Source organism: Polaromonas sp. CG_9.7 (assembly GCF_015752205.1).
GTDB lineage: Bacteria > Pseudomonadota > Gammaproteobacteria > Burkholderiales > Burkholderiaceae_C > Polaromonas.
Map to the genome: position 1 here is coordinate 111218 of NZ_JADOVG010000002.1, position 55548 is coordinate 166765.

Consider the following 55548-nt stretch of genomic DNA (forward strand, 5'->3'; position numbering starts at 1 on the left):
GGCGCCGGGCCGTTGATGGTCATCGACACGCTGGTGGTCGGGCTGCACAGGTCAAACCCGCCGTACAGCACCTTCATGTCGTCCAGCGTAGCGATGGACACCCCCGAGTTGCCGACCTTGCCGTAGATGTCGGGACGCGGGTCCGGGTCGTTGCCGTAGAGGGTGACCGAGTCAAACGCGGTGGACAGTCGTTTGGCGGCCATGCCGTCGCTCAGCAGCTTGAAGCGCGTGTTGGTCCGGAACGGGTCGCCTTCGCCCGCGAACATACGGGTCGGGTCTTCGCCCTCGCGCTTGAAGGCAAAAGTGCCGGCGGTGTAAGGGTAGCTGCCGGGCACGTTGTCCAGAATCAGCCATTTCAGAATCTCGCCATGGTCTTCGTAGGTCGGCAAGCAGACCTTGCGGATGGTGGTGCCGCTCAGTGACTTGCTGGTCAATTGCGTGCGGATTTCCTTGTCGCGAATTTTGACGACATATTCGTCGCCTGCATAGGCTTTCTGCATTTCAGGCCATTGGGCCAGCAGCTTTTTGGCGCTGGGCTCTTGAATCTGCTCGCGCTCCACGGCGAGGCTGATCACCGCTTCCACGGCATTCGTCTTGTCTGATTTGCTGGCGCTGAGCATGCCGGAGGTGGCACGCAGCTGCTGGATTTGCCGGGCCAGCGCGGCCTGCTCCTTGCCACGCTTTTTGTAGCCACGCACTGTGTCGGTGATCTCGGCCAGGTAGCGGGTGCGGGCGGCAGGAACCACTGGCGTCTGGTTGGTGCTGTGGCGCACATTGACCAGCGGCAACGCGCCATCGGTCAGGTTCAGACCCAGTGCGCTGAGCCGGATTTTGAGCGCCTGGTAGAGCGCTGTCACACCATCGTCGTTGAAGCGTGCGGCCATGGTGCCGAACACCGGCATCTGGTCGGCCGGCGTGGTCCAGGCTTCCTTGTTGCGTTGCACCTGCTTGGCCACGTCGCGCAGGGCGTCGAGCGCGCCCTTGCGGTCGAATTTGTTGATGGCCACGAACTCGGCAAAGTCGAGCATGTCGATTTTTTCCAGCTGGCTGGCCGCGCCGAACTCGGGCGTCATCACATACATCGGCACATCGACATGCGGCACGATGGCCGCGTCGCCCTGGCCGATGCCGGAGGTTTCCACAATGATCAGGTCAAAGCCGGCGGCCTTGCAGGCGGCAATCACGTCAGGCAACGCCTTGCTGATTTCAGAGCCGAAGTCGCGCGTGGCGAGCGAGCGCATGAACACGCGTTGACCCTGGCTCCAGGGGTTGATGGCGTTCATGCGGATGCGGTCGCCGAGCAACGCACCACCGCTTTTGCGCCGCGACGGGTCGATGCTGATCAGCGCCACGCGCAACTCGTCGCCCTGGTCGAGTCGCAGGCGGCGAATCAGCTCGTCGGTCAGACTGGATTTGCCTGCGCCGCCGGTGCCGGTAATGCCCAGAACCGGTATTTTTTTAGTAGCGGCTTGCGCCCGTACAGCTTGCACAAGCGTCTCATCTGCCTTGTTTTCTTCAAGTGCGGTGATGAGCTGGGCCAGCGCGCGCCAAGCCATCTCGTTGTGGCCTTCTATGGCTTCAACGTGGCTGGGCGCGTAGCCGCTGATGTCCTTGTCGCAACGCATCACCATTTCGCCAATCATGCCGGCCAAACCCATGCGCTGGCCGTCCTCGGGGCTGAAGATGCGCGCCACGCCATAAGCCTGGAGTTCGCGGATTTCCGGCCCGACGATGACGCCGCCGCCGCCGCCAAACACCTGGATGTGCTCGCCGCCCCGGCTTTTCAGCAAGTCCACCATGTACTTGAAATACTCGACATGTCCGCCTTGATAGGAACTGATGGCGATGCCCTGCGCGTCTTCCTGCAGTGCCGCCGTCACAACTTCGTCAACGCTGCGGTTGTGGCCCAGGTGAACCACCTCGGCGCCCATGCCCTGCAGAATGCGCCGCATGATGTTGATCGCCGCGTCATGGCCGTCGAACAGGCTGGCAGCGGTGATAAAGCGCACTTTGTTGGTGGGGCGGTAGCTGGCAAGGGCCTTGTAGTCGGCGGACAGGTCGGTCATGGAAATTGTTTCCTGTAGGGTTGCGCGCACTGGGATATGCTGGAACGCTATGTTATTACGTTTACGTAAACGTCAATCAAAAAAACATGCAAATCCTTTTAGGCTCTTGGTGCGCATCTTCAAGCTTGCTCCTGCAGGGTCTGGTCTGCCTGAAGCTTTTTCAGCGGCAGCATGTGGTCTATTGCATATTTCACCAGTTCGGCCTGGCCGGTGATGCGCAGCTTGCGGCGCAAGTTGAGCCGATGGGTTTCCACCGTGCGCACCGACATGCCGAGCTCCCGGGCAATTTGCTTGTTGGAGTAGCCGCAGGCCAGCCATGCCAGCGTAGCCGACTCCTTGGGCGTCAGGGGGCTGCCGGCGCCGCTGGGGACTGGAAAGCCTTCCAGGTAATGCTGAAGTTCAGGGCTGAAAAAGGTTTCACCCGCATGCACCGCGCGAATCGCATTGACCAGTTCCAGGGCAGGGGCGTCCTTGAGCACGTAGCCTTTTGCACCGGACTCCACGGCGCGTTTGACGTACTCGACGCTGTTGTGCATCGACAGCACCAGCACATCGATGCCAGGAAAATGCAGTTGAAACAGCGCCGCCAGCTCAATGCCACTGGCGCCGCGCATGCTGATGTCGGTGAGTACGATGTGCGGCGCATCGTCCTCGCCCAGCTCGGCAGCCAGCTCCATGGCCTCATCAACGCTGCCGGCTTCACCGACCACCCGGATATCGTCCGTGGCCTCCAGCCGCATGCGCACACCGTCGCGCACAAAAGGGTGGTCATCGACCAGAATGAGGCGGATTTTGTTCGTCATAGTACCTTGCTGTTTATCGATCAGCGCTTGCCGTGTCCAGCCACGCCTGGACTTCGGTGCCATCGTCATCGGCATAGATTTTCAGCGCGCCGCCCAGGCCTTCCATGCGTTCGCGCATGTTGCGCAGGCCTATGCCGCTGCGCTGGTCGGTTTGTATCTCCCGCAGATTGAATCCCTTGCCGTCATCCTTGATCGACAGGCTGATCTGGTGGCGATGGTAGACCAGCTTGACGCGCACATTGGCAGCGCCCGAATGCAGCTTGGCATTGGTGAGGGCTTCCTGCGAAATACGAAACAGCGAGGTGCTTTGGTTCATTGGTATGGCGCACGGCTTGCCGTGGGTTGAAAACACGATCTTCATGCTGCATTGCTCCTGCACTTCGTTGGCCAGCACCTCGATAGCCGGGCCCAACCCGAAGTCGTCGAGCAGTGCGGGGCGCAGGCCGTGGGAGATGCGGCGTACTTCGAGAAGTGCCTCGCTTAGCCGCTCCAGGCCACGTTTGAGCGGTCCCATGATCTGCAGATCGGCCAGCGTGCCTTTCGCTGCTGCCCCGGACCGCGCCACATTGCTGACATCGATGTCTTCGCTTGCCTGGTTTGCCGCCGTCAGCCGGTTTTCCAGCTGAAGCTGCGCGGTTTCCAGGAAAAATTTTGACGACACCAGTACCTGGACAATGCCGTCGTGCAATTCTCTGGCCACCCGCAAGCGTTCTTCTTCCTGCGATTGCACCACCCGCTGCGCCAGGTAGCGCAGCTTGGCCCCCGATTCCTTGTTGTCGCTGATATTGAGCGCCAGTCCGGCCATACCCATCAAGATGATGGAAATAACAGCAATTGCGTACATGCGGATTTCGGTTTCACGGATGTTGGCCTGTGCCTGCGCGTCTATGCCTTGCAAGGCCTGCTCGATGTCGTCAAGGTAAAGGCCGGTACCCAGCATCCAGTCCCAGGATTGCACCGGCTCCACGTAGCCGAGCTTGAAGGCCACCTGCTTCGATGATGGTTTTTCCCAGTAATAGCGCACGATGCCGCCGCCATTGCGGGTTGATTCGAGCAGCTTTTGAATCGGGAAGTCGCCGAAAGGATCCTTCATGCTCCACAAGTTCTGGCCCACCAGTTCGGGTTGGCGCGGATGCATCACGTTCTTGCCATTCATGTCATAGACAAAGAAGTAACCGTCTTTTCCATACTCCAGCCGGCTCAGGATGGCGATCGCCTCTGCCTGGCTTAGAGGGTTGGCAGCGTCCTTCAGCAGCGGCGCTATCGCACTTTGGGCCAGCTTGACATTGGCGCGCAGCTCGGCCTCGCGGCTGGCCAGATAGGTCGATTCAACCAGATCGCGTTCCTGCTTTGCCAGCTTGACCGTCTGGTTGTGCACCGTCAGGATCACCGAGCCCAGAGCAATGCTCATGGGCACGATCGACAGCAAAAATATCTTGAGCCGAAGCTGCATGCAAGTGTCCACAAAATACGCCACTGCCTGCGCACCGCAGCGGCTAAATCCACAAGCCCTGACTTTGTCCGGCGTTGGCCGTCATGGCCAGGCGCAACTGCGTGAAGGCCGCAGCAACCAGCCCGCCGTCAGGCCATAGCCACAGCGCTGGCGTATTTTAAGTAGTAATGCGTAGGGGAAAACAGACCTTTGCGACGGAGTAAAAAATTTAATAATCCGTCCAACAGCGCAAGCTGGTATTGGCCGCCACCCGGCACGCCATCGATAGCGCAGCGCTGTCAAGTGCCGTGGGCACTGGCCGGCAACGCACTGGCTTTATTTGTTTGTTTTTTTATTAGTATTTTCTACCTTTGATGGAGACACCCATGAGCCTGAGTTTTGCCAAATTGGCGGTTGCGACAGCTATCCTGAGTTTTACCGGCATGGCCATGGCCGCAGATCCGATCAAGATCGGTGTGACAGGTCCTTTCACCGGCGGTTCGTCGTCCATGGGCGTGAGCATGCGTGACGGTGTCCGGCTCGCGGTCGATGAAATCAACAAGTCTGGCGGCGTGATCGGTCGTCAGCTGCAGGTCGTCGAGCGCGATGACGAAGCGAAAAACGAGCGCGGTGTGCAAATTGCGCAGGAGCTGATCAATAAGGAAAAGGTTGCGGCCACCGTGGGCTACATCAACACCGGCGTGGCGTTGGCATCACAACGTTTTTTCCAGGAAGCCAAAATTCCGGTCATGAACAATGTGGCCACCGGCAGCCTGATCACGCAGCAGTTCAAGGATCAGCCTGAAAACTACATTTTTCGCAACGCGGCGCATGACAACATTCAGGCGCCGATGATCGTGGAAGAGGCCGTCACACGGCGCGGCTTTAAAAAGGTCGCCATTCTGGCCGACTCCACCAATTATGGACAGCTCGGCCGCGCCGACCTGGAGACCGCTCTCAAGGCCAAAGGCATCACCCCGGTAGCCATCGAGAAGTTCAACATCAAGGATGTGGACATGACGGCCCAGTTGCTCAAGGCCAAGGAAGCCGGCGCCGAAGCCATCCTGACCTATGGTATCGGCCCCGAACTGGCGCAGATCGCCAATGGCATGACCAAGCTCGGCTGGAAAGTACCGATGGTCGGCAGCTGGACGCTGTCGATGGCCAACTACATCGACAATGCCGGCCCCGGCGGCGAGGGCGCGCGCATGCCGCAAACCTTCATCCAGGAGCCAACCACCCCAAAGCGTCAGTCATTCATCATTAATTACCTGAAAACCTTCAACCCCAAGAACCAGCGCATCGACTCACCGGTGTCGGCAGCGCAGGGCTACGACTCCATTTACCTGCTGGCCGCCGCCATCAAGCAGGCCAATTCGACCGACGGCCCCAAGATCAAGGCAGCGCTGGAAGACCTGAAGACGCCGGTTGAAGGCGTGATCACCACCTACAACAAGCCGTTCACGGCCAAGGACCACGAAGCCATCACAGCCAACATTCCGGTGTTTGGCGAGGTCAAGGGCCAGCGCGTGGTGTATGCCTATCCTGACGATCAGAAAAAGGCATCTGAAATACGCGTCAAAAAGTAAGTCTCAAAGACTGCTGAAGCCTAAGCACCGCGCCAAGTGACGCGGTGCTTTTTTATTGTCAGCTGCCACGGTGCGTGGCCTGACCACACCGATTTTTTTGCGGAATTGAATATATGGAAATCCTGCTCCAACTCATTTACAGCGGTGTCGCGCTGGGCATGATCTATGCAGTCATTGCCTTCGGCTACCAGCTCACGTTCCAGACCTCCGACACCCTGAACTTCGGCCAGGGCGATGCGCTCATGCTGGGCGCGATGGTCGGGTTGACGCTGGTTACCATGGGTGTGAATTACTGGCTGATGCTGCCGCTGGTGATTGTTTTCGGGTTGTTGCAGGGCAGTTTGGTCGAGCGCATCGGCGTGCGCCCGGCGATCAAGATCAAGAGCGAGTTCGGCTGGATCATGTCCACCATTGCGCTCGGCATCATTTTCAAGAACGTCGCCGAAAACATCTGGGGCCGCGACGACCTGAAATTTCCATCTCCCTTGCCCGAAGCGCCGATCAAGGTGCTGGGCGCCAACGTGCTGCCGATGGAAATCCTGGTGGTGGTCGGCGCTGTGCTGATGATGCTGGCGGTCGAGTTCTTCAACCGCAAGACAATTTATGGCAAGGCGGTGGTCGCCACCTTCAACGACCGCGACGCGGCCAAGCTGATGGGCATCAACACCGGGCTGGTGATCACCTTTTCATATGCACTGTCGTCGGCGACTGCCGCATTTGCCGGCGCGCTGATTGCGCCGCTGACGCTGACCGGCGCGACCATGGGGTCGGTGCTCGGCCTCAAGGCCTTCGCTGTCGCCATCATCGGCGGGCTGACCAGCGGCATGGGCATCATCGTCGGCGGCATAATCCTGGGCGTCGCCGAAACCACCACCGGCTTTTACCTCTCCACTGGTTACAAGGACGTTCCGGGCCTGGTGCTGCTGCTGCTGGTGCTGGCGTTCAAGCCGGCCGGCCTGTTTGGCAAAAACGCGATCAAGAAAGTTTGAAGATGAACCGCAAGACACTAACAGCTGCCATTCTCGGGCTGGCCTTGCTGGCGGCCGTGCCGCTGATGACCAGCAATTCGTACTACGTCCACATGGTCGGCACGATCATGATCTACGCCATCTTGCTGTATGGCCTGGACATCGTGGTGGGCTACACCGGCCAGGTGTCGCTGGGCCATGCCGGCCTGTTCGGCGTTGGCTCGTACACCGCCGGCGTGCTGTTCATGAAACTCGGCGCACCGCTGTGGGTCATCATTCCCGCCAGCATTGCGGTCACGTCGGCCTTTGGCGCGCTGCTGGCGCTGCCCGCGCTTCGGGTGACAGGGCCCTACCTGGCAATGGTGACGCTGGCCTTTGGCACCATCATCCAGATACTGATTAACGAGATGACCTTCCTGACCGAAGGACCCCTGGGTATCACCATTCCCAAACCCTCGATATTTGGCGAAAAACTGACCGAGCATGGTTTTTACTGGCTGACCTTCGGCCTGATGGTGCTGTCGCTGGTCGTGGTCGACCGCATTCTGAAGTCGCAGCTCGGCCGCGCTTTCGAGGCACTGCGCGGCAGTCCGGTGGCGTCTGACTGCATGGGCGTGTCGGTTTACCGCTACAAGGTCTATGCATTTGTCATCAGCGCCGGATTTGCCGGCCTGGCTGGTTGCCTGTATGCGTATTCAGAGCAGTACATCTCGCCCAATACCTACAACTTCGAGCTGACGGTGCTGTTCCTGCTGGCGGTCATCATGGGCGGGCGCAAGACCCGTTCGGGCGCCTTGCTGGGCGCGGCCATCATTGTGATTCTTCCCAAGCTGCTTGATGACCTGGAACTGTTTCGCATCGTCGCGACGGCGCTGGCTACGCTGATCACCATCGGCGCAGTGGTGGGCGTGATCCGGAAGATCACCACGCCCAAGGCCATGGCGATTCCGGTGGTGGGCACCATTGCGCTGGCCGGTTTTGCCTTCTGGCTGCAGTCGATCACCGACTGGCGGCTGAGCATTTTCGGCCTGATGATTCTGTTTGTCGTGTATTACCTGCAAAACGGTATCGTCGGCTTTGTGCGTGCCCTGTTCCATGTCCGCAAGCCGGTGTCCGATGACTTGGACAAGGCGGGAGCAGACACCGGCAAGGACGCCATTTCGGTTGCCGCCAGCGCTGTCGAAAAGGGTGGCGACTTGTTGATCGCCAAGGGCGTGCTGATGCAGTTCGGCGGCCTCAAGGCCATCAACCAGGTGGATTTGCGCATCCAGCGCGGCACCATTCACGGCCTGATCGGCCCGAACGGCTCGGGCAAGAGCACCATGATGAATGTGCTGACCGGCATTTATGTGCCAACCGCTGGCAGCATCAACTTTGCCGGCCGCTCGGTGGTCGGGCGCACCTCTTCCGACATCGCGCTGTCGGGTATTGCGCGCACCTTCCAGAACGTGCAGCTGTTCGGTGAAATGACCGCGCTGCAAAACGTTCAGGTTGGCCTGCACCACACGTTTGACAGCAACATCGTCGATGTGGCGCTGCATACCCCACGCTACAAGCGCGAGGAAACCTCGGCTATCCAGCGCGGCATGGGGTTGCTGCGCTTCGTCGGCCTGGCTGATCTGGCGACCGAGGAAGCTCGCAACCTGCCCTACGGCAAGCAGCGTCTGCTGGAAATCGCCCGTGCGCTGGCGTTGGACCCGCAACTGTTGCTGCTCGACGAGCCGGCCGCCGGACTGACCGCGCCCGACATCAAGGAGCTGATCACCATCATCCGCAAGATCCGTGACCACGGCATCACCGTGATCCTGATCGAGCACCACATGGACGTGGTGATGGGCCTGTGCGACACCGTTTCGGTGCTCGACTTCGGCCAGAAAATTGCCGAAGGCAAGCCTGCCGATGTGCAGGCAGATGAAAAGGTCATCGAGGCCTACCTCGGCGGCACGGCGGCATAAGGAAACAACACCATGTTGAGTATCAAGAATCTGGAAGCCGGCTACGGCAAGGTGCAGGTCCTGCACGGAATTTCGATGGAAGTGCCCAAAGGCAAGGTGGTCACGCTGATCGGCTCCAATGGCGCTGGCAAGACCACCACCATGCGCGCCATCTCGGGCATGATCCAGCCGACCGCCGGCGAGATCAACCTGCACGGCAAGCGCATTGATGGCCTGGAGTCCTACGCCATCGCCAAGCAGGGGCTGGCGCATTCACCCGAGGGCCGGCGCGTGTTTGCCACCATGAGCGTGACCGACAACCTGATCCTTGGCGCGTTTCCGCGCCTGACCGGCAGCCGCCCCAAAGGCGATGTGGCGGGGGACCTGGAACGCGCGATGGACATGTTCCCGCGCCTGAAAGAGCGGCGTACCCAGTTGGCCGGAACGCTGTCGGGTGGCGAGCAGCAGATGCTGGCCATGGCGCGCGCCGTGATGCTGAACCCCGAGATCGTGCTGCTCGACGAGCCGTCGATGGGCCTGGCACCGATCCTGGTCGAAGAGGTGTTCCGCATCATTGCCGACCTGAAGTCGCGCGGCGTCACCATGCTGCTGGTCGAGCAGTTTGCCGCCGCCGCGCTGAAGGTGGCCGACTACGGCTATGTACTGGAAAACGGCCGCATCTCGGTGCATGGCGAGGCGTCCAAATTGCGCGACGATCCGGCAGTGAAAGCCGCCTACCTGGGCGGCGGGCATTGATGCCAGATGCTGTCTGCTATTGAAACAATAGCTGCTGATGCATGTGGGTATTGCGGAAAAGGCCTGAAACGCTTAAGAAATACGTTGTGAGAGCGCCTTGGTTGGCGCAAGCCGCTGCTTGTTTCTTAATCCACCTTGAGGCCCTTGAGCGCCGGGTCTTCGGGCGGGTAGCGCAGGTCAACTTGTTCCAGCGCCTGGCGAACGCGCAGGGCGATCATCAGGTTGCGGTGGGTCTTTGAATCGGCCGGTACCACCATCCACGGCGCCCACGTCGTGCTGGTGGCATTGAGCAGGTCTTCATACGCCTGCTGGTAGGCCTTCCACTCTTTGCGCGCCTCCAGATCGCCCATGGCAAACTTCCAGTGTTTCGTGATGTCGTCAATCCGTTCCTGCAGCCGCGCGCCTTGTTCCTTAAAACTGATGTGCAGCATGAACTTCAGGACCACCGTGCCGTTTTCCGTGAGCATGCGCTCGAAGTCGTTGATCTGCTGGTAGCGCTGGGCAGTTTGCGAAGGCGTGATCCAGCCCTCGACCGGCGGCACCAGCACGTCTTCGTAGTGGCTGCGGTTGAAGATCATGATGTCGCCGGCGGCCGGCACCTTCTGGTGGATGCGCCACAGGTAGTCGCGGGCTCGCTCGTCTTCGCTGGGCGCTTTCCAGGCTGCCGTGTGCACGCCCAGCGGGCTCATGCGGCTGAACACGCCGCGCAGTGTGCCGTCCTTTCCCGAGGTGTCGGTGCCTTGAAGGATGACCAGCAGCTTGAAGCGCCGGTCGGCATAAAACAGGTTTTGCAGCCCGTCCAGTTCAAGTGCCAGTGCATCCACCGTTTCCTTGTCGCGTGACTTGTCATCGGATGAAAAAGGTTTGGCACCCGGGTCGAAATCGGCCAGATTGCAGCGCTTGGCTTTTTTATTTTTGTCTTTGTCGGTTTCGTCGGCCTGCGGGACTTGCCAGAGCAGCAGTTTTTCGGCAAGCGCCTTGCGTTCGTCCTTGCTGGCTGGAACATCAAGTCCATTTTTTCCGTAGGGGGCATCAGCCGTTTTCGAGTTCATCAGGACCTCCAGAAAATGAGGGGATTGCCGCTCATTCTGCGCGCCAATGTTCTTGCAGCTTGAACGAATACACTTATTTTCATGCCAGAGGCCGCGCCGTCCGCGTCGCGGGAATGGACCGGCCCCCGGCTTCAACATGACAGGAGTTTTGATGGAAACCGATTCAACAGGCACTGCTGCAGACATCAGCGTGCAGGCGGCGACTGGTTATGCCGGTGATATCGCGCCAGCGTTGGCCTGGCAATGGCAGCAAGCAGGCCAGGCTGTGCTGGTCGATGTGCGAACCGATGCCGAACGTGAATGGGTGGGTTTTGTTCCGGGTGCCGTGCCGTTGTCCTGGAAACTGTGGCCGGGCATGGCGCTGAACGCCGGTTTTGACGCGGCCTTGAAGGCGGCGGTTCCTGCGGGCACCAAGGTCGTTTTCCTGTGCCGAAGCGGGGTTCGCTCGGTGGACGCTGCCCGCCGCGCCACTGAACTGGGGCTGGAGGCTTACAACATTCTGGAAGGTTTTGAAGGCGACGCCGACGAGCAGGCGCAGCGTGGCAAGCAGGGCGGATGGCGAATGCGCGGCCTGCCGTGGATGCAAAAGTAACGCTCGGACGGAAATTTTTCAGCGACACATTGCAAGCATTTTTTAAGCGGGTACGAGTCATACGACCTGTCAGATGTAGCAGGGGTTATGGCGTGACTATTTGTGAGAAAGTTTTCAATAAGTCTGTTTTCAACAAAGGAACAGTCTTATGCAAGTACTCGATCGCACCACCCCTGTCGCTCACCGCAACCCGCCCCTTTTGCCACGGTTGCAGGAACGCTTTGAACAGAAGTTCATGGCCCACTGGCAAAGCCACTGGGGCGGCAAACCCATCCTGCATGGCAGCAACCCCGGACCCAATTCGATCCGGCTGGATGGCAACGACTACCTGGGCATTGCCGGCCATCCGGACATCGTCCGGGCGCAGATTGGCAGCCTGCAACACAGCAACGAATCCGTGATCCAGTCGGGCGTCTTTTTGCTCGACGCCCATCCGTGCCGGACGCTTGAAGCGTCACTGGCCGCCTGGGTCGGCAAGGAAGACGGTTTTATCTGCCAGTCGGGCTATTCGGCCAATGTCGGACTGTTGCAGGCAATTGCCGACGAGCAGACGCCGGTCTACCTTGACAGCCTGGCGCATACCTCGCTTTGGGAAGGCGCGCGCGCCGCACGTGCGCCAGCCCATGCATTCCGGCACAACGACCCGGAGCACCTGTCACGCATGATTGAGCGCCATGGCCCCGGTGTGGTGGTGGTCGATTCGGTGTACAGCACCACCGGCGCGCTGTGCCCGCTGGTCCGCATGGTCGAGGTGGTTGAGCAGCATGGCTGCACCCTCATGGTCGATGAGTCGCATTCGCTGGGCACCCACGGTCCGCAAGGCGCTGGCCTGTGTGCCGAACTGGGCTTGACAGACCGCGTGCATTTCATCACCGCCAGCCTGGCCAAGGCGTTTGCCGGCCGTGCCGGCTTTTTCACGATTCCTGCCGCCATGCGCTACTACGTGCTGCACAACAGCTACCCGAACATCTTCAGCTCCTGCCTGCTGCCGCACGAGATTGCCGGACTGGCGGCAACGCTGGAAGTGGTTCGGGGCTGTGACGCCGAGCGGGTGCGGCTGCATGCCAACACGCGCCGGCTGCGCGCCAGCCTGCTGGACATGGGCTATCCGATCTACCAGGGCAGCCAGCAGATCATTGCGCTGGAAACCGGCACCGAGCCAGCCACCATGGAGCTGCGCGACGAGTTGGAAGCGCACCAGATTTTCGGCGCGATCTTTTGTGCTCCCGCCACGAGCCGCAACCGCGCCATGGTGCGGCTGACGCTCAACGCCGGCCTTACCCCTGCCGAGATGGACCGCATCGAGCACACGGCGCGTACGCTGCTGCCGGTGCTCAAGCCCTGGGACTGGCCGATTGCCCGGCGCGCACGCACCGAACAGGTGTGAGGCTAATCTTGCGGCAGGTTTCTTTCACCATGGTGGTCCAAAAACCGCGTGTAGCTGGTGCCCAAACCCGGGCTGAATGCCTCGCCAAGGGCAAAGATGGCGGCGTGAAGTCGGCCGGCTTCGCCGTTCAACACGAATGCTTCGCAAGGCCCAGGCTGATGGCCGGCGCCCAGCGCCAGCTTCAATTCCAGGTCGATCAGCTTGCTGCCGCTGCGAATGTCCTGGACGACGCGTGCGTCCCATCCCTGGGACAGCGCCATCTCGGCCAGTTCGCCCAGGTTGCTCGCCGGCTCCAGCTGCAGCCAGCTGGCCTGGCCTTGGGCATTGAGCGCCAGCATGCCGAGCGGCGCGCCGATGACGACATGTTCGGTCCAGCCCTGCTGCTTCGTGAGGTCTTGCAGCGCCTGGAAAATGACCGGGTCGGCCAGCAGCGCAAGCTGGCTGGGCGACAGCGTGGCGCACCAGATCTGCTGATGGCGCTGGTCGGGCTGGTGGCGCAGTTCCTCCACGGCGCGCGTCAAGCTGGCGCGCAGGTCGGGCGTCTGTTTCGGGATGAACTGGTTGATCAGCCCCCGGTTGAATGCCGAAACCGCCAACTGCTCGTCAGCGCGGCCGGTGAGCAGGATGCGCGAGCCGGGCCAGTCCTGCAATTCGCCCAGCACGCGCAGGCCGCTCATGGCCGGCATGGCGTAGTCCACCACGGCAACCTGCACCAGCCCGAAGCGCGCAGCCCCGTCGCCCTGCCAGTAGCCCAGGATCTGCGGGATCAGCAGGGCGCCTTCGCGCCAGCGGTGAATGATTTCCTGCTGGAGCCAGGCGTCATTTTCACGCTGCGCGTTGTCTTGCTTCAACAGGTCGATACAGGCAACGGGCCGCAGGAACAATTGCACGGGCCAGTCGGCAGGCATGACCTCACCCAGCATTTCCAGGTAATCCGGGTCATCGTCGAGAAAAATAACACCGCCGGGACGGCGGTAAAGGGGGAAGGACATAGTGCTGGGCTTTATCAAGAAAATTGAAATGCAGGCAAAGTCAGCGTTCAGGCAGGTGCAAGCGGCAGGTTCAGCGTAAAGACAGCGCCTGTGGCATGACCTGACTTCACCTGGATGCTACCCCCTGCGCTGCGCAGCACCTGCTGGCAAAAAGCCAGGCCCAGGCCATGCCCGATGCTGCGGTTGCTGGAGAAAAAAGGCTTGAAAATATGCGGCAGCAAGGCCGGATCCACACCGACGCCGTCATCGGCCACGGCAATGCTGCCGCCGTCAGGCCCACAGTCGACCGTGATGCACAGTGCTCCGGCCGCGTAAGACGAATCGGCGGCGGCCAGCGAGTGCAGGGCGTTTTTCATCAGGTTCATCAGCACCTGGGAAAACTGGGCACGGGGGCCATGAAAGTTGAAGTCATGGGTGATGACCACCGTGACGCACTCGCGCTGCCGGTTGGAGGTGTAGGGATAGGCCGCCAGGGTTTCAGTGACCAGGCTGGCGGCGCCGACCACTTCGCTGTAATGCGGCAGCTGCAGCAGCTTGGCGTTGGCGATCTGGGTGTCGATCTGGTGGTTCATGGCACGCACCAATGCCTGCAGGCGCTGGCCCAGCTGCTCGAGCTTGGCCGCACGCGGGTGCGCTTGCTCACGCCGGATTTCCATCTGCAGCGCATCCCCGATCAGCGATGCCGTGGACAGCGGCGTTCGCAGCTCATGCGCCATGATGCCCATGGTGGCCAGCATGTGGGCCAGCTGGTCACGCCGCAGGTTGGCCGACGACAGGCCGAGCAGCAGCGCGCAGATCCAGCTGAAGGCGATGACCACCATATCGACGGGGTTGGCCTGAAGACCGTTTGGCATCAACCCTGCAAACAGCGCCCATGACAGCAAGGCGCCGCTGACGATGCCTGCCGTGGCAATGCGCCAGTCGGTCAGTTGGTAGTAGCACACAATGATGATGCATGTGGTTGCCAGCCAGGCGGCGCTGCCAGCGTTGCAAAAGTACATCCAGCTGAAAAAAAGCGGAATTTCGATCCACATCACCACAGTGACCAGCCACCGCGTGGCGGGCCTGGAAAAATCCTGGGTCAACCCAGGCAACAGCAGTGTGGCGGCCAGCAGGCTCATCAAACCGCGCAGCCACAGGTTTTCGTAGGGTTGCACCAGCCACCGGGACCAGATCCAGCCGAACAGCGGCTGACCCAGCACCGATGCCAGTCCCAGCAGCCGAATGCGCCACGGCGACGCATGCAAAATCGGCTCCAGCGGCTCTAGCGGCAGCAGTGTCCAGCGACTTGGCGAACGCTGTAAAAATTGTGAGGTGCGGTGAATTTTTTTCATCTGGCGTACAACCAGAGCCTGTGTGTCAGCCCATAAAATTTTCTGGCCTATTGAATCATTGTCTCTGTTCTTTCCCTTGACCACCCATGCAACCACCGGCTAATTTTGACAATATCTGTCTGGACGGCATCATGAGCGACTGGCTGTCGTGCCTGCGCGAGTTTTCGGTCGAGGCGCTGGTGGTATTGGGTCCCGACCCATTCGCCGCAGAGGAGCGCCGGCTGGTGCTGGCCTTGCATCCGCCGCGTCTGCTTGAAGCGGCGCATGCGCTGGCGGCCAGCCAGGACTTCGGCGCGCTGTGGCGGGACTCCGATGCCCCGTTGGTCGCCTGGCAGGATATTTCCCGCTCTGCCTTCGGGGACATGGGCCACTGGCGCAGGTTGTGGCTGGCGCATGGCTTTCAAAGCGTTGTGCGTATCGCTTTTCCACTGACCATGGGCCGCGCGTTTGAATGCTACCTGTTGAGCGCGCGCCAGTGGGCTGACCGCAGCGAGCCGTCGCAGCTGGTCTGGTCGGCACTGAACATCTGGCCGCTGCTCAAGCGGGCGCTGGCCCAGGCACGAAACCCCCTGAGCCCGCGCGAACTGGAGTGCCTGGAGCTGGCGTTCCAAGGCATGACGGCGCGCAAGACCGGCGAGGTGCTGAGGTGCAGCGAGCGCACCGTCAACTTTCACCTGGCCAACGCCATGGGCAAGCTCAAAGTCGAGAACAAGCTGGCAGCAGTGCAGCGCGCCTGCTGGTTCGGCCTGATCTGAACGGGCGCGGCAGGGCACCCCGTGACGGGAAAACTTCATTGATGAGGCGCTGGCCGCAGAATAAACCTGTTCATAATTCAGCCCCATGACTTTCCTAGCGCTTGATGTGGGTAACACCCGCCTGAAATGGTCCCACTACGACGCCCCGGTGGTGGGCGCCAAGCTGCTGGCCCATGGCGCGGTGTTCCTTGAAAACATTGACCGCCTGGCTGAGGAAGACTGGCAGGGGCTGGCCGAGCCTTCGGCCATCCTGGGCTGCGTGGTGGCGGGCGACGCCGTCAAGCGGCGCCTGACCGAACAGATGGAAATCTGGGACGTGCTGCCGCGCTGGGTGATTTCCAGCCCGCAGGAAGCCGGCTTGAGTAATGGCTACGACCATCCGGCGCGGCTCGGCTCCGACCGCTGGGTGGCCATGATCGGCGCACACCACCGGCTGCTGGCGCGCGGCATTCGCAAGCCCTGCCTGGTGGTGATGGTGGGCACCGCCGTCACCGTCGAAGCCATCGACGCGTCGGGCAAGTTTTTGGGCGGCATCATCCTGCCAGGCCACGGCATCATGCTGCGCGCGCTCGAATCGGGCACGGCAGGCTTGCATGTGCCGACCGGCGAGGTGCGGGATTTTCCGACCAACACCAGCGACGCGCTGACCAGCGGCGGCACCTTTGCGATTGCCGGCGCGGTCCAGCGCATGGTGGACAACGTCACGCGCCACTGCGGCGAAGCGCCCGAATGCATCATGACCGGCGGTGCCGGCTGGAAAATGGCGCCGAGCATGACCATCAATTTCGAGCTGGTCGAAAACCTGATCTTTGACGGCCTGCTGGAAATTGCTTCACGGCGCTTCAAAGCCTGATGCTATCGAATTAATAGCTATTTTTGCCCGTGGATAAAGCGCAGGAAGGTTTTTTACGCATGATCAATGTGTAAAAGACCTGTGCTGGAGCCACCCGCCTTCACGCCTCATGTCACGCCAGCGTCAGTCACCATCTGCCATTTTTTCGTGGAACTTGTCGCTAAGATAACCGGCAGTTACCCAAAGCCTTCCCTTTGGAAACTGACTGCAAAAAACCAACGGAGCATTTCCCATGTCAGACTTGAAAGCGGCTTTCGACCAAGCCATGCTGGATTCCAAAAATCTCAGCGAGCGGCCCGACAACGCCACGCTGCTGAAACTCTATGCGTTCTACAAGCAAGGCAGCACGGGCGACAACCTGGAGAAAAAGCCCGGCTTCAGCGACATGGTGGCGCGCGCCAAATGGGACGCCTGGAGCAAGCTCAAGGGCACTTCGCAAGACGCGGCAATGCAGCAGTACATCGACCAGATCAAGGAACTCGGCTGATCCGGCTGGCACCGTCATTTATCAATAGAAAAGGTCTTTTGCGCAAGCGGGACGGGAGAATCCTGCTATCGATTTGATGTTTTTTTGTGCGCCTGGCGGCTTCAGTCGGCCTTGATGTTGGCCAGCTTTATCACGCGGCTCCACATGTTGCGTTCGCTGGCGCCAAGCACGGCCAGTTCCGGGCCGTCCATGGCGATGGCCTTGGCGCCCTGGTCTTCGGCGCGTTTCCTGAAATTTTCCGATTCCACCACCTGCCGGATGGCCAGCGACAGCCGGCCCTGCAGGTCGGCGCTCAAGCTGTTCGGGCCATAGACCGCGAACCACGAGGTGGCGACCAGCGGCACGCCGGCTTCGGTAGCGGTTGGCACATTGGGCAGGGCCGCCAGGCGCGTGCGGCCGGTCACCATCAGCGCTTTGAGCTTTCCCGCGCGGATGTGCGGCAGCAGCGGTGGCGGCGTGGTGATGGTGAAGTCCACCGTGCCGGCCAGCAGATCGTTCAGCGCCGGGCCGGTGCCCCGGTAGGGAATGTGCACCATGAAGGTCTTGGTCAGGTCCTTCAGCAGCTCGGTGGTGACATGCTGCAGCGAGCCGTTGCCGCTGGACGCGTAGTTGACCTTGGCCGGGTTGGCCTTGACGTATGCCAGGAACTCGGCAAACGTGTCGGCCGGAAAATCGGCGCGCACCACCAGCAGCTGCGGCGCATCAATCAGGTGGCCGAGCGGCTTCAGGCTGGTGGCCGGGTCAAAGCCCGCGACCGGCTGGATCAGCGGCGTGATGCACTGGTAGCCCGAATACTGCACCAGCAGGCTGGTGCCATCGGCCGGCCCGCGCGCCACCAGCTGGCCGGCAATATTGCCGTTGCCGCCGCCCCGGTTGTCCACCACCACCGACGTCTGCAGGATCTTGCCCAGCGGCTCGGCCAGCATGCGCGCGGAAATGTCGGTGGTGCCGCCGGCCGCCGTGGGAACCACCAGTGTCAGCGTCTTGCCGGCGAGCTGCGCACGCACCGGGTTGAGCCAGGCGGCCGCGCCGAGGCCGGCGGCGGTGACGAGGGTTCTGCGGGAAATAAGGGTCATGTCTGTCTCCTGTTAATGGTGGGAATGCGCTCAGGCGGGCTCGGAAATCTCGATCAGGTTCAGGTCCGGGTCGCGCACATACACCGAGCGGATTTTTTGCGTCGCGCCGGTCCGCATCACCGGGCCTTCGATCACCGGCCAGCGCGCCTGCGCCAGCCGGGCGATCACGTCTGCCAGCGGAATACTCGCCAGAAAGCACAGGTCCAGCGAACCGGGCACCGGCAGATGGGCCTTGGGTTCAAACTCGCAGCCCTTGACATGCAGATTGATTTTTTGCGCGCCGAATTTGAACGCCTTGCGCACCACCGGCGGCGTTCCGCCGACAAAGGTTTCAAGCGCCATGCCCAGCACGCGGGTGTAGAAGTCCACGCAGGCCGCTTCGTCGGTGGTGGTCAGCACCAGGTGGTCAAGGTGGCTGATCATGCAAATTGCGCCCGCAGCTCGGCCACATTGGCTGGCGCCGGATGCAGGTCGGTGATGCGGCCGGCCTTGGCCACCTGGCCGGGCACGTCGTGGCCGACGATCTGTGGCATCAGGCGCGCCACGGCCAGCAGTTTGGGCAGGTTGATGCCGGTGTCGTAGCCCATGGCGTCGAGCATGTGAACCGCGTCCTCGCTGGTCACGTTGCCGCTGGCGCCGGGCGCATACGGGCAGCCGCCCAGGCCGCCCAGCGAGCCGTCCAGGCGTGTGATGCCGCCTTGCACGGCGGCCAGCACATTGGCCAGCCCCATGCCGCGCGTGTTGTGAAAATGCAGGGTCAGCTGCAAGGCCGGAAAATGCTGTTGCAGCGCCTCGGCCATGCGGCTGACCTGTGCCGGATGCGCCATGCCGGTGGTGTCGCAAATGCTCAAGCCGCGCACGCCCAAGCCGGCAAAGCGCTCGGCCCAGCGCAGCAGCTCGCGCTGCGGCACGTCGCCTTCCATCGGGCAGCCGAAGCCGCAAGACAGTGACACATTGATGGGCGTGGCGCCATCGACATCGCGAATCACCTCTGACAGCGCCGCAAGGCTTTTGTCGCGCGGCATGCGCAAATTCGCCAGGTTGTGCGTCTCGGACACCGACATCACCAGATTCAGTTCGTCGGCGCGCGACGCCAGCGCGCGTTCGGCACCGCGCAGATTCGGCACCAGCACGGTGTATTCGACGCCGGGCGTGCGGTGGATGCGGCCCATGACTTCCTCGGCATCGCGCAGCATCGGAATCGCCTTTGGCGAGGTGAACGAGGTCACCTCGATTTTGGCGTAGCCGCATTCGCCGAGCGCATCGACCAGCGCCACCTTGTCGTCGGTGGCAATGAAGCGGGGCTCGTTCTGGAAGCCGTCGCGCGTGACGACTTCATTGAAAAAAATGCGTTTGACGGGGGTCATCGGGTTCACTGGCTTGCTCCTGCAACGATGCCCTGGTCTTTCAGGGCCTTGATCTGGTCGGGCGACAGGCCCATCTCGCGCAGCACGGCGTCGGTGTCCTGGCCGATCTGCGGCGCGTTGCGGCGGTGGCTGCCCGGCGTGCGCGACAGTTTGGGCACGATGCCCGGCACGGCCAGCAGGCTGCCGTCGTCCATGCGCACTTCGTTCAGCATGCCGCGCGCCTGGTAATGCGGGTCGGCGGCGATGTCGGCCACGGTGTAGATGCGGCCTGCCGGCACGGCGACGGCGTCCAGTGCCGCCAGCACCTCGCCCACCGTGCGCTCGGCAGTCCACTGGCCGATGGCGTCGTCGATTTTTTCCACCTGGGCCACGCGGCCTGCGTTGTCGGCCAGCGACGGGTCCGTGCAGAGGTCATCGCGGCCGATGGTGTTCATCAGCCGTTTAAAAATACTATCGCCATTGCCTGCAATCAAGGCATAGCCGCCGTCCTTGCAGCGATAAGCGTTGCTTGGCGCGATGCCGGGCAAGGCGCTGCCGGCCGCGCCGCGCACCGCGCCGAACGCGCTGTATTCGGGCAGCAGGCTTTCCATGCAGTTGAACACCGCCTCATACAGCGCCACGTCGATCACCTGGCCCTGGCCCGAGCGCTGGCGCTCCTGCAGCGCCAGCAAGATGCCGATCACGCCGTGCAGCGCGGCCAGCGTGTCGCCGATGCTGACGCCGACGCGCACCGGCACGCGGCCGGGTTCGGCGGTCAGGTGGCGCAGGCCGCCCATGGCCTCGGCCACCACGCCGAATCCGGGCTTGTCGCGGTAGGGGCCGGTCTGGCCATAGCCGCTGATGCGCAGCATGATCAAGCGTGGATTGAGTTTCAGCAGCGCGTCCGGCCCCAGTCCCCAGCCTTCCATTGCGCCGGGGCGGAAGTTCTCGATCAGCACGTCTGATTCACTGGCCAGCCGGCGCACGATGTCCTGCGCCGCCGGTTGCTTGAGGTCCAGCGCCACCGAGCGTTTGTTGCGCGACTGCACCTGCCACCACACCGAGATGCCGTCCTTCAACAGCCGCCATTTGCGCAATGGGTCGCCGGTGCCGGGCGTTTCGATCTTGATGATGTCGGCGCCAAAGTCGGCCAGTGTCTTGGCGGCGAACGGGCCGGCAATCAGCTGGCCAAGTTCCAGCACCTTCAGCCCGGCCAGCGGACCCGGCACGGGAGAGGGGGTTGAGCAGTCTTGGGTAGGCATGGCGGCGAGTGTGCCGCTGCCGCCGTGCGCTGTCTATTCCTGCTTTGACGTGCAGGCGTTCGCATTTTGCGAAGGCCCAGCCAGGAAATCCACCAGCGACAAGATGCCTGCGTCAAGCTGGCCCTTTGCACAGGCCACCAGCAGGCGGCGCTGCGCCCACGGTTCGGCCAGCGGACGCCAGCTGATGTTCATGGCCTTGACGATGGGCAGGCAGGCCGCTTTTGGCAGGATGGCAATGCCCAGGCCTGACGCCACCATGTGGCACACGGCATCGAAACTGCGCACCTGCATGCGCAGCTTGAATGGCCGGTGCGCGGCCAGCGCCGACTGCTGCTGCTGCTGCAGCATTGCCGCGCCGGCGGTCAGGCTGATCCATTCCTCGTCCAGCGCGTCGGCAAAGGCCAGCGGTGTCTGGGTGCCGGCCAGCCGGTGCCCGGCGGGCAGCACCAGCACCAACTCGTCCTGGCGAAACAGCCGCGTGTCCAGCCCGGCAGTGTCTGGTCCCTCGACAAACACCGCAACGTCGGTGCGCTGTTCACGCAGCGCGGCGGCCACGGCGTCGGACACCTGCTCTTCCACGTCGATCTGCACTTGCGGGTGCAACTGGCCGTATTGCGCCAGCAAAGGTGGCAAAAACTGGCTGATGGCCGCGCTGCTGGCGCACAGGTGGATGTGGCGCGCTGTGCCCCGGCGCAGATCGGCGAGTTCGGCGCCGAGCTGGTCCATGGTCTGCAGCAGCCTCAAGCCGTGCTTGACAAAGACGCGCCCGGCGGCCGTCGGCTGCAGGCCGCGCGCATGGCGGTCAAACAGCGTGTCGCCCAGTGCCACTTCAAGTTCCCGAATGCGCCGGCTGGCCGCACCCAACGCCAGGTGCGCGCCTCGCGCTGCCGCCGTCAGGCTGCCGGTCTGGGCGCAGTCCACCGCCAGGCGGATTGACACCAGGTCAAACCGGGCAAGGTTGTAGCGCATGGCGGTCTTTGGTGATCAAGCTGCTTTTTTGCGGAGTCCTGCTTTTTTGGCAATCAGTGCATCGAGATTTTTGACAATTTCGGCTTCTATCTTTTCCTTGAAGGCCCTCAGCAAAAACCCCAGCTTTGCCGCCAGTTCAAAACTGTTTTCCGTCACGCTCAGCGTGCCGTGGACGCCGGAGCGGTTGAAACTGAGCAGGTCGCTGCTCGCTCCTTCTTCGTAGGTGCATTGCATGCCAAATTCCACTTTGGCCTTTTCGGCCCATTGGGAAGCAATCTGGCGTGCTGCATGCAGGCCCAGGTTGTGCGTGCGATCAATGTGAATGTCAGCCATGGGTTTTCCGGAATATTGATGTTCGGCGCTTGCCGCTCGTTATTGCGCAAGCGGCAAGCCGTGGACGACATCTTAAAACCGTTGCCACGCTGACACTGATTTCAGTGGCAACCAAGTTTGTGTGAAATCTTGAATATGAAAAAAATAAGTACTTCAATGCGCAAGGTGTTGGCAATAACCAGATGTGTCAATTGGCATTTTTGTGGATAATTTGGTAAGTTTGTTCGATACCGAACAGACTTGGTAATGGGTTGGCTGATAAGTTACAAAAATAACATTTGTTTCTTGAATATTGGATATTTCCAAACAGACAAATGCAGGTAAACAACTTCCGGATTTCTTTTCCGGAAGAAATACCTTGAGCTCCCAACAAAAAAATTCACCCATGTACACAAATCTGTCTGCTACTTCCGCCGCAGATTTTCTGAAGGACGCTGAAGCTGTCGTTTCTGGTGTCAATAGCAAGGTCCGCGCCAGTTGTGTCGCCTCTTGTTTTGTAAAAACCAGAAAATTCACCAAGGGGGAACCTGCGGGGCTGCCGCACAACAGGGTTCATTGCCCCGACATGCAGCGCAAAGCCTTTTCCTTCTTTGTGAACACCCCGAAAAAGGGGCTGCAATGAACTGGATTGGCGAACAAGGTGTGCGCCGCGATGGCGCAGATGGGTTTTTCCATCAGGCTGACCACGCAAACCACGGGCCAGATCACGCCCTCCAGCCCGGTTCAAGACAACGGCCCATCGACGGAGCAAACGCACCAGCCGGCATGACGCAGGCCTCCATTGCGATGGCGCCTGCCATCACTGCGTCGCTGCTGGCGGGTGTGCTGGAGTCGGCCATGGACGCCATCATCACGGTGAATGCGCAGCACGAAATCATCCTGTTCAATCCGTCGGCCGAAAAGATGTTCGGCTGGCCCCGGCAGGAAGTTCTGCAGCAGCCGCTTGAAAAGTTGATTCCAGGAAACTTTCGTCACAACCCTGTGGGTTCACCCGATCAGTTCGCGGGCACTGGCGCGGCGTACGGATACGGGGTCGGCCTGGGCACGGTCATGTATGGGCTGAGGGCCAATGGCGACGAGTTTCCGATCGAGGTCTCGATCTCGCAAGTCGATACGCCTGAAGGTATGCTTCGCACTGCAATTGTCCGGGACGTTACCGAATTGCATGCCTCGCAGACGCAATTGAGACTGCTTGAAACCAGTATTTCTCACCTGAACGATGTGGTGGTCATCACCGACGCCGAACCGCTGGGTGAGCCAGGGCCGCGCATCGTTTTTGTGAATGCCGCGTTTGAGCGCCACACCGGCTACCGACGCGAAGAAGTGATAGGGAAGACGCCGCGCCTGCTGCAGGGCCCATTGACGCAACGCAGCGAACTGGACCGTATCGGCGTTGCGCTCGGAAAGTGGCAGCCGGTCCGGGCCGAACTGATCAATTACACCAAAAGTGGAGAGGTTTTCTGGGTAGAAATTGACATCGTTCCCGTGGCCGATGCCAAGGGCCATTTCACACACTGGGTTTCGGTGCAGCGCAACGTGACCGAGCGCAAGCGGGCTGAAGAGGCGCTGGTGGACAGCGAAAGGCGCTATGCCGCGCTGTTTGCCTCTGCGCCGCTGCCGATGTGGGTGTTCGACCCCTGCGGCAGCCAGCTTTTGAAGGTCAACCAGGCGGCCATTGATGACTATGGCTATTCCGAAGCCGAGTTCATGGCGATGACGCTGTCAGACATCCAAGGTGGTACCGAGCTGATGTGCCTGCCTCAGCAGGGAGCCGAAGCAGTCCAGAAGCGCCAGGCGTCGTCCCGGCATCGGCGCAAGGACGGTTCGCAGTTTTGCGTTGATGTGGTGGCGCGGCCGATCCAGTTTGGCGGCCAGCCGGCGTGTTTTTTGGTGGCGCTGGACACCACGGCCCGGGTCAGGGCCGAAGCGAAAGTGCGCGATCAGTTGTTCACCCTGCAGCGAGCCGCCGACGCCGCCCAGGCGATCACCGTGCACCTGACGATCGACGGCATAGTGCAGGAACTGGCGGACCAGGCACGCGGTGTGATCGGCACGCACCAGGCCGCTGTCAGTCTTGCCGTTGACGGCAACTGGACCCAGGCGGTGCATGCACTGTCGCTGTCCGGCGACTATTCAGCGTACCGCAGCGAGTTGCCGCTGGCCCAGGGCAGCAGCATCTACAACCGTGGCACCAACCGCACCCGTTCAGTGCGGCTGACACAGGCCGAGGTGCAGGCGCATCCCGGCTGGTGCCAGGTCGGCAGCCCTGCAGACAGGAACCGCATGATGGGCGGCTGGCTGGCTGTTCCCCTGACCGGCCGTGATGGCCGTCATATCGGCGTTCTTCAGCTGTCTGGAAAGTACGAGGGCGATTTCACCCAGCAAGACGAGTACGTGGCGACAGAAATGGCACAGTTGTCGTGTATTGCCGTAGAGAATGCCGGCCTGATGCACGAAGTCAGCCAGCTCAACATCGGGCTGGAAAAAAAGGTTGCCGAACGCACGGCCGCGCTGGCGCGCCAAGAGGCCCTGTTCCGCGCCCTGGCAGAGCAGGCGCCGCAGATCATCTGGACCACCGACCCGAATGGCCATGTCAACTACATGAACCATGCATGGTTCGACCTGATGGGTGGCACGCTGCACGACTGGACAGGCGGAAAGTGGCTCTCCGTCCTGCACCCTGAAGACATTGCCACCCTGAAGCAAAACTGGACGCTGGCCCACGCCGGCCATCTGCCTTTTTCCGGCATCCGGCGCTGGCTGTGCCAGGACGGCAGCGTTCACACCATGGCTTACCGGGTTTCCCCGGTGCTTGACGAACACGGTGCGGTCGCCTTCTGGGTCGGCATCGATGCCGATGTGACCGAGTTCAAGCAGATCGAGGAAACCCTGCGCCGGTCCAACGACGAACTGGAAGCCTTTTCCTATTCGGTGTCGCATGATCTGCGCACGCCGCTGAGCACCATCAAAGGCTTCGGCTCGCTGCTGGCCAAGCAGTTGACGGGTGACAACAATGAAAAGGTCCAGCATTACCTGACCCGTATCCAGCAAGGTGTGACGCAAATGGGCAGCCTGATCGAGGATTTGCTGTCGTTGGCACGGGTGACGCGAACCCCCCTGAGCTACCAGCAGGTCGATCTGTCCGCCATGGCGCAGCGTATTCTGGACGAGTGGCAAGCGCGCCAGCCGGAGCGCGTGGTCATAACCCAGGTCGAAACTGCACTGCTGGCCCAAGCGGACAAACCGTTGCTGAGGGTGGTCATGGAAAACCTGTTGGGCAATGCGTGGAAATTCAGCGTCCTGCAGGCCGAGGCCCGGATCAGTGTCGGGCAGCAACTGGACGCCGCCGGTCAGCCGGTGTTCTTCGTCCGTGACAACGGCGCCGGATTTGACATGGCGCATGCTGAAAAGCTGTTCCTTCCTTTTGAGCGCCTGCATTCGTCCCCGGAATTTCCTGGATCCGGCATCGGGCTGGCTACCGTCAGCCGCATCATCGAACACCACGGTGGCCGCCTGTGGGCCGAAGCCACGCCCGGGCTGGGGGCGACGTTTTACTTCACGTTGCCGCTGCAGGCGCTCACTGCCTGAGCAGCAGATTGCCGGGTTCAGCCATCTTGGCCCAAGCGGGCAGGGGATAGGCCTTCAGACGCGCATCACGTTCGGCCCGGGGCAGCGCGGCCAGATCCCTGACGGCGCCATAGAAACGTTGCCAGTCGCGGCCTTCATGTTCAAACAAGGCTTCGAAAGCGGGCACTCCTTCGTCATACGCCGCCTGGGCGCCGAAGGACGCGTTATTGGCGCGCGCCACCCACGGGTCGTAACCGGCATAACCGTCCCACGAGGCGCGGAGTTGTGCATAGTCGGCCCTGAAATGCGCCAGTGCTATCGTTTTAAGAGCTAGTTGCGCCCGTGGGTCTTGCGCAGAAGCCTTATTTGATTCATAAATGGCGGTCAATTCCCTGCGCGTGGCTGCCGTCAGTGCACGGAACTGCCGGCGGCGACCGTCAAAGCGCTGGTACGCCTGGCGGGCTTCGTCGCTTCCCCCGCCTGCCGGCGTATCCAGCCAGTGCTGCACGCCCAGCCGCTCGACAGCCGTGGCAAACGATTCGTTGAACCCGGTGTCGCCGGGCGCGTAGACCACCTGGTGCGCCAATTCATGGAACACCAGCCGCGCCAGTTCACCGTCGGGGTAGTTGATGAAGGTACTCAGCAGCGGGTCACCGCCGGCCCAGTTCATCCAGCCCAGCGTGGAATAGGCCGGCACGCCATAGACGCTGGTTTCCAGTCCCTCGGCAGCCAGCCGGTCTGCTTCGGCACGGGCCTCGGCTTCGCTGAAATATCCCCGGTAGCCGACGCAGCCGGCCACCGGAAAACACCAGGTCTTGAGCGTCAGCGACAGCGCGGGCGCCGCCACCACGTTCCAGACGACGGCGCTGCGGTGCAGGTCGGCATAACGCTGGTAGCTCGGGTTGTCGGGCAGCCCGAGATCGGTCACGGCGAAGCGGCGGATGCGCTGCGCCAGGGCCAGCCGGTTTTTAAGCGGCGCTGGCGTCTGTTGGTCACCCAGCCAGTCGTTCACGGGACGGGCGGCATGGAGCATTGTCAGGTGGCCGTTGACCGACTGCCAGTAATAACCCAGGTTGGCGCAGCCTGTCAGGCTGACCCCTGCCAGGGCAGCCGCCAACAGCTTCTTGTGTCCTGTCCAGGCCATGCAGGGGTTTCCGTTCAATCCGCCTGAACCTGCACCAGGCAGTCGTAGAACACCGGCCCGCCCCCCAGGTCGGTCAGGCGCTGGCTGGTCAGCTGGTTGACGTTGGTGCCGCCCAGGCCCAACTTGCGCCACCAGATGCCCAGGCCAACGACCACGCCGGGCCGGGCGCGCAGCGAGACTTCGGCCTTGACGCGGTAGTCGCCGCGCGCATTGAACACCCGCACCGTGCTGCCGTTGGCAATGCCGCGTGCGGCAGCATCGTCCGGGTGCATTTCCAGCAGCGGCTCGCCTTCCATGGCGCGCAGGGTCTTGACATTGGCGAAGGTCGAATTCATGAAGTTGCGTGCCGGCGGCGAGATCATGGCCAATGGAAACTCGCTGGACGTGCCTGCTGCTTCGTAATTTGGCACATGGTCGGGCAGGCCGTCCAGACCCTGCGCGGCCAGCCGTTCGCTGAAGAACTCGCATCGGCCCGATGGCGTGGGAAAACCGCCTTCGGCAAACGGCGCGTCCGGCAGCGGCAAGGTGGCAAAGCCCTGGTCCAGCAGCGTCTGGAAAGCCACCTGGTCACCAAATGCCGCACGGCACAGCGTTTCGTCGTCGTCCAGAAAGCAGGGATCGGCATAACCCATACGCGCGGCGAGTTCGCGAAAAATCTGCGTGTTGGGCTTGCTCTCACCCTGCGGCGCAATCGCCGGGCGGTTCAGCAACACGTCGGTGTGGCCGAAGGTGGTGTGGATGTCCCAGTGCTCCAGCTGCGTTGTCGCCGGCAGGATGAAATCGGCCTGGTCGGCAGTGTCGGTCTGGAACTGCTCCAGCACGACGGTGAACAGGTCGTCCTGCGCAAAGCCGCGCACGACCTGACCGGAGTCAGGCGCGACAGCCACCGGGTTGCTGTTGTAGATGATCAACGCCTCGATCTTCGGGCCGAAGGCGGGTGAGCTGGCGCGCAGCAGATCGTCGCCGATGGTGCTCATGTTGAGCGTGCGCGGCGTGCGTCCGGCCAGCAGGTCGGGCCGTTGCAGCGCCGCCCGGTCCACCGGGAAAACGCCCGAACTGCTCATCAGCAGGCCGCCGGCCCGGTGCCGCCAGGCGCCGGTCAACGCTGGCAGGCAGGCCACGGCGCGCACCGCGTTGCCGCCGCCGCGCACCCGCTGCATGCCGTAGTTCAGGCGAATCGCCGCTGGCTGTTTTTCCACAAAGCACTGGCCATAGTCGCGCGCCAGGGAGCGAATCTGTTCGGCCGGTACGCCGCACACGCTGGCGGCGCGCTCGGGGCTCCACTGCAGCGCTCGCTCGCGCAGCGCTGGCCAGCCCAGCGTGTGGCGGGCGATGTAGTCGTGGTCCAGCCACTCATGGGTGATCAGCTCGTGCATCAGCGCCAGCGCCAGCGCTGCATCGGTTCCTGGCAGCAGGGCGATGTGCTCATGGCATTTTTCAGCCGTTTCACTCAAGCGCGGATCGATGCAGATGAGTTTTGCGCCGTTTCGCTTGGCCACTTGCGCATAGCGCCAGAAGTGCAGGTTGCTGCCAATCGAATTGCTGCCCCAGATGATGATGAGTTTTGATTCGGCAAAGAACTCCACCCGCATCCCGACCTTGCCGCCCAGCGTTTGCGTCAAGCCTTCAGTGCCGGCAGCGGCGCAGATGGTGCGGTCGAGCAGCGACGCGCCCAGCCGGTTGAAAAACCGCCCTGCCATGGCTTCGCCTTGCACCTGGCCCATGGTGCCGCAGTAGCTGTAAGGAAGAATGGCTTCCGGATTTCGCGCGGCAATGGCGCTCAATCGTTCGGCAATCTCGCCCAGGGCGGTATCCCAGCTGACCGGCTCGAACTGCCCGCTGCCTTTCGGGCCGGTGCGTCTGAGGGGCTGGAGCAGCCGTTCGGCATGGTAGGTTCGCTCGGTGTAGCGCGACACTTTGTTGCACAGCACGCCGCCGGTCTGCGGATGGTCAGGGTTGCCTTGCACGCGTGTGGCCACGCCGTTTTCCACGGTGGTCAGCAGTGAGCAGGTGTCAGGGCAGTCGTGCGGGCAGGCGCCGCGGATTTTCAACACAACAGGGGGACGGGTCTGGATTGGTGCAGCATGCAGCGTGGCCATGGGGGTTAAAAAGCTCATGCCCGAACTTTATAACCAATTGTCCTGGCGATGTGCAATTTGCACTGAACCGGCATTCGGCACCTGTTATAAATACCTCTTCGCAAGGCAGTATGAAGAAAGTTTTTGATACATTAGTTATCAATTTAATACAAATTGGAAAAATCCCGTGATGCTTACTCGCAGAAAATTTTCCATCGGCACCGGCGCAGTGCTGGTGGCAGGAGTCAACAGCGCTCGCGCCCAGTCCAATGGCAAGATCATCCTCGGGCAATCGGCGGCTTTCACCGGACCCGCTGCTCAACTGGGTATCCAGTTCAATCAGGGCGCGCAGGTGTATTTCGACCAAGTCAATGCACAGGGCGGCGTTGGTCGGCAGCAGATCGAGCTGCGCAAGCTGGACGACGGCTACGAACCCGCGCGCTGCGTTGAAAACACCAAAAAATTCATTGCCGACGATGTGTTCGCGCTGTTCGGTTACATCGGAACGCCAACCAGCCTCATGGCGCTGCCAATTGCAATCAAGGAAAAAATTCCCTTTGTCGCGCCGTTCACTGGCGCCATGGGCCTGCGCGAACCGTTCAGCCGCTATGCCTTTCATGTGCGGGCATCGTACAACGACGAAACCGAGTTGATTGTGAAACAGCTGACCACCCTGGGGCTGAAGAAAATTGCCGTTTTCTACCAGAACGATGCCTACGGCAAGGCCGGCCTGGAGGGTGTTCACCTGGCGCTGGGGCGCCTGAGCCTCAAGCCGGTGGCCCAAGCCACGGTGGAGCGCAATTCGGTCGATGTGGGACAAGCCGTCAAGACGCTGGTTGCGGCCCAGCCCGATGCGGTGGTGCAGATCGGCGCCTACAAGGCCTGCGCGGCCTTTATCCGCGAGGCCCGCAAGGCCGGCTACGGCGGCACCTTTTACAACGTGTCGTTTGTCGGCACGCAGGCACTGGCTGACGACTTGGGCAAGGACGGTGCGGGCGTGGTGGTGTCGCAGGTCGTGCCGTCGCCCTACAACCCTGCGCGTCCGATTGCGCGTGAATTCGCCGACGCGGTGAAAGCCGTGGGCAGCAAAGAGGTGCAGGCCAACTTTTCCAGCATGGAAGGCTACCTGGCCGCCAAGGTGTTCGTCGATGGCCTCAAGCGGGCCGGAGGCAAACCGACCCGCGAATCGCTGATCACTGGCCTGGAGAACATCGGCAGTCAGTCCTTTGGCGGTTTTTCGGTGTCGTTCGGGCCCGGTAACCATGTGGCGTCGCGCTTTGTCGAGCTTTCGATGCTGACCGGCGACGGCCGCGTGCGGACCTGAAGTGCCCCCTGGGTGGTGCACGAAAAGCCTGACGTGTTCAGGCTTTTTTTGGGGCCGATGATCCGCCATTGCCGATCTGGCGAGTCAGTTATGCTTGAAAGCCGATCCCGCTAGCATGCTTTTGCCTTTTCCATTGATGCCTCTTTCTTTTTCAAGCCTGTTTTCGCTCGTTCGCCTGATGCGGCCGCACCAATGGGTCAAGAACATTTTTGTACTGGCAGGACTGGTGTTCAGCCAGAGCTGGGACGTCATCACCCTGGACCTTGCGGTCTTGCGCGCCTTCGCGGCCTTTTGCTGTGCTTCAAGCATGGTGTATATCCTGAACGACTGGCATGACCGCGCCAGCGACGCCCTGCATCCGGTCAAGCGCAAGCGGCCGCTGGCCAGCGGCGCGGTGACGGCGGTTCCTGCAATGTTGCTGGCCGCCACGCTGCTGGCCGCAGGCGTTTTGCTGGCGGCCGGCAATTACACGCTTTTGCTGCTGTTGGCACTGTATGCGGTGTTGAACATGGCGTATTCATGGCGCCTGAAGCAAGTCCCGGTGGTCGACGTGGCCATCATTGCGGCCGGCTTCATGCTCCGGCTGCTGGCCGGCACGGTGGCGGTCGGGATCGCGCCTTCGCGCTGGCTGCTGCTGACCGGGATTTTCATGACGCTGTATCTCGGTTTTTGCAAGCGCAAGGCCGAAAGCTTCCACGAAGAAGCCAGCCAGAGAACGGTGATGGCAGGCTACCCGCCAGCGTTGATCGATACCTTTATCGCCACCACCATGACGGCGACGCTGACCACCTACAGCCTGTTTGCCACCAGCTCCGAGGCGCAGTTGCAGCACAGTGAGCGGCTGCTCTACACCGTGCCAGTGGTTGTTTTTGCGCTGCTGCGCTACACCTACCAGGTGCATCGCGGCCAAGGCGAAGATGTGGCGCGCGACCTGCTGCGCGACGCCTGGCTGCTGGGTGCCGGCGCGTTGTGGCTGCTGATTTTCCTGAGCCACCGGTTTTGACGGCGGACAGGCAGCGTCCCGAGTCAAGCACTTCGCCATTGCGTCCCCGGTTCAAGCTGCCAGTGAAGCAGCTGCTGCTGGTGCTGGGGCTGGTGGCCACGGTGTATGCGACGGCGCTGCTGGTGTGGGGCGAGAGCCCGCGCATGTCGCTGGCCCGCCTGTGGTCGCTGAACGGCTTGCAGGCGGCCAGTCTGTGCATGCTGAACTACGGATTGCGCGGCCTGCGCTGGCGCTTCTGGATGGCGCATTACGGACGCCACTTTGGCCTGTTGCCAGGGCTGCGGTTGTACCTGGCTGGCTATGCGTTCACGCCCACACCCGGCAATGTTGGCGAGGCTGTCAGGGGTCTGGTGCTGGCGCGTGAACCCCTGAGCGTGCGGCAAAGCCTGGCCCTCTTTGGCGCCGAACGCCTGGCCGACCTGCTGTGCCTGCTGCTGCTGTGCCTGCCTGCGGTTGCCTGGGCATGGAACCAAGGCGTGATTCAGCGGATGCCGGGTTGGGTGGCATGGCTGCTGATGGGCGGGGCAGTTGTGGCCATGCTGGCGGTGGTTGCGCTGTTTTGGCTGCGGCGGGGCGGGCTGCAGCTGCCAGGCTGGCTGCACGACGCTTGGACCTGCCTGCGCCAGCGGCCGCTGGTCTGGTTCAGCCTGACGCTGTCTGCCTGGTTTGCGCAGGGCGTGGCAGTCTGGCTGGTCTGCAGCGACATGGGCCTGTCGCTGGGGCTGGCGACGGCGACCGGTTTCTATGCCGTGGCCATGGTCGGCGGCGCTTTGTCGGCGCTGCCGGCGGGTCTGGGCGGTACCGAGGCCGTTCTGACCGGCCTGCTGGTGGCCTACGGTGCAACAGCAGGCAGCGCGCTGGGCATGACCGTCATGGTCCGGCTGCTGACGCTGTGGCTGGCCGTGGCCCTGGGTGTGCTGGCCTTGCTTTATAGTGCGGCCATCGCCCGGGACATCAGTTTTCGCTAGCTGCTTTCCGTTTCATTTTTTTCTCTTTTGACTGCGCTGCGGCTCGTCATCGCCAGCCATTTATCTGCTGCGCGCCTGCCGCCGGCCTGCAGTTTTCCCGCTGTTTATCCGACCCTTGACCATGTCCCACCACCCTGTCACTGCTTCTTCCCCGCAGGCGGTTTCCGCTACGCTGATCCGCTGGCTGCTGGTGGCCGGACTGGCGTCGCTGCTGCTGCGTTTCTGGATTGCCGCCACCTTTCCGATGTCCGGCGACGAGGCGTTTTTCTACTGGTGGGGTGTTTACCCCGACTGGGGCTACTCCGACCATCCGCCGATGGTCGGCTGGCTGATTGCGTTCATGCGCGCCACCCTGGGTGACAGCATGGTGTCGATTCGTCTGCCGGCGGTGCTGCTGCCGCTGGCGCTGGGCGCGGCGCTGTGGTGGGCGCTGGCGCCGCTGGACCGGGTGCGGGCTGCCTGGGCGGTGTTGCTGTTCTGGCTGGCGCCGCTGAACTGGCTCTACGCCATCATCACCACCGACACGCCGCTGATTTTCTGGTCCATGCTGTCGGTGGCCGCGTTGATGCGGGCCGAGCAGCGCATCCGGCTGGACCGCGCTGCCTACGGGTTGTACGGCCTGTCCGGCGTGTTCCTGGGCTGTGCTTTTTTGTCGAAGTATTTCTCGGTGGTGCTGGGGCTGACCTACCTGTTGTATTTTTTGAGGTATCGCCGTGAGCGGCTTGCGGGCCTGGCGTTGCTGGTGGCCTGTGCCTTGCCTGGCCCGGCGATCAACATTGCCTACAACATGTCGCACGGCTGGTCGAACATCATGTTCAACGTCTACAACCGCAACCAGGACGCAGCATTCGAATGGCGAAAGCCGCTGATGTATGTCGGCATGATGGTTTACCTTGCCACGCCGGTGGCCGTCTGGCTGGCCGTGAAGCACCGCCAGGCGCTCGGTGCCAGCGCCCGTTCCCACCGCCTGCTGGCCTGCCTGGTGGTCGTTCCCCTGCTGTTTTTCCTGTTGCTGTCGGCGAAAAAAGTCATTGGGCTGCACTGGGTACTGTCGTTTTACCCCTTCGGTTTTGCCTGGTTGGCGTTTGCGCTGCCGGCTGACCGCCTCAAGACCTGCGCCAAGGGCCTGGCGCTGTTTGCTGGCCTGCATGTGGTGGGGGTCGCCGGCCTGTACCTGACGACGCTGGACACCTGGCACAGCGCAAAAATTTATCCGCAAATCGTTCGCAGCGTCAAGACCGCCGAAATCCTCCAGCAGGCCGACCGCCCGGACGCGGTGCTGATGGCTGATTCGTATACCGCCGCGTCAATCTACGGTTTCGAGCGCCGCCAGTACATGCCGGTGTTCGGCGTGGGCCGGTTCCATGCGCGGCAGGACGACATGCTGGTGGATTTTTCGCTCTACCAGGGCCGCGCTGTGCGAATCCTCACGCCCGACCCGCCTGATCTGCAAGCCTTCGAGCCCTACTTTGACAGCGTTGCCGTGCAGAGTTTTATCCAGGACGGCGTGACCTTCTATGTGGTCGAAGGCAGCGGATTCAACTACCCCGCCTACCGCCAGGGGGTGCTGGGCGAGGCCTTCCGTCAGTTCTACAACATACCCGCCTGGCTGCCCATGTCCGGTTGCCCGTTCTGTGAGCGCTACTGCGGCCAGGTGCGCTGCCCGCGCTAAGGTTGCCGACCCAAACCATGGCTTGGGTCATGATCGGTAAATAATAGTAAAAAAGGTATTTTTCGCAAGCAGGACGTGTGTTGACAGCTATTAAAAAAAGAGCTGCTTGCTGAGCTTCTTTAAATCGCAGGATCTGCGTTTCAGTCCTGTAGTTCCACCCGGGCCATGTCGATGTTCAGCCGCTCCACTGCATCAAGCGCTTTGCAGGCTGCAGCCTGTTCGTAAAGCCGAGTGGCCTCTGTCATCCGCTTGTCGCCTTCGAGCATGACCATGCCGTTGGCATATTCGGTCATGGCGATGGCCGACCCGGGGTTGATCTTGAGCGCTTCCCTGAACAGTGCCATGCTTGTGTCCTTGCGCGCGCCGTAAGTCATGCTGCCGATCAGCAAACCGACCTTGTCAATGACCTCGGCATGAAAGGTGGCCAGCGCAATGTGTGCATCGGCGTGCCGGGGCGCGAGTTGCAGGGTCTGCTCCAGTGCGGTCTTGACCTTGCTGTCCAGTCCCTGCGCCAGCGCTTTTGCCACACTGATGCCTTGGCTGTAGCGCCCCAAGGCATAAGCTTGCGCATACCAGGCGTTAGGATTTTTCGGGTCTGCCGACTGCAGCGCCTCAGCCCTTTGCGCCACCTCCAGAAACAGGTCGAGCTTGGATTTTTCCTTGTTTTCCAGGTAATTGGCGTAGATGCAGGTCGCCTTGTTGGCCACCGTGATGCCGTCACCGGCGGCTTTCAGCCCAGCTGCGTTTGCCTTCTGGAATTCACCGTTGTGGAACAGCACCCAGGCCTTGAGCACCGCTGCATCCATGGGTAGCGATTCACAGTCGCCTTGGTGCAGTCGAGTCCAGCTTTGCGTCAGGCTGGCTGTGTCAAAGGCATAGGCGCCGGGGTAGGGAAAAGGGTTCCATTTGTCCATGAACTTGTCTCCTTGACTCATTTTTATGCAATCTGGTGGCCCGTGCCAGCATAGTTCAGGCTGACAGGTTTTCCGGACTTTTGCAGGTGACCTCCTGGCTTTGCAAGTGGCTTTTCTGGGCAGGCTCCAGACAGGGTATCAGCAGGCTGAGGACATGGTGCGCGCCGCGTATCCGGGCCGATTTGGCATTCTTGGGTTGCATAGCATGGCGCAGATGGCGCACATATTCAAAGCTCGGCCAGTAAGTCAACAGCTCCACCACCATACTGGTGGATGTTGCGTCGAATTCGCGGGGTTAATGGCTATTGCACCAGCATGGCTCATGGCCCCAAACATGGTTCTGACGGGACCTGCCATCACTGGCATTGATCAATTCATTGAGCGCATGCTCGCAGCGGTCTAACAGCGAATTGATCAGTTCGTGCTTGGCGGGGTATGGTAATAAAGATCGCCTGAGCTGAAGCCGAGTTTGGCGGAGATCAGGGTGGTCAAAGCATTGGATTCGCCAAACCGGTTGAACATTTCAAATGTGACCTCAGGAAACATTCAGTCGTGCTGAGAAGGCATTTTTATCACCCCGTTTCTCCAGGTTCAATTTGTTTGCAAACTCTAACTCAGCAGCATTACCGAAGTGCACAAGGAAACTGCATGCAGGGTATTAAAGAGGAGAAGAATTCGCTCAATCTGTGCAGAAGCGAAAAGGGTACAAACCAGAAGGAAGCCTTTGACAACCGTGTCCGCACGGAGCTTTTGACGAATTATTTCGTTGCCAAGCGCCAGCAGGTTGATCGGCAAGCCACTAATCAAGAAACAGTATTTTGATCTGTAGTGCAAAGTCGACTGACATAGCCAATCGCCACCAATTCAATAAGTATTGATGGCAGGTATAACCTCTACGATTTGCTTGGCAACAAGCCTGCGCTCAATTCGCCGCACTATCAAAAACAGCTAGAAACCAGTCTCGTTATTACGAGTGAACTGTCTCACACAAGTGTTTTGACAATCTAGGCAGGGCGAAAATTTGAGAACGTCAAATCAGTGCAAAAATGAATTTTTGAGACAGTACCGAACTTGACCTGAATGGACATTGCAAAGCAAGTACTGCACACGCTCATATCCAGCATATACAAGTGCGCGGCGCACACTTGCCATTGCTTGCTCACTGATCGGTTTTCGCCAAGCGCTTAGAAACGCCAGGTATCAAAAACTCCTAGGACCATCAAATATCAACGAACTAAAAGCTGCGCGTAGAGTTGGTTCTTGGATCGCTTCAAACACCAGCAGATATTGAAAAGCTGATGTATTAACTTTTGATCAAAAATTCCTGTTTGTCTTGGCCGGCCGACATTTTAGCGCTCAACCAAGCTGGCGACTTGCCGCGACCGGTCCATGTCTTTCCGCTCTCGGGGTCTTGGTATTTGGGGGCGACAACATTGCGTTTGTCTCCCGAAATCCGCTTAATAGCCCCTTTCCCCGCAAGCCCCAAATCAGAGGCGGTCAGATCATAATTTTTGATCAATTCTTTAGCTGCCGTGACAGCTTCGGCGCGCTCGCCTTTACGTTCAAAATCCTGTTGTTTCCTTAAATCGTTCAGCTTGGCTTCGAATTCATTGATTTGTTGCTGTAGCTCATTTGATTTCTGCATGAAAAGAGGTCTCCTTGAAAAGAAAGTAATGTTAATCGATTATTTAGACAAAAATTAACTGAATATCTTAGGGCTTTAAATTTTATCGAAGCGCATATTTCTTATAAATTGTTGGAAACAACTTTAGCTTTATTGCTTGGATCTGTTACGCCTAACTAGAGATTTTGCTGCATCTAAAAAATACTTTCATCTGGACTATCACAAAAATATCCGTATGCAAGATTAAGTTTTGTAAAGTTTTGAGAGAATTTGATGCTTGCAATTTATCCAATGATTGGTGGCTATTTGCCGATATGTGTCGATATGGTGTTTTTATTTAAAAGGGCGTGACATCAGGCACCAAAAAAAGTTACTGCTCTTGGTCTGCCAAGCAAATGAGCGCTATAGCTTCTGCATTTTTGGATCCAAATCGCAAGGTTCAAGTCTGGAGCTTGCTGATTAGCAAAAAACTGTCCAAAGTAGAATGGGGAATTTGAGATCGGAGACAGGAAAAAATGCAAGATGCCCCGAAACGTGTCAGCACTGTTCAAAATGAAGTCGGTCTGTTGGATTTATTGGTTACTTTGGCTGAAAACATCAAATTGCTGGTTGTCGGTCCGTTGATTGTGGGGATATGTGCCTTGGGTGTCAGTTTTCTGCTTCCGCAAACTTTTCAAAGTGTGGCGGTTCTTCAGGCTGATCAAGCCACGGCCAGCTTGATGACCACGGCAACTGTTCTAGATCCAGTCGTTGCCTCTCTTGGTTTGGCAAAAGACGTCACCGTCGAAGAAGCGCGTACCAAATTACGCGAGCAATCTAAAACGAATGTAGGGAGAGTCGATAAATTACTCACGCTGACTGTTTCTGCCCACACTGCGTCACAGGCGCAAGCAATTAACTCTGCCTTGCTTCAGCAAACTTATGTTGAGAGTAGTCCCAAAGGCAGTGTTCGAGCACGACTCGTCGTGCAGCTGGAAGAAGCGAAAATTCGGCTCAAAAATGCCCAGGATGCATCAGTTGGCGTTCTAAAGCGCCTTGAATCCAATAGTTCGGGCACTACAGGCGGGATGGAACTGGCACGCGGCTATGCCGAGTTATTAAGTGCCACAGGCACAGCGCAAGGCCAGGTCAGTCTTTTGGAAGCTCAACTGGAAGGTCTAAGCAATGCGCAACTTGTGCAAGCACCAACTATGGCGCAGAAACCCAGCCAACCGAAGAAAGGGCTGATTGCCATAGGTGCTACGCTAGCGGCAGGTTTGATTTTTTTACTGTTCGTTTTTATCCGGCAAGGCTTTCTTGGCACCACACCAAGTCAGCAGAACTCCGAAAAAATCTTGCGTATTCGCAATTCTTTTGGCTTGAAATAGCTCATCAGCATCAAGTAATAAAACGATTGCAGGATTGAGTGCAAATCGGTTCCAAAATTTCCGCATTTGAATAGCACAGTAAATTTTTAGTACCCTCATGACAATTCTCATAACTGGCGGCGCAGGCTTTATCGGCGCAAACTTTGTTCTGGACTGGCTAATTCAAACGGATGAGCCCATCGTCAACCTGGACAAGTTGACCTACGCTGGCAATCTGGAAACACTGGCGAGTCTGCAAGGAGAGCCGCGCCACATTTTCGTGCAGGGCGACATTGGCGACAGCGCGTTGGTCGCCCGCCTGCTGGCTGAGCACCGGCCCCGCGCCGTGCTGAATTTCGCTGCTGAAAGCCACGTAGACCGCTCCATCCACAGCCCCGAAGACTTTATCCAGACCAATATCGTCGGAACCTTCCGCCTGCTTGAAGCCGTGCGCGCCTACTGGAGCGGCCTGCAGGGCGAGGCCAAGGCAGCTTTCCGCTTCCTGCACGTCTCCACCGACGAGGTCTACGGCTCCTTGAGCGCTGCCGACCCCGCCTTCACCGAAACCCACCGCTACGAGCCCAACAGCCCCTACAGCGCCAGCAAGGCGGCCAGCGACCACCTGGTGCGCGCCTACCACCACACCTACGGCCTGCCGGTGCTGACCACCAATTGCTCGAACAACTACGGCCCGTACCATTTTCCGGAAAAGCTTATCCCGCTGATGATCGTCAACGCGCTGGCTGGCAAACCCCTGCCGGTGTATGGCGATGGCATGCAGGTGCGCGACTGGCTGTATGTGAATGACCATTGCAGCGCCATTCGCCGCGTGCTGGAAGCCGGGCAACCGGGCGAGGTGTACAACGTGGGCGGCTGGAATGAAAAGCCGAACATCGAGATTGTCAACACCGTTTGCGCCTTGCTTGACGCGTCGCGGCCCAAGGCTGACGGCACCAGCTACAGCGCCCAGATCACCACCGTCAAGGACCGCCCCGGCCATGACCGCCGCTATGCCATCGACGCCAGCAAGATAGAGCGCGAACTGGGCTGGAAGCCCGCTGAAACGTTCGAGTCCGGCATCCGCAAAACCGTGCAGTGGTACTTGGCCAACCCGGAGTGGGTAGCCAATGTGCAAAGCGGCGCTTACCGCGACTGGGTACAAACCCAGTATGCCAGCGCATGAAAATCCTGCTGTTTGGCAAGAACGGCCAGCTCGGCTGGGAACTTCAGCGCAGCCTGGCGCCACTGGGGGAACTCATTGCGCTGGACCGACACAGCCAGGACCTGTGTGGCGACTTGGGCAACCTGACAGGAATTGCTGACACGGTTCGTGCGTTGCGCCCCGATGTGATCGTCAATGCCGCCGCCCACACGGCAGTAGACAAGGCTGAAAGCGAGCCCGAGCTGGCCCGCACCATCAACGCACAGGCGCCCGGCGTACTGGCACAAGAGGCGAACAAGCTGGGCGCCTGGCTGGTGCATTACTCGACTGACTACGTGTTCGATGGCAGTGGCAGCCGGCCCTGGGTGGAAACCGACACGCCCGCGCCGTTGGGCGTGTATGGCCGGACCAAGCGCGAAGGCGAGCAACTGGTGGTCGAACATTGCCGGCAGCACCTGATGTTTCGCACCAGCTGGGTGTATGCCGCGCGCGGCGGCAACTTTGCCAAGACCATGCTGCGCTTGGCGCAAGAGCGCGAGCGCTTGACGGTGATCGACGACCAGTTCGGAAGCCCCACCGGCGCCGAGCTGATTGCCGATGTCACTGCCCACGCCATTCGGCAGGTACTGCTCCGCCCGCAGGACGCCGGGATCTACCATCTGGCCGCTCAAGGCGAAACAACCTGGAATCGCTATGCAAAACACGTGATTGCGCAGGCGCAGCGGGCGCAGAAAGCTATGAAAATAATAGCCGCTGAAGTCGCCGTCGTGCCAACCAGCGCTTTTCCGACGCCAGCGCAGCGACCACTTAACTCGCGCCTCGATTGCACCCGGCTACAGACAGTTTTCGGTTTGACTCTGCCCACCTGGCAGCAGGGCGTGGACCGTATGCTGGCAGAAATCCTTTAAGACACCACAAGAAAACTACATCCTCATGACCCAACGCAAAGGCATCATCCTCGCCGGCGGCTCCGGCAGCCGGCTGCACCCGGCCACCCTCGCCATCAGCAAACAGTTGCTGCCGGTGTACGACAAGCCGATGATCTATTACCCGCTGAGCACCTTGATGCTGGCTGGCATTCGCGACGTGTTAGTCATCAGCACCCCGCAGGACACGCCGCGCTTTACGCAACTGCTGGGCGACGGCAGCCAATGGGGAATGAATCTGCAATATGCTGTGCAGCCCAGCCCGGATGGTCTGGCTCAGGCGTTCTTGATTGGCGAGCAGTTCGTCGGCAACGCCCCCAGCGCCTTGGTGCTGGGCGACAACCTGTTTTACGGCCACGACCTGGTCAACCTGCTTTCCAGCGCAGACAGCCAGGCCAGCGGTGCCACCGTATTTGCCTACCATGTGCACGACCCCGAACGCTACGGCGTCGTCGCCTTCGACAAGGCCGGCAAAGCCATCAGTATTGAAGAAAAGCCGCTCAACCCCCAAAGCAACTTTGCCGTCACCGGCCTGTACTTCTACGACAGCCAGGTGGTTGACATTGCCAAGGCAGTGAAACCCAGCGCGCGCGGCGAACTGGAAATCACCGCCGTCAACCAGGCCTACCTCGACCAGGGCTCACTCAACGTGCAGATCATGCAGCGGGGTTACGCCTGGCTGGACACTGGCACGCACGACAGCCTGCTGGAAGCCGGCCAGTTCATCGCCACGCTGGAGCGCAGGCAAGGCCTGAAAATCGCCTGTCCCGAAGAAATCGCCTTTCGCAACGGTTTTATCACTGCAGAACAACTCGAAAAGCTGGCCCAGCCGCTGGCCAAAAACGGCTACGGCCAATATTTGCAGCGTCTATTAAGCGAGAGTGCTCCGTCATGATTCAAGGCCTGTTAACCAATGCCCCTCGTCTGTCATCCCGGGCTTGACCCCGGATCCATGACACTTAACCAAATTCGAACCCGCCCCGAATCCGCCCCATGCAAGTCACCCCCACAGCTATCCCCGACATCCTCGTCATCGAACCCAAAGTGTTTGGCGACGCGCGCGGCTTCTTCTATGAAAGCTTTAACCAGAAAGCATTCAACGAAGCTACCGGCCTGAATCTGAACTTTGTACAAGACAACCACAGCCGCAGCTGCAAGGGCGTGTTGCGCGGACTGCATTACCAAGTCCAGCAACCCCAAGGCAAGCTGGTGCGCGTGGTGCGCGGGGCGGTGTTTGATGTGGCGGTGGACATCCGCAAGGCATCACCCACCTTCGGCCAGTGGGTCGGCATGGAATTGAGCGAAGAAAACCACAAACAGCTCTGGATACCTGCCGGCTTTGCGCATGGGTTCATGGTGACCAGCGATTGCGCAGAATTTTTGTACAAGACTACCGACTACTATGCGCCTGAGCATGAGCGTTGCATCGCGTGGGATGCCCCCGGCATTGGCATTGAATGGCCTTTGACGACGCTGCCCAGTCTGTCAGCCAAAGACCAGCAAGGGCTCTCTTTGCGCGAGGCTGAGACTTTCTAATGGCATCAGCTGTAAGTGATGTACTGCAGCAAAAAATGGTAACTAAAAAAGGCTCTGGCGCATATGCATTGAGCCTAAATAGCTAAAAAAAGCATAGTGAAAAATGGCCTGCGTCAATTACATAAATGCATGAAGCCCAATGATTAAACCCTTTATTCACCCGCTGTCGGACGTTCAATCTTCCGCTATTGGTTCAGGCACGCGTCTGTGGCAGTTTGTCGTTGTGCTGCCCGGCGCCCAGATCGGGCATGACTGCAATATTTGTTCGCACTGCCTGATCGAAAACGACGTGGTGGTGGGCGACCGTGTCACCGTCAAGAGCGGCGTGCAGCTTTGGGATGGCTTGCGCGTAGAAAGCGATGTCTTTATCGGACCCAACGTTACGTTTACCAACGACAAACATCCCAAAAGCCAAAACACTGGTTTCAAGCTCGCTCCAACCTGGGTAGAGGCGGGTGCCAGCATTGGCGGTGGTGCCACCTTGCTACCCGGCGTGCGGGTGGGAGCGGGTGCCATGGTCGGGGCGGGTGCAGTTGTGACCAAAGACGTACCCCGCGGTGCGACAGTAGTTGGTAATCCGGCAAGAATCATAAAACAAACAAGTACAAAGGACGTTGCGTGAACTTCAATATCGATGCCTGCCAGATGATTTCGCTTCCAAAAATTGCTGATCCCCGTGGCAACTTGACATTTATTGAAGGTGGCAGCCATATTCCTTTCGACATTCTGCGTGTGTACTACCTTTATGACGTACCCGGCGGTGCGGAGCGTGGAGGCCATGCGCACAAGGGGCTGCAGCAACTCATCATTGCCATGTCAGGCAGCTTCGATGTGGTGCTCGACGACGGTCGAGAAAAGAAACGGGTTCACCTCAATCGCTCTTACAACGGCCTGTATGTCTGTCCCATGATCTGGCGTGAACTGGACAACTTTTCTTCGGGCTCTGTCTGCATGGTGCTTGCCTCCAGCAAGTATGACGAAGACGACTATTACCGAAACTACGCCGATTTCATTCAGGCACGGACATCATTATGAATATTCCTTTTTTGGATCTTGGCGCGGCTTATCGCGAGTTGCAATCGGACATTGATGCCGCTGTGGCACGTTCGCTGGCTTCTGGCTGGTACATCGGCGGGCCAGAAGTTGAAGCCTTCGAGCAAGAGTTCGCTGCTTATACCGAAGCGCAGCACTGCGTGGGCGTTGCCAACGGCCTGGATGCCCTGCACCTGGCGCTGCGCGCCATGGACGTGGGTCCGGGCGACGAAGTCATCGTGCCAAGCAACACCTACATTGCCACTTGGCTGGCCGTGAGCCAATGCGGCGCCACGCCGGTTCCAGTGGAGCCCGACGCACGGACTTTCAATATTGACCCAACGCTGATTGAGGCGGTCATCACTGCGCGAACCAAAGTCATTTTGCCAGTTCACCTCTATGGCCAGCCCGCTGACATGGATCCGATTCTGGCCATCGCACGCAAGCACGGCCTGCGTATTCTGGAAGACGGGGCGCAAGCGCATGGTGCGCGCTACAAGGGCAAGCGTTTAGGGGCGCATGGCGACGCTGTGACTTGGAGCTTTTACCCAGGCAAGAACTTGGGCGCCATGGGCGATGGCGGCGCGGTGACCACCAATGACCCACAAATTGCCGACCGTATCCGAGTGCTGCGCAACTATGGCTCACGCGTGAGGTATGTCAACGAAATGCAGGGTTACAACAGTCGGCTGGATCCGCTGCAGGCTGCTATATTGCGCGTCAAATTGGCGAAGCTGGACGAATGGAATGCTCGGCGCGGTGTCATCGCGGCTCGCTATCAAGAGGGATTTGCCAACAGTGGCCTGACATTGCCGCATGTACCCGAGTGGGCTGTACCGGTGTGGCACCTATATGTGGTGCAGCACCCCCAGCGCGACGCATTACATAAGGTACTTGCAAACAACGGTGTAGGTACGCTGATTCATTACCCCATTCCACCGCACCTGCAACAGGCCTATGAATCGGCTGGCTGGGAGCAAGGGTCATTCCCATTGACAGAGCGAATGGCAAATCAAGTGTTGAGTTTGCCAATTGGGCCAAATATAACGAAAGAATCAATTGCGCATATGGTTGAGCTAATAGTTATTGCGGTCAAATGATAGTCCGAATGTGCATCATGAGATTTAAATCACTTTATATATTACATGTGAAAGTTAAGATTAGATTTGAACAACCTAACATAGCCAAGATATTGCCTATTAGGGTTTTACAGGCATGACGCTTATCAGAACCACTTTGCTTAACGGCATTGCGGTTTTCATCAAGATGTTAACGCTATTGGGTATTAATAAGATTCTTGCAATCTATGTTGGACCAAATGGGTATGCAGCCATTGGGCAGTTTCAAAATGCTGTTCAAATGATTACTACTTTTGCAAGTGGCGCCATTAATACTGGCGTCACCAAATATACAGCAGAATATCATGATGATGCAGTAAAGCAGCACAGAGTATGGAGGACGGCTGGAACAATTGCTTTAACAGGCTCATTGGTGACTGGCATAATTATTGCAATTTTTAACGAGTCATTAGCCATTTGGTTTCTTAAGGATGCAAATTATAGCGGCGTCTTTTTATGGTTTGCAGCTACCTTGGTGCTATTTACATTCAACACTTTATTGCTAGCAATATTGAATGGTAAAAAAGAAATTAGACGGTATGTTTTCGCAAATATTGCAGGCAGTATTTTTGCTTTAATAGTTACTGCTATCATGGCAATCAAGTTTGGCTTATATGGTGCATTAGTCGCATTAGCAGTTTATCAGTCGATTACTTTTTTCGTCACCCTTTTGCTGTGTTACAAAGCTCCCTGGTTCAAAATTAACTATCTATTTGGCAAGATAGACAGGGAAATGGCTGTCAACCTAGGAAAATACACTGCAATGGCACTTACTTCAGCCGCATGTGTTCCTGTCAGTCATATATTGGTCCGCAATCATTTGGGTGAGTCGTTGGGATGGGCTGCGGCGGGTCATTGGGAAGCTATTTGGCGTCTCAGTGCTGCATACCTTATGGTGGTGACCACAACACTTAATGTGTATTATCTTCCAAGACTGTCTGAATTGACGGAGTGGTCTGAAGTAAGACAAGAAATTATGCAGGGATACAGGCTAATTCTTCCAGTGGCCGCTTTAAGCGGATTATTTATTTATCTGTTACGTGATCAAATAATAATTTTGCTATTCACCAAGGAGTTTTCTTCCATGCGAGATTTATTTGCATGGCAGATGCTGGGGGATACATTGAAAATCGGGAGCTGGATTTTGGCATATGTAATGCTCGGAAAATCCATGTTTCAGTTATTCATAATTTCAGAAATAGTATTCGCTGCAACTTTTGTTGGCCTAACTTGGCTTTTTACGGAATCGATGGGGTTGCAAGGAGTAGCTCTTGCGCACGCCGTAACTTACGCGCTTTACTGGTCGGTGATGTGGTTCTTTATTTTCAGAAATCTTGCGAAATAAATTTCGCACGGATAGAAAATTTCTTAGACAGACTTACTATATATTAATAATGACAGATAAAAATAATATTCGTGAACTAGTTACGATTATCATTCCATCTTATAACCATTCAGAATTTGTGAAAGAGGCAGTGCTGAGTGCACTGAACCAAGATTACGGAAATATTGAACTGATCGTTATAGATGATGGGTCATCGGATGGCAGCAGGGGAATTCTTCAGGACTTAAGCAAAAAATATGGATTTTTATATGTTGAGCAAAATAACCAAGGTGTCGCGAAGACTATAAACAACGGTATTCGAAAAGCGAATGGGGCTTATCTTTCAATACTAGCCTCTGATGATTATTTCTATACAAATAAAATATCATTGCTCATGAATCAGTTTGCAATCTTCGACAAAGATACTGCTGCAATATTTGGCGATGCTGTACTTGTTGATAAGTCAGGAAATAGTATTGAAAAAGAATATCAGGGAAGAAGGAGTGCTAATTTTCTTGATCTTTATTTGAGTCCTAAAAGAAAGAAACTCCTTTTAGAGAAAAAATATGCGGACTATAAAATGTTAATTGAGGGAAATTTTATACCTGCTATGAGCGTATTAATAAAGATGCAAAAAATCAAAGAGGTGGGTCTTTTTCCAGATGTCTACGCAATTGAAGATTATCCTATGTGGTTAGAGTTTTCAAAGAGATTTAAAATTAGGTTTGTAGATTTGCCTGTAGCTGTTTACAGGCAACATGATGACAATTCAATTGTGCGAGATAGATTAAAATTTATAAAAGAGCAAATAAGAATACTCAACAAAGAATTTCTTGAAGCTGTTTTTTGTGGCGCTTTACTAAAATATGTTTTTAGATACCTAAGGTTGTGTTTAAATTTTATTCTATATAAATTTATTATATTTCGATAGTAATATTTTTTAATATATTAATATGGAAAATTTCATTGCAATTATATGTTTTTTTATTTCGTTTTTAATACTGTGTCTGAGTGGTTTTAAGTTTTTAGGTGTTAATGCACATCCTTTGGCATTTTTAATTTGGACTCAAATTTTTGTTCTTACTGTTGTAGGTGTTGTTGGTCTTGGCATATTCGATTTGCCTATGTCTTATGGTGCAGACTTAGAGATTAGTCAAGAAACTCGCGTTAGCGTAATCACATTAACATTTTCAAGCTTGGCAATATTATTTTTTGGGCTGGCGTTTTTATTCTATACAAAAATATTCGTGCCGCTTCAATATGATATTTATCAAGGTGATGTTTTCATCGTAAGTCGTTTGACATACGTGTCATTTTTAATTTTAGTATTAAAGTTGATTTCTATTCCAGAAATACCCTTTTTTCTGGCTTTAAGCGGCGATGTCGTGGCTGCTGCTGAGGCTAAGGTTCTTTTGCTAACTAAGCAAACTGGAATTACTATCTTTGGTATAAATTATATTTTAAGAAGCTTTATTTCATATATTTACATTGCCTCGGCGATTTTATATTCAATTGATTCAAAAAATAAAACAATTAGAAATTTATTTTTTATAAATCTTGTTCTTGTTGTGCTGGATGGTTTATATGACGTACAAAAACAAACATTGGTCATCCTTGCTCTTGCTACATTCTGGATATTTTACATCCGTAAGGGAAAATTTCTAATATTGCTTAAAGGGGGATTCTTAGCAGCTTTTTTGGTTGGATTAATGTATGTACTAACTTTAGATCAAGATCTTGACTCTAGTTTATTTGTTAATTCATTGAATAGAATTTTTTTAGCGCAATCAGAAGGATTGTTTTACATAAGAGAAACTATTGATCCATCTTTAAATTATATGTGGCTTGGGATGCCATTGGCCAGTTTGATTGGTCTTCCCCAAAATGATCCAGCTGCTGAAGTAGTAAAAATTTTCTTTCCTACTGCTGGTGATTCGTGGCTTAACTCTAATACTTATTTTATTGCACATGCTTGGTCAATTTTTGGTGATTGGGCTATTTTGATTGGTCCAATTTTTGTTTTGCTTAATATTCTAATAATTTTGATTGTTATGCAGGCATTAATAAGAATAAGGCCAGTTATATATTATGCTATTGCATTTTGGTTTATAATAAAAATGCCGGTTGTGAATTTATTTACAGAATTTTTTTGGTTTAAAGTTGTTTTAGATGTATTTGTTAATTTGATATTCGTTTTTCTTTTGGTTGGTCTTGTTGAATTGGTTTGCAAAAAATCGGTAAGCAAAATCGAAGTTATAAATAAATAGAGATTTTGAATGGGCCTAATTCATAATGCGGTTAAGCTTTATCAAAATTTTCAATTGAATAGGTAGTAAGAGCCTAATTGTTTGTAATGTGGATAGACTTCAAATCCATGAAAACAGGATAATTATTGTGATGAAAATAATTGCAGTATCGACAACGTTTTTTCCTGATGAGAATTTTTTAGACAAAAATTTTTCAGTCATTTTAAAAGAAATAGATAAATTCATTATTGTTGACAATTCTGAAAATTATTGTTTTAATTTATTGAAAAATAACGATTTTTTAGAAATAATTTATAGCAAAAATTTTGGTGTTTCCGGTGGATTAAACATAGGAATAAAAAGAGCTATAGAGTTAGATGCTGATTTCATAATTTTGTTTGATCAGGACAGCATTTCAGGAAAAGGACTCATTGGAAGCCTTTTGAAGGCTCCTGGTTTAGTTAAAGGGATGGTTGTAGTTGCCCCTAATGTTTTTGATAAGACAACAGAAACTGAGATACATTCAAAATTTTTTGGGCATGGGAAATCTTTGAATGCGCGATACACACACGTTAATCGAACTCAGACGTCAGGACTTCTTGTTCCTGTTGGTGTTTTTAAAAATGTAGGTTTTTTTAACGAGAATTATTTTTTAGATTTTGTTGATACTGAGTGGTGTCGTAGAGTATCCAAAGCTGGTTATCGGATACTTATTGACAAAGAAAGCACGCTTTATCATGAATTTGGAGAAGGGGAAAAGAAAATTCTTTATTATAACTATAAATATGGTAAACCATTTCGTGAATATTATGGCGCAAGAGATACGCTATACCTTTTAAGTGAGACTAGCAGTTCAATCAAGTTTAAATTTAAATTATTTTTTAGATTTTTCTGGAGTTTGTTTAATATCTGCTTCCTTGACCAAAAAATTTTGCGATTCAGTTTTTTTTGGCGAGGTGTGAAACATTATTTAAATGGCGTTAGAGGGAAAGGGCTTTAAGTTGGCTTGGAAAACCCAAGAAAATTCTACTTAATGCATATGTTCTAAGTTGTTCTAAGTTGTTCTAAGTTGGTCTAAGATTATTGCAGGGTTGTTTCTTTGGGGGCAGAATGAGTTTTTCGGTTTTAATGTCGGTATATATAAAAGAAAAACCTATTTATTTGAGTGAGTGTCTGGATAGTTTGGTCAAGCAGTCCCTCAAGCCTTGTGAAATTATTCTTGTAGAGGATGGGCCATTAACCGATGATTTAAACAAAGTCATTGTTTTTTATTCAAAAATACTTCCGATAAAAAGCATAAGAATCGAAAAAAACCAAGGGTTAGCTCATGCACTTAATGAAGGTCTAAAACATTGCTCTCAAGAGCTTGTAGCTCGAATGGATACTGACGATATTTCTCTGTTTAATCGGTTTGAGTGCCAAGTTTCTTATATGCTTTCGCATCCTGATGTTCAAGTTTCAAGCTGTTGGATCGAAGAGAGAAACCAAAATATGACTGAAACCCTTTTTTTGAAGAAACTTCCATTAAGGCATGAGGATATCCTGAAGTTTTCAAAACGGCGAAATCCGATAAGTCATCCAGCATCAATTTTCAGAAAGACTCGAGTCATGTCGGTAGGAGGTTATCCTGAGATTTTCCCTGAAGATTACGCTCTCTGGTCTCTTATGTTGGTCAAAGGGTGTCGTTTTGGTAATCTTCAGGAAACGTTACTTCATATGCGTACCGGATCTGATTTTATTAAGCGTCGTGGATTTGGCTTTTTTAAAGGTGAATTGAAGCTTTTAAAGTATCAGAATAAAATTGGATTTTTAAATAAATTTGAAGTGTGTTTAAATTTTTTGATTAGAGCTGCAGTGCGTCTTTCACCATCCAAAATGAGAGAGTTTTTTTATAAATTTGCCAGGTAAATCTAGATTTGGATTTGTCCTTTTTTGTTTTGTAAATATATGCGACTTTTATTTTCTTTCTCGAAAATAAATTTAATTACATTAAATAATTATTAGCAATGATCAAAGTGATGGTTACGGGTGCGACTGGATTTGTTGGTAATGCTTGTGTACAACGTTTGTTGACTCAGGATGAGTATGTAAACGTTGCGGTAGCTGTGCGCAAAAATTCCCTGTGCTGGTCCGACTCAGCGGAGCAATACATAATTGGAAACCTGGATACAGCCATTGACTGGTCTGGTGCACTCAAGAGCGTCTGTGCTGTTGTGCATTGCGCTGCACGCGCTCATGTGATGCATGACACTACTGCAAATCCGTTAGATGCGTTTCGTCAAATAAACGTTGATGGAACTTTGAATCTTGCCCGGCAAGCCGCTGTTGCGGGTGTCAAGCGGTTTATTTTCGTAAGTTCCGTCGGTGTAAATGGTGTTGAAACTTTCTCACAGCCATTCACCGAGGCAGATAAGGCTGCACCACATTCTCCCTACGCAGTGTCAAAATTTGAGGCCGAATTGCAGTTGAAAGCATTGGCCGCTGAAACGGGTCTGGAAGTGGTGATCATTCGCCCTCCGCTTGTATATGGACCAGCTGCCCCAGGAAATTTTGGTTCGCTCATGCGCTGGCTGCAACGCAGCATACCCTTGCCATTGGGTGCCATCCACAACCAACGCAGCTTGGTGGCGCTTGATAATCTGGTGGATCTGATCGTGACCTGTATCACCCATCCTGCCGCTGCCAACCAAACCTTTCTAGTGTCCGATGACGAGGATGTTTCAACAACCGAACTGCTAATCCGCATGGGTCAGGCTATGGGTTGCCCGGCGCGTCTGATTCCAGTGCCAACCGGTGTGCTCAAAGCCGCGGCGGCATTATTCGGCAAGCGCGACATGGCTCAGCGGCTGTGCGGCTCATTGCAGGTAGATATCCAAAAGACACGCCAGCTCTTGGGCTGGACTCCTCGCTTGACGCTGGACCAGGGGTTGAAAAAAGCGGCAGAAGGTTTTCGACCATGAAAAGAATGTTTGACTTGCTGCTTGCCTTGGCGGCTGCGTCGGTGCTTGTTGTGCCTGTCTTACTGGTGGCGCTGCTGGTGCGCCTGACTTCTCCCGGCCCCGCCCTCTACTGGTCAGACCGGGTGGGTCGCCACAACAAAATTTTCAAGATGCCCAAGTTTCGCAGCATGCGGATGGGCACGCCGGCCGTAGCCACGCATCTGCTGGCCGACCCGAAAGCGCACCTGACGCCGATTGGCAGCTTTTTACGCAAAAGCAGTCTGGACGAACTGCCGCAGTTGTGGAGCATCCTGGCAGGGGACATGAGCTTTGTCGGCCCGCGACCCGCGCTCTTCAACCAGCATGACCTGATTGACTTGCGGACCCGGCGGGGTGTGCATGAACTGGTGCCGGGTCTTACGGGCTGGGCACAAATCAATGGACGCGATGAGTTACCCATTCCTGACAAGGTCAGGCTTGATGTCGAGTATCTTCAGCAGCAGTCGCTGTGGTTTGACATGCGTATTTTGTGGCTGACCTTCATTAAGGTAATACGGCGCGATGGCGTTGCCCACTAATTGCCATCGGGCTGAATGAAAAATGTGCAAACTGATTTCCAATAGGAAACAGGGCGTGGCATGTTTCCAAAGCTGAAAGCACCTGTTCTCGTCCGCTGCATGCTGGCCTTCCGGTTTAATTACAAAAAGATCAAATGCTATTCAATCGATTGACCGCCGCACCCTTGCTGGCATTGCCACGCTCTGCCAAAAGGGTGTTTGTCATTGCACTTGACCTGGTGCTGACGCTGGTATCGGTATGGATCGCTTTTTACCTGCGCGTCGACCAGACCGGATTGCCTTTTGCGCAGCAAGCCTATGTTTATCTGCTGGCGCCCCTGCTGGCCATCCCTATCTTCGTGCGCTTTGGGCTATACAGGGCCATTTTTCGCTACACCGGCATGGCGGCCCTGGCGACCACGGCCAAGGCGGTCGCGCTGTATGCTCTGCTGTTTTTTGTTGCCTTGCTGTTTTTTAAATGGGAAGGTGTGCCGCGCACCCTGGGCTTGATCCAGCCTTTGCTGCTGCTGTTGCTTGTTGGCATTAGCCGAGCGATGGCTCGTTTTTGGCTGGCAGGCTGGTCGAGCAAGGCACGTCATGCGGTTGGCCGCTTGCTGATTTACGGTGCTGGCGAGGCAGGAGTGGAAACTGCCTCTGCCTTGGCGGTGGCGCGCCAGTTCGTGCTGCTGGGCTTTGTTGACGATGACAAAAAGAAGGCGGGAAGAAGCATCAATGGCGTTGACATTATGTCGCCCGCCGAGGTGGCCGATGCAGTGGAACGCATGGGCATCACCGACATCTTGCTGGCCATGCCTTCGCTGGACCGTGCGCGGCGAAATGAAATCATTGCCAGCCTGCGCGAATTGCCGGTCCACGTCCGGACCCTGCCCGGAATGGGCGACTTGGCGTCGGGTCGGGTGGCGATTCAGGATTTTCAGGAACTCGATGTGGAAGACCTGCTGGGCCGGCCTTCGGTACCCCCCGACTCGAGCCTGCTGGCGCGCAACCTGGCCGACCAGGTGGTGCTGGTGACGGGTGCAGGCGGCAGCATTGGCAGCGAGTTGTGTCGCCAGATCTTGCAAGAAAAGCCGCGCCAGCTGGTTCTGGTCGAACTCAGTGAATTTGCCCTTTACACCATTCACCGCGAGCTGCTGGGTTTGTGCGCCGAGCATCGGCTGCAGGTCGAGGTGACACCCTTGCTCGCCAGCGTCGGAAATTTTGGCCGTCTTAAGGAAATCTTCCAGCTTTACCGGCCGGCCACGGTGTACCACGCCGCGGCCTACAAGCATGTGCCGCTGGTCGAAAGCAATCCGTCCGAAGGTGTACTGAACAACGTCTTTGGCACCCTGAACGCTGCCCGCGCGGCCATGGAAAGCGGAACGGCGCATTTCGTGCTGATTTCTACCGACAAGGCGGTTCGCCCGACCAATGTCATGGGCGCGACCAAACGCATGGCCGAACTGGTGCTTCAGGCGCTGGCGGCCAGCCCGGCGGTGCGCTTTGTGTCGCCCGACGGCAGCTACAGTCCGGACGTCCCGAACCGCACCGTGTTTGCCATGGTGCGCTTTGGCAATGTGCTGGGCAGCAGTGGCAGTGTGGTGCCGCTGTTTCGCAAGCAGTTGCGCGACGGTGGCCCGCTGACGGTCACGCATCCGGAGGTCACGCGCTATTTCATGACGATTCCCGAGGCGGCCCAGCTGGTGCTGCAAGCCGGTGCCATGGCCCAGGGCGGAGACGTGTTTGTGCTCGACATGGGCAGCCCTTTGAGAATTGTCGATCTTGCGCGGCGTATGGCGCAGCTGTCCGGTTTGAGCCTGCGCGATGCGGACAATCCCGAAGGCGATATTGAAATCAAAATTACCGGTCTTCGACCGGGCGAAAAGCTGTACGAGGAACTGTTGATTGGCGACAACCCTGAAAAAACGGCGCATCAGCGGATCATGAAGGCGCACGAGGATTTTGTTCCTTGGTCAGAGCTCGCGCCCATCCTGGTGGACATGCGCCAGGCCGCCACGCTGAACCATGCGCCGGTAATGCGCGCCATCCTGGTCAGGCTGGTGCATGGCTATCGCCCGCATGGAGACTGTGGCGCTGGCGAGTCTGCCCAAAAGACCGCTGCCCTGCCGAATGATGTCTGACACCGGTTTTCCGGCGCGGGCGCATCCACCGATTCGGGCTGGCGTCATTTTGGCGGGCAGGGCGTCTTCATTTCATCACGCCCATGCGGCACAATTTGCAGATTTAACATTTCCAGGCTTGATGACATGACCTCTCCTTTGCTTAGCGACTCATCTTCTTCCGACCCCGACCTGTCGCACATCGGCCCGCGTGACAAGGCAGAGATTCTGGCCCAGGCGCTGCCTTACATTCGCCAGTTTCATGGCAAAACCATCGTCATCAAGTACGGTGGCAACGCCATGACCGATCCCGCGCTGCAGGCCGACTTCGCAGAAGACGTGGTGCTGCTCAAGCTGGTCGGCATGAATCCGGTGGTGGTGCACGGCGGCGGACCGCAGATTGAAATGGCGCTGAACCGGCTGGGCAAGAAAGGCCATTTCATCCAGGGCATGCGCGTGACCGACGACGAAACCATGGAGGTGGTCGAATGGGTGCTGGCCGGACAGGTGCAGCAGGACATCGTCGGCCTCATCAACCAGGCGGGTGGCAAGGCGGTTGGCCTGACGGGGCGCGATGGCGGCTTGATTCGCGCAAAGAAGCTGACCATGCTGGACAAGGACGATGCCAGCAAGGAGCACGACATCGGCTTTGTCGGCGAGATCGTCAGCATCGACCCCAGCGTGGTCAAGGCGTTGCAGGACGACGCCTTCATTCCCGTGATCAGCCCGATTGGCTTTGGCGAAAACAACGAAAGCTACAACATCAACGCTGACGTCGTGGCCGGCAAGCTGGCGACAGTGCTGAAGGCTGAAAAGCTGGTGCTGCTGACCAATATTCCCGGCGTGTTGAACAAGGCCGGCGAGTTGCTCACCGACCTGACGGCGCGCGAGATCGACGCCCTGTTTGCCGATGGCACGATTTCAGGCGGCATGCTGCCCAAGATCGAGGGCGCGCTGGATGCCGCCAAAAGCGGCGTGAATGCTGTTCACATCATCGACGGCCGGGTGCCGCATGCCATGCTGCTGGAAATTTTGACCGACAAGGCTTACGGGACGATGATCCGCTCGCACTGAACCTGTCTGCTGGCTGGGTTTTTCGGCCAGCAAGGCATAAATTTTGGTTAAAAAGTGCTTTTGCGCAATGCCAGCATGCATGAGCAGCTATCAAATCAGGACTAAAGGGTCAGCCCGATGCCGCCTGGTGACCGCATGCGACTGAATGCTCAATCCAGAGTGACGCCCGAGTCCCTGACCACCTTGCCGAGTCGCACGGTTTCCGTCTTGATCAACTCGCCGAACTGGGCTGCAGTGCCGCCCACCACGGGTGTTCCCAGCGCTTCCCACTTCTTGTGGAACTCGGGCTCCTTGAAGATGGCGTTCAGCGTGCTGTTGAGCTTGTCGATGATGGGCGCGGGCGTTCCGGCGCGAACGGCAACGCCATGCCATCCGGTAAATTCGTACCCTGCCACGCCGGCTTCGGCCATGGTCGGCACATTGGGCAACAGCGGGCTGCGTTTGGCCGAGGTCACGGCCAGCGGGATGAGTTTTCCGGTCTGGATGTAAGGCAGGGAGCTGCCCAGCACATCGAACATCACGTTGACCTGGCCGCCCAGCAGATCGTTCAGCGCCGGTCCTGCGCCCCGGTAGGGAATGTGGGCGATCTTGATGTCCATCTGGGTGTTGAACATCTGCCCTGCCAGATGCTGCGGTGTGCCGTTGCCGGCCGATGCAAAACTCAAATCCGGCTTGTTGGTTTTGGCCAGTGCCACCAGTTCCTTGACCGTTTTCACGCTCAGTTTGGGATTGACCTCAAGCACCATCGGAAACGCCGAGATCTGGATCACGGGTGCCAGATCGGTCAGCGAGTTGAAGGGCATGCTGCGAAACAGGGTGGAATTGACCGCCATCGGGCCGCTGGCCGCCAGCAGCAGTGTGTAACCGTCGGCAGGCGACTGCTTGGCGACTTCGGCGCTGCCCAGGTTGCCGCCTGCGCCGCCCTTGTTGTCCACGATGACGGTGACGCCCAGCCGGGTTTGCAATTCCATGCTCAGCAGCCGGGCCATCAGGTCGGTCGGGCCGCCGGGCGGGTAGGGCACCACGAAGCGGATGTTTTTGCTGGGGTAGTTGTCCTGCGCATGGCTGGCCAGTGGCATCAGCAGGGCCAAGGCGATGCTGGCGCTGAGTTGGGCGCCAATTTTCACAAAAGCAGTGCGTTTCATGTTGTCTCCGTTGTCGTTATGGTTATGGTTGTGAATGATGCGTTTCAGGCTGCGCCAAAGCGCTGGCGTATGTCTTGCGCGCTGGCCAGCGGGCGGCCCAGGCTGAGCGCTGCCTCTGCTGCCTGCCCGACCAATGCGGCATTGTCGGGTGCGGTCTGGCCGTTTTTAAGCTGGAGGTTGTTCTCGAAACCCACCCGCACATGCCCGCCCAAGGCGGCGGCGGCTGTCACGCAGGCATGTTCGGTGGCCCCGAATGCGCACACCGCCCACGGCTCTGGCCCGGTGTGGGCATGGACAAAAGGCACCAGATCGCGCGGGCTGGACGTTTGCCCGCTGGTGTAGCGGCCCAGCACGAACAGCAAAAACCAGGGCGCTTCGGGAATCACGCCGCGCTCGCGCAGGGCTTGCCAGCGCTGCAGGTCGGCCACGTCGTAAAGAATGACCTGCGTCATGACCCGCTCGCGCGCCAGCCCTTGAAAAAATGCCGCCAGTCCGGCGTCGCCAATGTCGGGCTGGTCCAGTTCGCGCAATGAAACCGACACGGCTTCAGGGCGCAGTGCCTGCACCATGGCGATTTGTTGCGGGGCCTGGTAAACACGGGCGGCTTCGCTGGTGATTTGCAGCACCATGGCGTCGCCCACGGCGGCCTTGACCACCTGCAAGGCATTGCGGTAGCCCTCTACGTCCAGGCTGTGCCCGCCCTGCGCGTCGCGGATGTGCAGGTGGAGCATGGCGGCGCCCGCATC

The 55548-nt window shown here is 57.4% G+C and carries 53 protein-coding genes (2 of these 53 only partly in view); 34 read left to right on the top strand and 19 right to left on the bottom strand.

The window, feature by feature from the left end; genetic code table 11:
• The 3 genes from icmF to IWX87_RS02545 all read right to left on the bottom strand — a co-directional run.
• Positions 1-2066, bottom strand: the 5' portion of a protein-coding gene (icmF, locus tag IWX87_RS02535; protein WP_196861947.1) for a fused isobutyryl-CoA mutase/GTPase IcmF. 1228 nt of this gene lie to the left of the window's left edge; the window shows 2066 of its 3294 coding nt (coding positions 1-2066); it begins with the start codon at positions 2064-2066; the stop codon falls past the left edge of the window.
• A gap of 119 nt (positions 2067-2185) precedes the next feature.
• Positions 2186-2869, bottom strand: coding sequence for a response regulator transcription factor (locus tag IWX87_RS02540; RefSeq protein ID WP_196861948.1), 684 nt, complete (start codon positions 2867-2869; stop codon positions 2186-2188).
• Positions 2870-2882: 13 nt separating this feature from the next.
• Positions 2883-4322, bottom strand: coding sequence for a cache domain-containing protein (locus IWX87_RS02545; RefSeq protein ID WP_196861949.1), 1440 nt, complete (start codon positions 4320-4322; stop codon positions 2883-2885).
• A gap of 422 nt (positions 4323-4744) precedes the next feature.
• Here IWX87_RS02545 and IWX87_RS02555 point away from each other — a divergent pair, with 422 nt between their 5' ends.
• The 4 genes from IWX87_RS02555 to IWX87_RS02570 all read left to right on the top strand — a co-directional run bounded on the left by IWX87_RS02555 (position 4745) and on the right by IWX87_RS02570 (position 9548).
• Positions 4745-5890 (top strand): ABC transporter substrate-binding protein, encoded by a 1146-nt coding sequence (locus tag IWX87_RS02555; protein WP_231374571.1) that lies wholly within the window; start codon positions 4745-4747, stop codon positions 5888-5890.
• 113 nt (positions 5891-6003) lie between these two features.
• Positions 6004-6879, top strand: a complete 876-nt coding sequence (locus IWX87_RS02560; protein ID WP_196861952.1) for a branched-chain amino acid ABC transporter permease — start codon at positions 6004-6006, stop codon at positions 6877-6879.
• A 2-nt stretch (positions 6880-6881) separates the two neighbouring features.
• Positions 6882-8813, top strand: a complete 1932-nt coding sequence (locus IWX87_RS02565; protein WP_196861953.1) for an ATP-binding cassette domain-containing protein — start codon at positions 6882-6884, stop codon at positions 8811-8813.
• Between the two features lie 12 nt (positions 8814-8825).
• Entirely contained in the window at positions 8826-9548 is a 723-nt protein-coding gene (locus tag IWX87_RS02570; protein WP_196861954.1) for an ABC transporter ATP-binding protein, read from the top strand.
• A 125-nt stretch (positions 9549-9673) separates the two neighbouring features.
• Here IWX87_RS02570 and IWX87_RS02575 read toward each other — a convergent pair whose 3' ends face one another.
• Positions 9674-10600, bottom strand: coding sequence for a PPK2 family polyphosphate kinase (locus tag IWX87_RS02575; RefSeq protein WP_196861955.1), 927 nt, complete (start codon positions 10598-10600; stop codon positions 9674-9676).
• 151 nt (positions 10601-10751) lie between these two features.
• Here IWX87_RS02575 and IWX87_RS02580 point away from each other — a divergent pair, with 151 nt between their 5' ends.
• On the top strand, positions 10752-11192 hold the full coding sequence (locus IWX87_RS02580) for a rhodanese-like domain-containing protein (protein ID WP_196861956.1): 441 nt from the start codon (positions 10752-10754) through the stop codon (positions 11190-11192).
• Positions 11193-11340: 148 nt separating this feature from the next.
• Positions 11341-12579 (top strand): alpha-hydroxyketone-type quorum-sensing autoinducer synthase, encoded by a 1239-nt coding sequence (cqsA, locus tag IWX87_RS02585; RefSeq protein ID WP_196861957.1) that lies wholly within the window; start codon positions 11341-11343, stop codon positions 12577-12579.
• Positions 12580-12581: 2 nt separating this feature from the next.
• Here the strand turns inward: cqsA and IWX87_RS02590 are convergent, their stop codons facing one another.
• Together IWX87_RS02590 and IWX87_RS02595 are read right to left on the bottom strand one after the other, a co-directional pair.
• A complete protein-coding gene (locus tag IWX87_RS02590; protein ID WP_196861958.1) occupies positions 12582-13571 on the bottom strand; it encodes a response regulator in 990 nt (329 codons plus the stop codon).
• 47 nt (positions 13572-13618) lie between these two features.
• Positions 13619-14905, bottom strand: coding sequence for a HAMP domain-containing sensor histidine kinase (locus IWX87_RS02595; RefSeq protein WP_196861959.1), 1287 nt, complete (start codon positions 14903-14905; stop codon positions 13619-13621).
• Between the two features lie 86 nt (positions 14906-14991).
• Here IWX87_RS02595 and IWX87_RS02600 point away from each other — a divergent pair, with 86 nt between their 5' ends.
• The 3 genes from IWX87_RS02600 (at position 14992) to IWX87_RS02610 (ending at position 17000) form a co-directional block, all read left to right on the top strand.
• Positions 14992-15660, top strand: coding sequence for a helix-turn-helix transcriptional regulator (locus tag IWX87_RS02600; protein WP_196861960.1), 669 nt, complete (start codon positions 14992-14994; stop codon positions 15658-15660).
• A gap of 85 nt (positions 15661-15745) precedes the next feature.
• A complete protein-coding gene (locus IWX87_RS02605; RefSeq protein WP_196861961.1) occupies positions 15746-16513 on the top strand; it encodes a type III pantothenate kinase in 768 nt (255 codons plus the stop codon).
• A gap of 232 nt (positions 16514-16745) precedes the next feature.
• Positions 16746-17000, top strand: coding sequence for an acyl-CoA-binding protein (locus tag IWX87_RS02610; protein WP_196861962.1), 255 nt, complete (start codon positions 16746-16748; stop codon positions 16998-17000).
• Between the two features lie 101 nt (positions 17001-17101).
• On the opposite strand, the gene IWX87_RS02615 is transcribed toward IWX87_RS02610, so the two are convergent.
• From IWX87_RS02615 to IWX87_RS02640, 6 genes are read right to left on the bottom strand one after another with little or no spacing between them, the layout of a single operon-like run.
• Entirely contained in the window at positions 17102-18076 is a 975-nt protein-coding gene (locus tag IWX87_RS02615) for a tripartite tricarboxylate transporter substrate binding protein (RefSeq protein WP_196861963.1), read from the bottom strand.
• Between the two features lie 30 nt (positions 18077-18106).
• Positions 18107-18499 carry a VOC family protein gene (locus IWX87_RS02620; RefSeq protein ID WP_196861964.1) on the bottom strand — a complete coding sequence of 131 codons (393 nt, stop codon included), beginning with the start codon at positions 18497-18499 and terminating at the stop codon, positions 18107-18109.
• Positions 18496-19443 (bottom strand): hydroxymethylglutaryl-CoA lyase, encoded by a 948-nt coding sequence (locus IWX87_RS02625; RefSeq protein ID WP_196861965.1) that lies wholly within the window; start codon positions 19441-19443, stop codon positions 18496-18498. Before IWX87_RS02625 ends, IWX87_RS02620 begins: the two co-directional genes overlap by 4 nt.
• A 5-nt stretch (positions 19444-19448) precedes the next feature.
• Positions 19449-20684, bottom strand: coding sequence for a CaiB/BaiF CoA-transferase family protein (locus tag IWX87_RS02630; RefSeq protein ID WP_196861966.1), 1236 nt, complete (start codon positions 20682-20684; stop codon positions 19449-19451).
• A gap of 33 nt (positions 20685-20717) precedes the next feature.
• The gene (locus IWX87_RS02635) at positions 20718-21653 is read right to left on the bottom strand and encodes a LysR family transcriptional regulator (RefSeq protein WP_196861967.1); all 936 of its coding nucleotides are present in this window, start codon (positions 21651-21653) and stop codon (positions 20718-20720) included.
• Between the two features lie 15 nt (positions 21654-21668).
• Positions 21669-21986 (bottom strand): polyhydroxyalkanoic acid system family protein, encoded by a 318-nt coding sequence (locus tag IWX87_RS02640; RefSeq protein WP_196861968.1) that lies wholly within the window; start codon positions 21984-21986, stop codon positions 21669-21671.
• Between the two features lie 385 nt (positions 21987-22371).
• Here IWX87_RS02640 and IWX87_RS02645 point away from each other — a divergent pair, with 385 nt between their 5' ends.
• From IWX87_RS02645 to IWX87_RS02650, 3 genes are read left to right on the top strand one after another with little or no spacing between them, the layout of a single operon-like run.
• Entirely contained in the window at positions 22372-22608 is a 237-nt protein-coding gene (locus IWX87_RS02645; protein WP_196861969.1) for a hypothetical protein, read from the top strand.
• Between the two features lie 6 nt (positions 22609-22614).
• Positions 22615-22755 (top strand): hypothetical protein, encoded by a 141-nt coding sequence (locus IWX87_RS19530; protein ID WP_231376512.1) that lies wholly within the window; start codon positions 22615-22617, stop codon positions 22753-22755.
• Complete coding sequence (locus IWX87_RS02650; RefSeq protein WP_231376514.1) at positions 22752-25574, top strand: PAS domain S-box protein; 2823 nt, start codon at positions 22752-22754, stop codon at positions 25572-25574. Before IWX87_RS19530 ends, IWX87_RS02650 begins: the two co-directional genes overlap by 4 nt.
• On the opposite strand, the gene IWX87_RS02655 is transcribed toward IWX87_RS02650, so the two are convergent.
• Positions 25564-26697: an aminopeptidase gene (locus tag IWX87_RS02655; RefSeq protein WP_196861971.1), complete on the bottom strand. Its 1134-nt coding sequence runs from the start codon at positions 26695-26697 to the stop codon at positions 25564-25566. The genes IWX87_RS02650 and IWX87_RS02655 overlap by 11 nt on opposite strands.
• Before the next feature lie 14 nt (positions 26698-26711).
• Complete coding sequence (locus IWX87_RS02660) at positions 26712-28796, bottom strand: molybdopterin-dependent oxidoreductase (RefSeq protein WP_196862196.1); 2085 nt, start codon at positions 28794-28796, stop codon at positions 26712-26714.
• A gap of 169 nt (positions 28797-28965) precedes the next feature.
• On the opposite strand from IWX87_RS02660, the gene IWX87_RS02665 reads away from it, so the two are divergent.
• From IWX87_RS02665 to IWX87_RS02680, 4 genes are all read left to right on the top strand, one after another.
• Positions 28966-30099 carry an ABC transporter substrate-binding protein gene (locus IWX87_RS02665; protein ID WP_196861972.1) on the top strand — a complete coding sequence of 378 codons (1134 nt, stop codon included), beginning with the start codon at positions 28966-28968 and terminating at the stop codon, positions 30097-30099.
• Positions 30100-30235: 136 nt separating this feature from the next.
• Positions 30236-31102: a decaprenyl-phosphate phosphoribosyltransferase gene (locus IWX87_RS02670; RefSeq protein WP_196861973.1), complete on the top strand. Its 867-nt coding sequence runs from the start codon at positions 30236-30238 to the stop codon at positions 31100-31102.
• Entirely contained in the window at positions 31099-32070 is a 972-nt protein-coding gene (locus tag IWX87_RS02675) for a lysylphosphatidylglycerol synthase transmembrane domain-containing protein (protein ID WP_196861974.1), read from the top strand. The genes IWX87_RS02670 and IWX87_RS02675 overlap by 4 nt, the downstream gene beginning before the upstream one ends.
• A gap of 121 nt (positions 32071-32191) precedes the next feature.
• Complete coding sequence (locus IWX87_RS02680; RefSeq protein WP_196861975.1) at positions 32192-33742, top strand: glycosyltransferase family 39 protein; 1551 nt, start codon at positions 32192-32194, stop codon at positions 33740-33742.
• A gap of 140 nt (positions 33743-33882) precedes the next feature.
• On the opposite strand, the gene IWX87_RS02685 is transcribed toward IWX87_RS02680, so the two are convergent.
• Entirely contained in the window at positions 33883-34656 is a 774-nt protein-coding gene (locus IWX87_RS02685; RefSeq protein WP_196861976.1) for a hypothetical protein, read from the bottom strand.
• Positions 34657-34711: 55 nt separating this feature from the next.
• Positions 34712-34921: a TetR/AcrR family transcriptional regulator gene (locus IWX87_RS19995; RefSeq protein WP_370583737.1), complete on the bottom strand. Its 210-nt coding sequence runs from the start codon at positions 34919-34921 to the stop codon at positions 34712-34714.
• A 383-nt stretch (positions 34922-35304) separates the two neighbouring features.
• On the opposite strand from IWX87_RS19995, the gene IWX87_RS02695 reads away from it, so the two are divergent.
• Entirely contained in the window at positions 35305-35478 is a 174-nt protein-coding gene (locus tag IWX87_RS02695) for a hypothetical protein (protein WP_196861977.1), read from the top strand.
• A 481-nt stretch (positions 35479-35959) separates the two neighbouring features.
• Here IWX87_RS02695 and IWX87_RS02700 read toward each other — a convergent pair whose 3' ends face one another.
• The gene (locus tag IWX87_RS02700) at positions 35960-36301 is read right to left on the bottom strand and encodes an H-NS family nucleoid-associated regulatory protein (protein WP_196861978.1); all 342 of its coding nucleotides are present in this window, start codon (positions 36299-36301) and stop codon (positions 35960-35962) included.
• 494 nt (positions 36302-36795) lie between these two features.
• Here IWX87_RS02700 and IWX87_RS02705 point away from each other — a divergent pair, with 494 nt between their 5' ends.
• The 17 genes from IWX87_RS02705 (at position 36796) to argB (ending at position 53657) form a co-directional block, all read left to right on the top strand.
• Complete coding sequence (locus IWX87_RS02705; protein ID WP_196861979.1) at positions 36796-37647, top strand: Wzz/FepE/Etk N-terminal domain-containing protein; 852 nt, start codon at positions 36796-36798, stop codon at positions 37645-37647.
• A gap of 97 nt (positions 37648-37744) precedes the next feature.
• Positions 37745-38809: a dTDP-glucose 4,6-dehydratase gene (gene rfbB, locus IWX87_RS02710; protein ID WP_196861980.1), complete on the top strand. Its 1065-nt coding sequence runs from the start codon at positions 37745-37747 to the stop codon at positions 38807-38809.
• On the top strand, positions 38806-39696 hold the full coding sequence (gene rfbD, locus IWX87_RS02715; RefSeq protein ID WP_196861981.1) for a dTDP-4-dehydrorhamnose reductase: 891 nt from the start codon (positions 38806-38808) through the stop codon (positions 39694-39696). Before rfbB ends, rfbD begins: the two co-directional genes overlap by 4 nt.
• A 25-nt stretch (positions 39697-39721) precedes the next feature.
• A complete protein-coding gene (gene rfbA / locus IWX87_RS02720) occupies positions 39722-40609 on the top strand; it encodes a glucose-1-phosphate thymidylyltransferase RfbA (protein ID WP_196861982.1) in 888 nt (295 codons plus the stop codon).
• A gap of 98 nt (positions 40610-40707) precedes the next feature.
• The gene (gene rfbC, locus IWX87_RS02725) at positions 40708-41250 is read left to right on the top strand and encodes a dTDP-4-dehydrorhamnose 3,5-epimerase (RefSeq protein ID WP_196861983.1); all 543 of its coding nucleotides are present in this window, start codon (positions 40708-40710) and stop codon (positions 41248-41250) included.
• 139 nt (positions 41251-41389) lie between these two features.
• Complete coding sequence (locus IWX87_RS19935; protein WP_196861984.1) at positions 41390-41872, top strand: acyltransferase; 483 nt, start codon at positions 41390-41392, stop codon at positions 41870-41872.
• A 23-nt stretch (positions 41873-41895) separates the two neighbouring features.
• On the top strand, positions 41896-42285 hold the full coding sequence (locus tag IWX87_RS02735; protein WP_196862197.1) for an FdtA/QdtA family cupin domain-containing protein: 390 nt from the start codon (positions 41896-41898) through the stop codon (positions 42283-42285).
• A complete protein-coding gene (locus IWX87_RS02740) occupies positions 42282-43382 on the top strand; it encodes a DegT/DnrJ/EryC1/StrS aminotransferase family protein (protein WP_196861985.1) in 1101 nt (366 codons plus the stop codon). Before IWX87_RS02735 ends, IWX87_RS02740 begins: the two co-directional genes overlap by 4 nt.
• Positions 43383-43497: 115 nt before the next feature.
• Positions 43498-44745 (top strand): O-antigen translocase, encoded by a 1248-nt coding sequence (locus tag IWX87_RS02745; protein ID WP_196861986.1) that lies wholly within the window; start codon positions 43498-43500, stop codon positions 44743-44745.
• A gap of 49 nt (positions 44746-44794) precedes the next feature.
• Complete coding sequence (locus IWX87_RS02750) at positions 44795-45655, top strand: glycosyltransferase (protein WP_196861987.1); 861 nt, start codon at positions 44795-44797, stop codon at positions 45653-45655.
• 22 nt (positions 45656-45677) lie between these two features.
• A complete protein-coding gene (locus IWX87_RS02755) occupies positions 45678-46991 on the top strand; it encodes a hypothetical protein (RefSeq protein WP_196861988.1) in 1314 nt (437 codons plus the stop codon).
• 130 nt (positions 46992-47121) lie between these two features.
• Entirely contained in the window at positions 47122-47970 is an 849-nt protein-coding gene (locus tag IWX87_RS02760; RefSeq protein ID WP_196861989.1) for a hypothetical protein, read from the top strand.
• Between the two features lie 110 nt (positions 47971-48080).
• Positions 48081-48878: a glycosyltransferase gene (locus IWX87_RS02765; RefSeq protein ID WP_196861990.1), complete on the top strand. Its 798-nt coding sequence runs from the start codon at positions 48081-48083 to the stop codon at positions 48876-48878.
• A gap of 98 nt (positions 48879-48976) precedes the next feature.
• Complete coding sequence (locus tag IWX87_RS02770; RefSeq protein ID WP_196861991.1) at positions 48977-49930, top strand: SDR family oxidoreductase; 954 nt, start codon at positions 48977-48979, stop codon at positions 49928-49930.
• Positions 49927-50487: a sugar transferase gene (locus IWX87_RS02775; RefSeq protein ID WP_196861992.1), complete on the top strand. Its 561-nt coding sequence runs from the start codon at positions 49927-49929 to the stop codon at positions 50485-50487. The genes IWX87_RS02770 and IWX87_RS02775 overlap by 4 nt, the downstream gene beginning before the upstream one ends.
• Positions 50488-50621: 134 nt before the next feature.
• Positions 50622-52604: a nucleoside-diphosphate sugar epimerase/dehydratase gene (locus IWX87_RS02780; protein WP_196861993.1), complete on the top strand. Its 1983-nt coding sequence runs from the start codon at positions 50622-50624 to the stop codon at positions 52602-52604.
• A 126-nt stretch (positions 52605-52730) separates the two neighbouring features.
• Positions 52731-53657, top strand: coding sequence for an acetylglutamate kinase (argB, locus tag IWX87_RS02785; protein WP_196861994.1), 927 nt, complete (start codon positions 52731-52733; stop codon positions 53655-53657).
• A 149-nt stretch (positions 53658-53806) separates the two neighbouring features.
• On the opposite strand, the gene IWX87_RS02790 is transcribed toward argB, so the two are convergent.
• A complete protein-coding gene (locus IWX87_RS02790; RefSeq protein WP_196861995.1) occupies positions 53807-54802 on the bottom strand; it encodes a tripartite tricarboxylate transporter substrate binding protein in 996 nt (331 codons plus the stop codon).
• 44 nt (positions 54803-54846) lie between these two features.
• Positions 54847-55548, bottom strand: the 3' portion of a protein-coding gene (locus IWX87_RS02795) for a 3-keto-5-aminohexanoate cleavage protein (protein ID WP_196861996.1). Its footprint extends 120 nt past the window's final position; the window shows 702 of its 822 coding nt (coding positions 121-822); the start codon falls outside the window, past its right edge; the stop codon is at positions 54847-54849.

Excerpts from the sequence above, each read along its gene's own strand:
- IWX87_RS02540 (WP_196861948.1), bottom strand. The coding sequence starts at position 2,869 with ATGACGAACAAAATCCGCCTCATTCTGGTCGATGACCACCCTTTTGTG.
- IWX87_RS02545 (WP_196861949.1), bottom strand. The coding sequence starts at position 4,322 with ATGCAGCTTCGGCTCAAGATATTTTTGCTGTCGATCGTGCCCATGAGC.
- IWX87_RS02555 (WP_231374571.1), top strand. The coding sequence starts at position 4,745 with ATGGCCATGGCCGCAGATCCGATCAAGATCGGTGTGACAGGTCCTTTC.
- IWX87_RS02560 (WP_196861952.1), top strand. The coding sequence starts at position 6,004 with ATGGAAATCCTGCTCCAACTCATTTACAGCGGTGTCGCGCTGGGCATG.
- IWX87_RS02565 (WP_196861953.1), top strand. The coding sequence starts at position 6,882 with ATGAACCGCAAGACACTAACAGCTGCCATTCTCGGGCTGGCCTTGCTG.
- IWX87_RS02570 (WP_196861954.1), top strand. The coding sequence starts at position 8,826 with ATGTTGAGTATCAAGAATCTGGAAGCCGGCTACGGCAAGGTGCAGGTC.
- IWX87_RS02575 (WP_196861955.1), bottom strand. The coding sequence starts at position 10,600 with ATGAACTCGAAAACGGCTGATGCCCCCTACGGAAAAAATGGACTTGAT.
- IWX87_RS02580 (WP_196861956.1), top strand. The coding sequence starts at position 10,752 with ATGGAAACCGATTCAACAGGCACTGCTGCAGACATCAGCGTGCAGGCG.
- cqsA (WP_196861957.1), top strand. The coding sequence starts at position 11,341 with ATGCAAGTACTCGATCGCACCACCCCTGTCGCTCACCGCAACCCGCCC.
- IWX87_RS02590 (WP_196861958.1), bottom strand. The coding sequence starts at position 13,571 with ATGTCCTTCCCCCTTTACCGCCGTCCCGGCGGTGTTATTTTTCTCGAC.
- IWX87_RS02595 (WP_196861959.1), bottom strand. The coding sequence starts at position 14,905 with ATGAAAAAAATTCACCGCACCTCACAATTTTTACAGCGTTCGCCAAGT.
- IWX87_RS02600 (WP_196861960.1), top strand. The coding sequence starts at position 14,992 with ATGCAACCACCGGCTAATTTTGACAATATCTGTCTGGACGGCATCATG.
- IWX87_RS02605 (WP_196861961.1), top strand. The coding sequence starts at position 15,746 with ATGACTTTCCTAGCGCTTGATGTGGGTAACACCCGCCTGAAATGGTCC.
- IWX87_RS02610 (WP_196861962.1), top strand. The coding sequence starts at position 16,746 with ATGTCAGACTTGAAAGCGGCTTTCGACCAAGCCATGCTGGATTCCAAA.
- IWX87_RS02615 (WP_196861963.1), bottom strand. The coding sequence starts at position 18,076 with ATGACCCTTATTTCCCGCAGAACCCTCGTCACCGCCGCCGGCCTCGGC.
- IWX87_RS02620 (WP_196861964.1), bottom strand. The coding sequence starts at position 18,499 with ATGATCAGCCACCTTGACCACCTGGTGCTGACCACCACCGACGAAGCG.
- IWX87_RS02625 (WP_196861965.1), bottom strand. The coding sequence starts at position 19,443 with ATGACCCCCGTCAAACGCATTTTTTTCAATGAAGTCGTCACGCGCGAC.
- IWX87_RS02630 (WP_196861966.1), bottom strand. The coding sequence starts at position 20,684 with ATGCCTACCCAAGACTGCTCAACCCCCTCTCCCGTGCCGGGTCCGCTG.
- IWX87_RS02635 (WP_196861967.1), bottom strand. The coding sequence starts at position 21,653 with ATGCGCTACAACCTTGCCCGGTTTGACCTGGTGTCAATCCGCCTGGCG.
- IWX87_RS02640 (WP_196861968.1), bottom strand. The coding sequence starts at position 21,986 with ATGGCTGACATTCACATTGATCGCACGCACAACCTGGGCCTGCATGCA.
- IWX87_RS02645 (WP_196861969.1), top strand. The coding sequence starts at position 22,372 with ATGTACACAAATCTGTCTGCTACTTCCGCCGCAGATTTTCTGAAGGAC.
- IWX87_RS02650 (WP_231376514.1), top strand. The coding sequence starts at position 22,752 with ATGACGCAGGCCTCCATTGCGATGGCGCCTGCCATCACTGCGTCGCTG.
- IWX87_RS02655 (WP_196861971.1), bottom strand. The coding sequence starts at position 26,697 with ATGGCCTGGACAGGACACAAGAAGCTGTTGGCGGCTGCCCTGGCAGGG.
- IWX87_RS02660 (WP_196862196.1), bottom strand. The coding sequence starts at position 28,796 with ATGGCCACGCTGCATGCTGCACCAATCCAGACCCGTCCCCCTGTTGTG.
- IWX87_RS02665 (WP_196861972.1), top strand. The coding sequence starts at position 28,966 with ATGCTTACTCGCAGAAAATTTTCCATCGGCACCGGCGCAGTGCTGGTG.
- IWX87_RS02670 (WP_196861973.1), top strand. The coding sequence starts at position 30,236 with ATGCCTCTTTCTTTTTCAAGCCTGTTTTCGCTCGTTCGCCTGATGCGG.
- IWX87_RS02680 (WP_196861975.1), top strand. The coding sequence starts at position 32,192 with ATGTCCCACCACCCTGTCACTGCTTCTTCCCCGCAGGCGGTTTCCGCT.
- IWX87_RS02685 (WP_196861976.1), bottom strand. The coding sequence starts at position 34,656 with ATGGACAAATGGAACCCTTTTCCCTACCCCGGCGCCTATGCCTTTGAC.
- IWX87_RS19995 (WP_370583737.1), bottom strand. The coding sequence starts at position 34,921 with ATGGTGGTGGAGCTGTTGACTTACTGGCCGAGCTTTGAATATGTGCGC.
- IWX87_RS02695 (WP_196861977.1), top strand. The coding sequence starts at position 35,305 with ATGCAGGGTATTAAAGAGGAGAAGAATTCGCTCAATCTGTGCAGAAGC.
- IWX87_RS02700 (WP_196861978.1), bottom strand. The coding sequence starts at position 36,301 with ATGCAGAAATCAAATGAGCTACAGCAACAAATCAATGAATTCGAAGCC.
- IWX87_RS02705 (WP_196861979.1), top strand. The coding sequence starts at position 36,796 with ATGCAAGATGCCCCGAAACGTGTCAGCACTGTTCAAAATGAAGTCGGT.
- rfbB (WP_196861980.1), top strand. The coding sequence starts at position 37,745 with ATGACAATTCTCATAACTGGCGGCGCAGGCTTTATCGGCGCAAACTTT.
- rfbD (WP_196861981.1), top strand. The coding sequence starts at position 38,806 with ATGAAAATCCTGCTGTTTGGCAAGAACGGCCAGCTCGGCTGGGAACTT.
- rfbA (WP_196861982.1), top strand. The coding sequence starts at position 39,722 with ATGACCCAACGCAAAGGCATCATCCTCGCCGGCGGCTCCGGCAGCCGG.
- rfbC (WP_196861983.1), top strand. The coding sequence starts at position 40,708 with ATGCAAGTCACCCCCACAGCTATCCCCGACATCCTCGTCATCGAACCC.
- IWX87_RS19935 (WP_196861984.1), top strand. The coding sequence starts at position 41,390 with ATGATTAAACCCTTTATTCACCCGCTGTCGGACGTTCAATCTTCCGCT.
- IWX87_RS02735 (WP_196862197.1), top strand. The coding sequence starts at position 41,896 with ATGATTTCGCTTCCAAAAATTGCTGATCCCCGTGGCAACTTGACATTT.
- IWX87_RS02740 (WP_196861985.1), top strand. The coding sequence starts at position 42,282 with ATGAATATTCCTTTTTTGGATCTTGGCGCGGCTTATCGCGAGTTGCAA.
- IWX87_RS02745 (WP_196861986.1), top strand. The coding sequence starts at position 43,498 with ATGACGCTTATCAGAACCACTTTGCTTAACGGCATTGCGGTTTTCATC.
- IWX87_RS02750 (WP_196861987.1), top strand. The coding sequence starts at position 44,795 with ATGACAGATAAAAATAATATTCGTGAACTAGTTACGATTATCATTCCA.
- IWX87_RS02755 (WP_196861988.1), top strand. The coding sequence starts at position 45,678 with ATGGAAAATTTCATTGCAATTATATGTTTTTTTATTTCGTTTTTAATA.
- IWX87_RS02760 (WP_196861989.1), top strand. The coding sequence starts at position 47,122 with ATGAAAATAATTGCAGTATCGACAACGTTTTTTCCTGATGAGAATTTT.
- IWX87_RS02765 (WP_196861990.1), top strand. The coding sequence starts at position 48,081 with ATGAGTTTTTCGGTTTTAATGTCGGTATATATAAAAGAAAAACCTATT.
- IWX87_RS02770 (WP_196861991.1), top strand. The coding sequence starts at position 48,977 with ATGATCAAAGTGATGGTTACGGGTGCGACTGGATTTGTTGGTAATGCT.
- IWX87_RS02775 (WP_196861992.1), top strand. The coding sequence starts at position 49,927 with ATGAAAAGAATGTTTGACTTGCTGCTTGCCTTGGCGGCTGCGTCGGTG.
- IWX87_RS02780 (WP_196861993.1), top strand. The coding sequence starts at position 50,622 with ATGCTATTCAATCGATTGACCGCCGCACCCTTGCTGGCATTGCCACGC.
- argB (WP_196861994.1), top strand. The coding sequence starts at position 52,731 with ATGACCTCTCCTTTGCTTAGCGACTCATCTTCTTCCGACCCCGACCTG.
- IWX87_RS02790 (WP_196861995.1), bottom strand. The coding sequence starts at position 54,802 with ATGAAACGCACTGCTTTTGTGAAAATTGGCGCCCAACTCAGCGCCAGC.